General features: G+C 48.7%; 44 protein-coding genes, 1 pseudogene and 1 riboswitch (1 of these 46 running past the window's edge). Of the genes and pseudogenes, 34 read left to right on the top strand and 11 right to left on the bottom strand.

What is annotated here, in order from left to right:
- The 13 genes from EDC14_RS17690 to EDC14_RS17630 all read left to right on the top strand — a co-directional run.
- Positions 1-182, top strand: the end of a protein-coding gene (locus tag EDC14_RS17690) for a FeoB small GTPase domain-containing protein (protein ID WP_132015640.1). The gene continues 619 nt to the left of window position 1, outside the view; only the last 182 of its 801 coding nucleotides appear in the window; its start codon lies off the left edge, out of view; it ends in the stop codon at positions 180-182.
- Positions 175-1,563, top strand: a complete 1,389-nt coding sequence (locus tag EDC14_RS17685) for a nucleoside recognition domain-containing protein (RefSeq protein WP_165908107.1) — start codon at positions 175-177, stop codon at positions 1,561-1,563. The genes EDC14_RS17690 and EDC14_RS17685 overlap by 8 nt, the downstream gene beginning before the upstream one ends.
- Before the next feature lie 298 nt (positions 1,564-1,861).
- Positions 1,862-2,044: riboswitch (cobalamin riboswitch) on the top strand.
- Positions 2,045-2,311: 267 nt separating this feature from the next.
- Positions 2,312-3,199: a sirohydrochlorin cobaltochelatase gene (locus EDC14_RS17680; protein WP_132015666.1), complete on the top strand. Its 888-nt coding sequence runs from the start codon at positions 2,312-2,314 to the stop codon at positions 3,197-3,199.
- Between the two features lie 102 nt (positions 3,200-3,301).
- Positions 3,302-4,006 carry a precorrin-2 C(20)-methyltransferase gene (cobI, locus tag EDC14_RS17675; protein WP_132015639.1) on the top strand — a complete coding sequence of 235 codons (705 nt, stop codon included), beginning with the start codon at positions 3,302-3,304 and terminating at the stop codon, positions 4,004-4,006.
- Between the two features lie 49 nt (positions 4,007-4,055).
- Positions 4,056-5,030, top strand: a complete 975-nt coding sequence (locus tag EDC14_RS17670; RefSeq protein WP_132015638.1) for an ABC transporter substrate-binding protein — start codon at positions 4,056-4,058, stop codon at positions 5,028-5,030.
- 13 nt (positions 5,031-5,043) lie between these two features.
- Positions 5,044-6,042 carry a FecCD family ABC transporter permease gene (locus EDC14_RS17665; protein WP_424337419.1) on the top strand — a complete coding sequence of 333 codons (999 nt, stop codon included), beginning with the start codon at positions 5,044-5,046 and terminating at the stop codon, positions 6,040-6,042.
- Positions 6,043-6,831 (top strand): ABC transporter ATP-binding protein, encoded by a 789-nt coding sequence (locus EDC14_RS17660; protein WP_132015637.1) that lies wholly within the window; start codon positions 6,043-6,045, stop codon positions 6,829-6,831.
- Positions 6,832-6,858: 27 nt separating this feature from the next.
- A complete protein-coding gene (locus EDC14_RS17655; protein WP_132015636.1) occupies positions 6,859-7,695 on the top strand; it encodes an ABC transporter ATP-binding protein in 837 nt (278 codons plus the stop codon).
- Positions 7,695-8,435 carry an ABC transporter permease gene (locus tag EDC14_RS17650; RefSeq protein WP_132015664.1) on the top strand — a complete coding sequence of 247 codons (741 nt, stop codon included), beginning with the start codon at positions 7,695-7,697 and terminating at the stop codon, positions 8,433-8,435. The genes EDC14_RS17655 and EDC14_RS17650 overlap by 1 nt, the downstream gene beginning before the upstream one ends.
- 406 nt (positions 8,436-8,841) lie before the next feature.
- Entirely contained in the window at positions 8,842-10,002 is a 1,161-nt protein-coding gene (locus tag EDC14_RS27875) for a site-specific integrase (protein ID WP_132015635.1), read from the top strand.
- A 1,706-nt stretch (positions 10,003-11,708) separates the two neighbouring features.
- On the top strand, positions 11,709-12,212 hold the full coding sequence (locus EDC14_RS17640) for a chemotaxis protein CheW (RefSeq protein ID WP_132015634.1): 504 nt from the start codon (positions 11,709-11,711) through the stop codon (positions 12,210-12,212).
- A 57-nt stretch (positions 12,213-12,269) separates the two neighbouring features.
- Positions 12,270-15,020 (top strand): methyl-accepting chemotaxis protein, encoded by a 2,751-nt coding sequence (locus EDC14_RS17635; RefSeq protein ID WP_243662996.1) that lies wholly within the window; start codon positions 12,270-12,272, stop codon positions 15,018-15,020.
- Positions 15,021-15,466: 446 nt separating this feature from the next.
- On the top strand, positions 15,467-15,871 hold the full coding sequence (locus tag EDC14_RS17630) for a hypothetical protein (protein WP_132015632.1): 405 nt from the start codon (positions 15,467-15,469) through the stop codon (positions 15,869-15,871).
- 459 nt (positions 15,872-16,330) lie between these two features.
- Here the strand turns inward: EDC14_RS17630 and EDC14_RS17625 are convergent, their stop codons facing one another.
- The gene (locus EDC14_RS17625; protein WP_165908105.1) at positions 16,331-17,884 is read right to left on the bottom strand and encodes a sensor histidine kinase; all 1,554 of its coding nucleotides are present in this window, start codon (positions 17,882-17,884) and stop codon (positions 16,331-16,333) included.
- A 240-nt stretch (positions 17,885-18,124) separates the two neighbouring features.
- Positions 18,125-18,877, bottom strand: a complete 753-nt coding sequence (locus EDC14_RS17620) for a response regulator transcription factor (protein WP_132015630.1) — start codon at positions 18,875-18,877, stop codon at positions 18,125-18,127.
- Positions 18,878-19,125: 248 nt separating this feature from the next.
- Here EDC14_RS17620 and EDC14_RS17615 point away from each other — a divergent pair, with 248 nt between their 5' ends.
- From EDC14_RS17615 to EDC14_RS17590, 7 genes and pseudogenes are all read left to right on the top strand, one after another.
- A complete protein-coding gene (locus EDC14_RS17615) occupies positions 19,126-20,454 on the top strand; it encodes an ABC transporter substrate-binding protein (protein ID WP_165908104.1) in 1,329 nt (442 codons plus the stop codon).
- A 65-nt stretch (positions 20,455-20,519) separates the two neighbouring features.
- Positions 20,520-21,467 carry a carbohydrate ABC transporter permease gene (locus tag EDC14_RS17610; protein ID WP_132015628.1) on the top strand — a complete coding sequence of 316 codons (948 nt, stop codon included), beginning with the start codon at positions 20,520-20,522 and terminating at the stop codon, positions 21,465-21,467.
- Between the two features lie 4 nt (positions 21,468-21,471).
- Positions 21,472-22,311, top strand: coding sequence for a carbohydrate ABC transporter permease (locus EDC14_RS17605; protein ID WP_132015627.1), 840 nt, complete (start codon positions 21,472-21,474; stop codon positions 22,309-22,311).
- Between the two features lie 151 nt (positions 22,312-22,462).
- A pseudogene (locus EDC14_RS27375) lies at positions 22,463-22,564 on the top strand (family 43 glycosylhydrolase); the annotation flags it as partial.
- 174 nt (positions 22,565-22,738) lie between these two features.
- The gene (locus tag EDC14_RS17600; protein WP_132015626.1) at positions 22,739-24,088 is read left to right on the top strand and encodes a GH1 family beta-glucosidase; all 1,350 of its coding nucleotides are present in this window, start codon (positions 22,739-22,741) and stop codon (positions 24,086-24,088) included.
- Positions 24,089-24,323: 235 nt separating this feature from the next.
- Positions 24,324-26,318, top strand: a complete 1,995-nt coding sequence (locus EDC14_RS17595; protein WP_132015625.1) for a beta-galactosidase — start codon at positions 24,324-24,326, stop codon at positions 26,316-26,318.
- Positions 26,319-26,398: 80 nt separating this feature from the next.
- On the top strand, positions 26,399-27,997 hold the full coding sequence (locus EDC14_RS17590) for a glycoside hydrolase family 43 protein (RefSeq protein ID WP_132015624.1): 1,599 nt from the start codon (positions 26,399-26,401) through the stop codon (positions 27,995-27,997).
- Positions 27,998-28,411: 414 nt separating this feature from the next.
- Here EDC14_RS17590 and EDC14_RS17585 read toward each other — a convergent pair whose 3' ends face one another.
- Together EDC14_RS17585 and EDC14_RS17580 are read right to left on the bottom strand one after the other, a co-directional pair.
- Complete coding sequence (locus tag EDC14_RS17585; protein ID WP_132015623.1) at positions 28,412-29,287, bottom strand: methionyl aminopeptidase; 876 nt, start codon at positions 29,285-29,287, stop codon at positions 28,412-28,414.
- A gap of 42 nt (positions 29,288-29,329) precedes the next feature.
- Entirely contained in the window at positions 29,330-29,656 is a 327-nt protein-coding gene (locus EDC14_RS17580; protein WP_132015622.1) for a helix-turn-helix transcriptional regulator, read from the bottom strand.
- Between the two features lie 310 nt (positions 29,657-29,966).
- Between EDC14_RS17580 and EDC14_RS17575 the strand changes: the two genes are divergently transcribed.
- The 5 genes from EDC14_RS17575 to gtfA all read left to right on the top strand — a co-directional run bounded on the left by EDC14_RS17575 (position 29,967) and on the right by gtfA (position 35,760).
- Positions 29,967-30,863 carry an AraC family transcriptional regulator gene (locus EDC14_RS17575; protein WP_207930757.1) on the top strand — a complete coding sequence of 299 codons (897 nt, stop codon included), beginning with the start codon at positions 29,967-29,969 and terminating at the stop codon, positions 30,861-30,863.
- A 248-nt stretch (positions 30,864-31,111) separates the two neighbouring features.
- Positions 31,112-32,386, top strand: coding sequence for an ABC transporter substrate-binding protein (locus tag EDC14_RS17570; RefSeq protein ID WP_132015620.1), 1,275 nt, complete (start codon positions 31,112-31,114; stop codon positions 32,384-32,386).
- Between the two features lie 173 nt (positions 32,387-32,559).
- Entirely contained in the window at positions 32,560-33,447 is an 888-nt protein-coding gene (locus EDC14_RS17565) for a carbohydrate ABC transporter permease (RefSeq protein ID WP_132015619.1), read from the top strand.
- A complete protein-coding gene (locus tag EDC14_RS17560; protein WP_132015618.1) occupies positions 33,444-34,280 on the top strand; it encodes a carbohydrate ABC transporter permease in 837 nt (278 codons plus the stop codon). The genes EDC14_RS17565 and EDC14_RS17560 overlap by 4 nt, the downstream gene beginning before the upstream one ends.
- Positions 34,281-34,299: 19 nt before the next feature.
- The gene (gene gtfA, locus EDC14_RS17555; protein WP_243662995.1) at positions 34,300-35,760 is read left to right on the top strand and encodes a sucrose phosphorylase; all 1,461 of its coding nucleotides are present in this window, start codon (positions 34,300-34,302) and stop codon (positions 35,758-35,760) included.
- Between the two features lie 217 nt (positions 35,761-35,977).
- Here the strand turns inward: gtfA and EDC14_RS17550 are convergent, their stop codons facing one another.
- On the bottom strand, positions 35,978-36,262 hold the full coding sequence (locus tag EDC14_RS17550; RefSeq protein WP_132015616.1) for a hypothetical protein: 285 nt from the start codon (positions 36,260-36,262) through the stop codon (positions 35,978-35,980).
- A 154-nt stretch (positions 36,263-36,416) separates the two neighbouring features.
- Between EDC14_RS17550 and EDC14_RS17545 the strand changes: the two genes are divergently transcribed.
- From EDC14_RS17545 to EDC14_RS17505, 9 genes are all read left to right on the top strand, one after another.
- Complete coding sequence (locus EDC14_RS17545; protein ID WP_132015615.1) at positions 36,417-38,228, top strand: sensor histidine kinase; 1,812 nt, start codon at positions 36,417-36,419, stop codon at positions 38,226-38,228.
- Positions 38,204-39,841, top strand: a complete 1,638-nt coding sequence (locus EDC14_RS17540) for a response regulator (protein ID WP_165908102.1) — start codon at positions 38,204-38,206, stop codon at positions 39,839-39,841. Before EDC14_RS17545 ends, EDC14_RS17540 begins: the two co-directional genes overlap by 25 nt.
- Positions 39,842-40,097: 256 nt before the next feature.
- Complete coding sequence (locus EDC14_RS17535) at positions 40,098-41,015, top strand: carbohydrate ABC transporter permease (protein ID WP_132015613.1); 918 nt, start codon at positions 40,098-40,100, stop codon at positions 41,013-41,015.
- Positions 41,012-41,845: a carbohydrate ABC transporter permease gene (locus EDC14_RS17530; RefSeq protein WP_132015612.1), complete on the top strand. Its 834-nt coding sequence runs from the start codon at positions 41,012-41,014 to the stop codon at positions 41,843-41,845. Before EDC14_RS17535 ends, EDC14_RS17530 begins: the two co-directional genes overlap by 4 nt.
- A 53-nt stretch (positions 41,846-41,898) precedes the next feature.
- Entirely contained in the window at positions 41,899-43,197 is a 1,299-nt protein-coding gene (locus EDC14_RS17525) for an ABC transporter substrate-binding protein (RefSeq protein WP_132015611.1), read from the top strand.
- A 504-nt stretch (positions 43,198-43,701) separates the two neighbouring features.
- Positions 43,702-44,823 carry a mandelate racemase/muconate lactonizing enzyme family protein gene (locus EDC14_RS17520; protein ID WP_132015610.1) on the top strand — a complete coding sequence of 374 codons (1,122 nt, stop codon included), beginning with the start codon at positions 43,702-43,704 and terminating at the stop codon, positions 44,821-44,823.
- A gap of 40 nt (positions 44,824-44,863) precedes the next feature.
- Positions 44,864-46,192 (top strand): sn-glycerol-1-phosphate dehydrogenase, encoded by a 1,329-nt coding sequence (locus EDC14_RS17515; protein ID WP_132015609.1) that lies wholly within the window; start codon positions 44,864-44,866, stop codon positions 46,190-46,192.
- Positions 46,193-46,226: 34 nt separating this feature from the next.
- A complete protein-coding gene (locus EDC14_RS17510; RefSeq protein WP_132015608.1) occupies positions 46,227-47,132 on the top strand; it encodes a dihydrodipicolinate synthase family protein in 906 nt (301 codons plus the stop codon).
- Positions 47,133-47,269: 137 nt separating this feature from the next.
- Positions 47,270-48,085 carry an HAD-IIA family hydrolase gene (locus EDC14_RS17505; RefSeq protein WP_243662993.1) on the top strand — a complete coding sequence of 272 codons (816 nt, stop codon included), beginning with the start codon at positions 47,270-47,272 and terminating at the stop codon, positions 48,083-48,085.
- Between the two features lie 93 nt (positions 48,086-48,178).
- Here the strand turns inward: EDC14_RS17505 and EDC14_RS17500 are convergent, their stop codons facing one another.
- The 6 genes from EDC14_RS17500 to EDC14_RS17475 form a co-directional block, all read right to left on the bottom strand.
- Complete coding sequence (locus tag EDC14_RS17500) at positions 48,179-50,539, bottom strand: glycoside hydrolase family 65 protein (RefSeq protein ID WP_132015607.1); 2,361 nt, start codon at positions 50,537-50,539, stop codon at positions 48,179-48,181.
- A 50-nt stretch (positions 50,540-50,589) separates the two neighbouring features.
- A complete protein-coding gene (locus EDC14_RS17495; RefSeq protein ID WP_165908101.1) occupies positions 50,590-51,480 on the bottom strand; it encodes a PfkB family carbohydrate kinase in 891 nt (296 codons plus the stop codon).
- A gap of 48 nt (positions 51,481-51,528) precedes the next feature.
- Complete coding sequence (locus EDC14_RS17490) at positions 51,529-53,352, bottom strand: beta-L-arabinofuranosidase domain-containing protein (protein ID WP_132015605.1); 1,824 nt, start codon at positions 53,350-53,352, stop codon at positions 51,529-51,531.
- A gap of 112 nt (positions 53,353-53,464) precedes the next feature.
- Positions 53,465-54,121, bottom strand: a complete 657-nt coding sequence (locus EDC14_RS17485) for a carbohydrate ABC transporter permease (protein WP_243662992.1) — start codon at positions 54,119-54,121, stop codon at positions 53,465-53,467.
- A 157-nt stretch (positions 54,122-54,278) separates the two neighbouring features.
- Complete coding sequence (locus tag EDC14_RS17480) at positions 54,279-55,166, bottom strand: carbohydrate ABC transporter permease (RefSeq protein ID WP_132015603.1); 888 nt, start codon at positions 55,164-55,166, stop codon at positions 54,279-54,281.
- Between the two features lie 120 nt (positions 55,167-55,286).
- Positions 55,287-56,579, bottom strand: coding sequence for an ABC transporter substrate-binding protein (locus EDC14_RS17475; RefSeq protein WP_132015602.1), 1,293 nt, complete (start codon positions 56,577-56,579; stop codon positions 55,287-55,289).
- Positions 56,580-57,671 lie beyond the last annotated feature (1,092 nt).

Here is a 57,671-nt window from a genome sequence, read left to right as displayed (position 1 = left end):
TAAACCAACTCCAAAACGACGTCGAAACTTTGCTGCAGGGGAAGTTCAATAGCCGTTGGGCGGCAATGCGTCTCTTGGATGGCGATGCGACGATGATTACGGAGATGCTCCATCATCTGAAAAAGGATCAGCGTCAAGAACCACTCGCCATCCGGCGCGGGGAGGCTCACTGTTATGAATAATGGAGAGATTGATTTCAATCAGATCATGAGCAAGGCCCAAATCCTCCGGAATCAATTGGGCGCCGTAAGGGATCAGGTTGTAAAGGACATTTACCAGCAAGCCCAGGAGATTGCCGGGAAAGTCGTAAGGGGCCAGAACCTCAAGCGCGATCTGGACCAGAAGATCGATAACGTCGTTACATCGAAAATCTTTGGGTTTCCATTAATGATTGCTTTACTGGGTCTGGTTTTCTGGTTGACAATTAGCGGAGCAAATGTTCCTTCTGAAATGATCGCCAATGTCCTCTTTGGATTTCAAGATAAATTAACCGAGCTTTTCCGGTGGGCGGGTGCGCCAGCATGGCTGCATGGCGTTTTAGTTTTGGGTATGTATCGTGGCTTAGCCTGGGTGGTATCGGTGATGTTGCCGCCGATGGCCATCTTCTTCCCGCTTTTTACATTCCTTGAGGATCTGGGCTATCTCCCCCGGGTCGCTTTCAATCTGGATAAATTCTTTAAAAAAGCGGGCGCCCACGGAAAACAGGTACTCACCATGTGCATGGGATTTGGGTGCAACGCGGCGGGGATCATTGCCTGCCGGATTATCGAGTCTCCCAGGGAGCGGATGATCGCGATCCTGACCAACAATTTCGTGCCGTGCAACGGACGGTTTCCGACACTGATCGCCATGGCGGCGGTGTTTATGGGGGCATTCGTGAGCGGTTACAACAGTTTCGCCGCGTCGGGGTTGGTAGCCGTGGTCGTTGTCCTGGGAGTTCTGATTACCTTATCGGTATCGTGGCTTTTGTCAAAAACCTTGTTGAAAGGGATTCCTTCCACATTTACCTTGGAGCTCCCGCCCTATCGGATACCGAAAGTAGGGTCGTTGCTAATCCGTTCCGTGCTAGACCGGACGCTGTTTGTCTTAATGAGGGCCGTTGTCGTAGCGGCGCCGGCCGGCGCGATAACTTGGATACTGGCCAATATTCATATCGGGGATCTCAGCATTATCGGGTACTTGGCAGGCTGGCTCCAAGGCTTTGGGCAGCTGCTTGGATTGGATGGTTTTATTATCCTGGCTTTCTTATTGGGCTTACCCGCCAATGAAATTGTTGTGCCCATTCTAATGATGTGTTACATGTCTCAGGGAGCCATGCTCGAGCTGGACAGTATTGATGCCCTGCGCCGGCTCCTGATCAATAACGGGTGGACCTGGTTGACCGCCTTGAATATGATCCTTTTTTCGCTGCTGCATTTTCCCTGCGCCACAACGTTGCTGACCATTCGCAAGGAGACTCAAAGCGTGAAATGGACATTACTGGCCGCGTTAATTCCCACCGGAGTGGCGGTTCTGGTCTGTTTCCTCATCGCGCAGATTGCGCGGGCGTTGGGGTTGGTTTAGGTTGAAACATCGTTAGCAGAATAAAAATGGTACGCGTCGGGTGGCGGCGGATATGAAAAACAGGAAGCCGCCACCTTTGCGGAATAAAAGCGGAGAATCCCAATGAAAGCTTGGGTTGGTTTATTATTTTCCAGGGCCCATTCGTTGCGAATTGGATTGACATTAGGCGAATTCATGATAGAATTTATGTTAAGTAATGGGCGAGTCCATAAAAAAGTGAAATTGCTGAAAATTTGTTGGTTCCCGCGCTTTAGCGCAGGTGTGTCTTTTAGAATCGATTGATAAGATAACCGCTAATTGAATATGGAATGAGATAGGTGCCCTTCGGGGCTTAATAGGGAAGAACGGTGCAACGCCGACGCGGTCCCGCCACTGTAATGGGGAGCAAGCCCAAGAGAATGCCACTGGAATGAGAATTCTGGGAAGGTTTGGGTAAGCGAAGATCCAGAGCCAGGATAACTGCCTATTGAACAATCTCCGTTATACCTACGAGCGACGGGAAGGGGATTCTATGCAATCGCGTATTACTCCATCCCGGCTATTTTAGCCGGGATTTTTATTGGATTGGTGCGCCTTTGGATATTGAGCCTCCCGAGCCGCGTAAGGAGTTCTTGATGGGAGGTGATGCCAGGGCCTACGGCTATATTCGGATGATATTCCAGAGTAATCAGAGAATGAAGGAGTGATACCAATGAAAAAAAGTTTTTGGTTGATCACGATCGCGCTTTTGACAACTTTTAATTTTGGAATGACTTTTGGGCCAAAAACTCACGCCGCGGAGGCAAAGCCAGTGAAAAAAGCCATCTTGGTCGTTAGTTTCGGCACCACTTACATGGATACCCACCAAGTGACCACCGCGGCGGTGAAGGAGAAAATCCGCGCCGCTTTCCCCGGTTATGAAGTCCGGGAAGCCTTTACCTCCCGGATCATCATTCAAAGACTGGCCGATCGCGGCTTAAAATTTGACACCGAAAAGCAAGCATTGGAGCGGTTGAAAGCGGACGGTTACAGCGAAGCAATCATCCAGCCGCTGCACATCGAGCCCGGTGAGGAATATGAAAAACTCATGAATTCGGTGTCAAGCTACGACAAAGCCTTCGCCAAACTGTCGGTGGGCCGTCCGCTGCTCTATTACACGGGACAGGAGGGCGAAAAACCCGACGATTATTTGATCGTCATCAAGGCTTTACAAGCGCAACTGCCGAAGCTTGGGGCCCATGAAGCCGTCGCCCTGATGGGACACGGCGGCGTAAACCCGGCCAACACCGCCTATGCCGCGCTGCAATTAAAACTGGAGGATGCGGGCCTCAAAAAGGTGTTCGTGTTCACGGTGGAAGGCTATCCGACGTTTGAAAATCTCACCGAGAAACTCAAGCAAAATGGGATTGAGAAAGTGACCCTGGTCCCCTTTATGCTGGTTGCCGGAGACCATGCCAACAACGATATGGCCGGCGACGAAGAGGATTCATTCAAATCGCAGCTGCTCAAAGCCGGATTCAAAGTGGATAGTTACCTCCACGGCTTGGGTGAAAATCCCGCGGTTCAGGACATTTATGTCCAACACGTGCGGGACGCCATCGACAACAAGTATAAGGAGCGGAGCAAGGACAAGCCGCCCATTCCGGTTATTCAATAGCAAAGTCTGAAGGGCAGGATCAACGCTATCCGCGGGCGGCCGGGGTTGGTTTTGCCCTATTTTCAAGAATGCAGGCGAAGTTCAAATCAGCGAGGTATATGGATGGCGGGAGTATTCTATGGGGTCGGCGTGGGTCCCGGTGATCCCGAACTGCTTACTGTCAAAGCGATTCGGGCGATTCAGCAAGCGGATGTCGTCATTGCGCCCAAAACCGAGAAAAAGGATGAAAGCACGGCACTGACCATTGCCCAACCTTTTTTGAAAGCGGGAGTCCCCATCGTGAGGTTGGTTTTCCCGATGGTGTTTGATGGCGAAACTTTATCGGAAGCCTGGGAAAACAATAAAAATACCATTCTGGAATTGCTGGCGGCGGGGAAAAAAGTCGTATTTTTAACATTGGGCGATCCGATGTTCTATAGTACCTATATCTATATCTTTCATCTCTTGGAGAACTGCGGTTACCCCGTGGAGACCATCCCCGGGGTGCCGGCTTTTTGCGCCATGGCCAGCAAACTGGGTTATCCGCTGGCCGAAGGGAATGATACCTTAAGCGTTGTCCCGGCGACGCTGACCCCGGAGCAACTCGACCGGGTGCTGGCAAGGTCGGACAATGTCGTACTGATGAAGGTGTATAAAAACTATCAAAAACTTATCGAGACGCTAAAACGGCACGGATTGGCCGAGAACGCGGTAATGGTCAGCCGGTGCGGTTTGGAGGACGAGCAAGTGGTGCGCGACGTAACTGAGATCGGCGACCAAACGATCAATTATTTATCCACGATCCTGACGCGCAGAAATAAAGCGTGAAGCCCTTTGTTGTTCATCCAGGGCCGGCGGGAGAAGGAGGCGGAGTTTTTTGAAAAAATATTGGCGATGCGGCCTGGTCATCATGGTGCTGACGGCCGTGATCATGGCCGGACCCAGCCTGCAGGCCAAGCAGGCCCCGTCCGGAAGTCATAAGCAAGCCGGATATCTGAAAATAACCGACGATGCCGGGCGAACCACCGTTTTGGGACGCAAACCGGGCAGGATCGTGGTTCTATCCCCATCCTTTCTGGAACTTTTATACGCGGTGGACGGCAAGGCCGTCGGCAGGCCCAGTTCCAGTATTGACCTCCGCTTGCCGAAACAGGGCCGGAGCATCCCGGAAGTCGGTTTCGCTTATCATATCAATGTGGAAAAGGTGGTTGCCCTGCAGCCCGATTTGGTCATTGCCATGCAGGGCATCCAGGACGCGCTCGTTCCGGTATTGGAAAGCAACCGGATTCCGGTGATCGTCCTGAAATATAAAACCTATGACGACGTGTTTGACAAAATCGCCTTGTTCGGCAATATTGCGGGCACGAAACAGAAGGCCGCCGCCATGATCCAAAACTTAAAAGCCAAACTTAAGATGATCACCGCTAAGCTTCCCAACCAGATCACCAAGGTCGCCATCCTCCGTGCTACCTCCAAAAGCGTGAGCCTGGAATTGGAAAACAGCATCGCCGGCAACACCGCCAAACTGTTGCGGCTGCAGAACGTCGCCGCCGGCAGCAGGCCCTTTGACAGCGGGGCGGATCTGACGCCTTACAGCTTGGAAAAGTTGGTGGAGAGCGACCCCGATCTGATCTTCATCGTGACCATGGGCAAAACAGCGGAGATCGAAAATACGCTGCGGCTCGATGTGGAAAACAATTCGGCCTGGTCCACATTGCGGGCGGTGCGCCATAAAAAAGTGGCCTTTTTGCCGTCGGAACTTTTCTTGCTGAATCCCGGCCTCCGCATCCCCGAATCCGCGGCATACATGGCGAAATTGGCTTATCCCGAGGTTTACGGCAGTGTCCAATAGGAGAAGCTACTCGATTCATTCCGGCAAAGATTTAAATAGAAGGCTTTGGCGCGGGAGCGCCATCCTGGGCTTTGCCATCCTGGCCATCGCCAGCATCGGCATCAGCCTGATGAAGGGCGCCGTGAATATTCCGCCGGCGGAAATCATCCGGGGTATTAGCGCCCCCGCTGCCGACGTCCAGGCGAAAATCATCTGGAACATCCGGTTGCCGCGGATCTTGGTCGGAGCGTTGACTGGCATGAATCTGGCTCTGGCGGGAGCCATTTTGCAAGCGGTGATGAAAAACCCGTTGGCCGATCCCCATATTATCGGAATTTCTTCCGGAGCCGGACTGGCCGGAATCGTTGTCCTCGTGCTTTTGCCCAAAATGGAATACCTGCTGACGCCCATCGCTTTTATCGGAGCCATGGGCGCCGCTTGCCTCATCTATATCCTGGCCTGGAAAGGCGGTATCCGGCCGATGAGAATGGTTTTGGCCGGGGTGGCGGTTTCGGCCTTTTTGGGATCGGGCATCTCGGCCCTTTTGGTGTTTTATAGCGATCGGGTTCACGGAGCCCTTTTGTGGATGGTTGGCGGATTAACGGCCAGAAGCTGGCCACATTTTCATATCATCTTGCCGTATTCGGTCTTTGGCGGCATTCTGGCATTCCTGGGCGCGAAAAAACTAAATGTACTCAATCTGGGAGACGAAGCGGCCCAAGGATTGGGCTTGCCGGTTGAACGGACGAGATTGCTGCTGACCGCGGTCGCGGCGTTACTGGCCGCCAGCGCCGTCAGCGTTGTGGGGCTGCTGGGGTTTGTCGGTCTCATCGTGCCCCATATGGCCCGGTTGTTGATCGGCTCCGATCATCGCTTTTTGCTGCCCGCCGCGGCGCTGCTCGGAATGACAGTGGTCATTCTCAGCGATACCTTGGCGCGCACGTTGTTCGCCCCCGTTGAACTGCCGACGGGAATCATCATGGCTTTTCTGGGCGCGCCTTTTTTCCTCTACTTGTTAAGGAGGGAAGCATAGATGGCCCTATTGGCCGCGGAGAAACTAGCGGCAGGCTTTGGAGACCGGACCGTGATCCGCGAATTGTCCCTGGCTGTGGAGCAAGGGATGATTCTATCGATTATCGGTCCGAACGGTTCCGGCAAGAGTACCCTGCTGAAAACATTGGCGCGCAATCTAAAGCCGCTGGAAGGCTCGGTCCTGCTGGACGGGGGCGATATTCGGGATTGCGGCGCCAAAAAATTGGCCCGCCAGTTGGCGATGTTGCATCAGGGTTCCCGCGCGCCCAACGACCTGACTGTACGGGAGCTGGTCGAATACGGCCGGTTTCCCCACCAAAACTGGCGGGGCGGCGACGCGGCGGAAGACCGGAGAGTTTTGGAATGGGCCCTGGGTCAGATGAAATTGTCGTCCCTGGCCTCGCGACAAGTCAATACCCTGTCGGGCGGGGAACGGCAACGGGCCTGGATCGCCATGGCTTTGGCTCAAAAACCGCGCGTTTTGCTGTTGGACGAACCAACGACCCATCTGGACATCTGCCATCAGCTGGAGATTATGGAGCTGCTGCGGCGCTTAAATGAAGCGCAGCGGATTACCATCGTCATGGTGCTGCACGATATGAATTGCGCGGCCCGTTATTCGGATACGGTGGCGGTATTGGCGCGGGGGAATCTGTACGCGGCGGGTCCTCCCGCGGATGTTATCACCCCGCGGATGCTTTGCGAGGTGTTCGGCGTGGAAGCCGATATTTGGCCGGATAGCCAGGGCCGGCCCGTCTGCCTGCCCCGGCGGTTGGTCGCTCCACTATAAATTTAGGAAGAGAACGGGAAGCAAACCATGATCGAAATCGTCGGATTGACGAAGCGCTATGGCGACAGAACGGCCATCGATAATTTGAATTTATCGGTCGCCAGGGGAGAGCTGTTTGGCTTGCTGGGGCCCAACGGGGCAGGCAAAACCACGACGATCCGGGTCCTAACCATGCTGACCCGGCCCAGCGCCGGCCACGTCACCATCGATCATTGCCCGCTTAAGGACGAACGGCGGATTAAAGCGATGATCGGCGTGGTGCCCCAGCATCTGAACCTGGACATTGAGCTGACGGCCAGAGAAAATCTGGAACTGCACGGCAGGTTGCATCAGCTCCCCGCGGCCATCCGCCGGCAAAGAACGGAGGAACTGCTCCGGCTGGTCGAATTGGAGGAACGGGGCGCCGATATGGTTCAAACCTTTTCGGGCGGAATGAAACGGCGGCTGATGATCGCCCGGGCACTGTTGCACCGTCCGCGGATCCTGTTTCTCGATGAGCCGACCGTCGGCCTGGATCCCCAGGTCCGCCGGAGATTATGGGGGTTAATCCGCGGCATGGCCGATGCCGGGCTTACCGTGGTAATGACGACCCATTATATTGAGGAAGCCGAAAATCTTTGCCAGCGGGTCGCGATACTGGATCACGGCAAGCTCATCGCGCTGGATTCACCGCGCGTGCTTTGCCGGAGGTTCGGCGAATATGTGGTGGAGTGGCATGAGAATGACAAACTCAACAGCCGGTTCTTTGAGGACCGGACTGAGGCGGCGCAGTTTGCCGGCGGCCTCGCTGCGGCGGCGACGCTTCGCCGGCCCAATCTTGAGGATGTGTTTGTGGAGCTCACGGGCAGGAAGGTGACCGAATGATGCTGGCCGGCATGGGAACGGTTTTTTGGCGGGATTGGATGGTGCTGAAACGGCGCTTGGGCCGGTATATTCTGGCGCGAATGATCTCGCCCGTTTTATATCTGGTCGCATTTGGCTGGGGGCTTGGCCGCAATATCGAGGTAAGCCATAGCAATTATCTCGACTTCATCGTACCGGGGATTATCGCTTTGAATTCGATGATCATCAGTTTTAACGCCGTGGGCACTCCGGTAAACATGAGCCGGTTGTACCATAAGACGCTGGAAGAATACCTGCTGGCCCCGATCAGCGCCAGTTCGTATGCATTGGGAAAAGTTCTGGCCGGCGTTTTAAGAGGGTTGATCGCTTCGGCGGTGATTATCGTTCTAGCGTATTTTTTTGGCGCCCATTTGTCGCTAAACGGCTGGTTTCTGCTGGCCTTATTTTTGAATTGCGCCGTCTTTGCCGCGCTGGGGCTGGTTGCGGCCATGTTGATGAATTCGCACGAGGAAATGAGCAATTTCAGCACCTACGTGCTGACGCCGATGTCGTTTCTTTGCGCCACCTTTTTCTCCGCTAACCGCTTGCCGGCCCTCTTCCGTTGGGGGATTGAGTTGCTGCCGCTTACGCACGCCAGCTATGCGCTGCGAATGAGCGGTTTGGGAGGGGAGACACCGGGCCTGGCAGTGCTGGCCCTGGTGTTTTATCTTGGTTTGTTTTTAGGAACCGGGATCCTGCTCCTAAAGAAAGTGCGGGAGTAAACCCGCGAGACCTAACCCCGATCATTCCTACGTATTTTTTGCGGAGGTTAACTGGATACAGATTTTTTATTGTTGATCCTTTTCACTCGACATTTTGCCATTTTCATAAAATTTTTTCGATTATTTCATGTTCTTACATAAAAAGACTGGCCCTGTATTGCTTTTGGGCCAGTCTCTTTTTTATTACAAAAAAGGCCGCAGTTTGTTCGAAACTACGACTGCTTTTATTATCCTATATCGACACATTTCGAATAATATTTAATAAATTTTATACGCAAAATTGAAAAAAATAGCCTAAAAATACATATCCTGATATATTTAAATGAGGAGATATCGGATAGTTCCGGTATAGGACGAACCAATCGCCGTCAGTTTTAACGTCAGAATTTGAAGGGAGTATTTGAAGATGCCGCGAAGAGGCGAAAACGTTTATAAACGCAAGGATGGGCGCTGGGAAGGGCGCATTCTGAAGCCGGACGGGAAATATCAGTATGTCTACGCTAAAACCTACAAGGAAGTCAGGGAAAAGAAGAAAAATTACCGGGAACACCTAAAGGTTCGTAAGGCAAAAATGCCCGGTACGATCCAAAGCGCGGCCGGGTTGTTTGAATTTTGGTTAAAGAGCGGTGTTTTCGATCGGGTCAAACCCTCCACTTATGAAAACTATTACTGCTGTATGCAAAAGTACGTAATCCCTTTTTTCAAAAGCGCGGGAAATGACTGTCTCACGGAGCTTTCGGTTGCCCGGTTTGAAAAATCGATCAAGGATAATCATTCGCTTTCTGAATCCTACAAAAGAAAAATCCTGACGATTTTTAAAACGGCGCTGAAAGAAATCTTGAAAGGTTCGGCGGAGTACTCGTCCGTATTGGAAACCGTCAAGCTTCCGAAGACAAAAAATGTGGCGGCGCAGGTTTTTTCCATAAAAGAACAGCGGCTGGTCGAAAACGCGGCCCTGGATTTTGGCGATAGACGGGAGCTGGGAATATTGCTCTGCTTTTATACGGGAATCCGTCTCGGCGAACTCTGCGCGCTGAAATGGAGCGACATCGATATGGAAGCCGGAACCATGTCCATCATGAGGACGGTATCCCGGACCAAAAACTTTCTGCAGGATAAAAATAAAACGGCATTGCTCATCGGCGCGCCGAAAAGCCAGAAATCGGTCAGAAAAATCCCGCTGCCTGATTTCCTGCTGAAGCTGTCCGATGAATGGAAGCTGTCCACCGCCAACGAAAACTGCTATCTTCTTTCGGATTCTCAAACACCAATCGATCCGCGAACGTATCAAAAGCTTTATAAAAAGGTATTGGCAAACGCAGGGGTAAAAGATCGCAAATTTCACGCGATCCGACATACCTTTGCAACACGAGCTCTGGAGCTGGGCGTTGATATCAAGACGCTTAGCGAGATCTTGGGGCATTCCAATGTCTCCATAACCCTGAATATCTATGCGCACTCGCTCATGGAGCAAAAAAGAATCGCCATTGACAAGCTCAACGAGATGCATACTACATTCATGGAATTTACCCCATTCGCCGTCGCCGCCTCCGTCGTTTCTGTTTGAAACATGAGTAAAATCAACATCCTCCAGACAGCATAACGTAGTTTCGAACAAACTGCGGCATGCAAAGTTACACCGCCAATGGTTGTGTTCCCCATTAAAACGCCGTTTATTCACATTAACGTTCTTTTACTACTCCGGTGATTCAATACATCGAAAGGAGTTTTGGAAAATGGTGATGCTTTACCGCGTTTTCCAAAATTGGTATTCACACATTTAACCACCGGATGAATAAAAAAGATGCTATATAAGTTGAAATAAATATTTGAGTAAGCTTTTCCATCCGTGAAGCATGGCTGGAAAAGGGAAATTTACGGTATTTATTTCAACTTATGAATCAAGGAAATATGTTGCAATGATTTTGGATGTACAAAAACTTATTGCAACATATATATATAGGATGAGATAAATATTTGAGTAAGCTTTTCCATCCGTGAAGCATGGCTGGAAAAGGGCAAATCACGGTATTTATTTCAACCTATGAATCAAGGAAATATGTTGCAATGATTTTGAATGTACAAAAACTTGTTGCAACATATAGCTCCGCAGGAAAATACCAAGGCATGATAGGGGTTTGGACCTAACCCACGCCCTTCCCTAGAGAAGTTGTTCAGGGAAGCCGGTTCGACGGGAAGGGTAACCATGGCCGCTGATCTCTAAATGCTTTCATTGCGAAAGCATCGGTTTCTGCTTAAAAAAAGTCATAAGGCAGCTCTTAGAATTCGAAGCCCAAGGTTACCCTTCCCCTTGAAACATCTTCTTTCATAGGCTGCTCCGGGGAAGGGCGAGGGTTAGGTCCAGCGGCGTCATGACTTATCTTTCAATCCCTTTCGTGAGTGAGCGGAGCTATATATGTCGCACTAAATATTCCGAACAAAAAACTTGGCGACATATTTTCTTTGCTGGATAAGATGAAATAAATTCCACTCTTTACCCTTTTCCAGCCATGCTTTAAAAGCGTTGTGATAAACCTGCCCGAAGGTCAGGGTGAACACAAAAGCTCAGAAAAGCAATGATAAAGTCGATATTTAACCTTTTTGTATGCTGATCTCATTTCGAAAGACTTTATCACATGGCTTTTAAGGCTGGAAAAGCTGGTTCGGATTATTGAATTCATCCTATCCCGGCGAAGCCGGAACCAAAAAGGTTTTGGGGATCAATAGAGAGATAAAGCAAGCCCAAAAGCGACCTCTCCCCGGTCCCCTCCCCGGCGCAGTTAATTCTGACAGCTTATTCGACGGGGAGGGGTCAATCGTTTGAAACTTGGGCCAATGCTTATGCAAAAGGTAAGTCTTTACGTGAATCAAATCTACGGAAATAGGCCAAAGATGAAACCCAAAATAGGCAATAGTTTGTGGCAATCCACCCCTCCCCGTCGATTCTACCATCAGAAATAACTTCGCCGGGCCATGTCCAGGAAGGATAAAGTCCGGCGGTTCACGGATGAAATACCGCCGGGCCATGTCCAGGAAGGATAAAGTCCGGCGGTTCACGGATGAAATACCGCCGGGGAGGGGACAGGGGGGGAGGTCAGGTTTTAGACAATTAGCGCGGCAAGGATCAGTCTGATTCCAAAAATGTTTCTGTAAAACCTGGTTACGTATGAGTTTGCAAGATCATTTCAAAATATTGCGCCCAAAATGAACACGATTTCGTTCGTTAGATGGCCTATATACTGCAAAGCAAAAAAAGAATTGGGGGAGGAAAAAATGGAGAATGGACTGCTGATCTCAAACGAATCGGAGGAAGATACTCAGAAAGATAAGTTTCTGACCTTCCTGATCGGGGAAGAGACTTACGGGCTCGACATTCATTATGTTACGGAGATTGTCGGGTTGCAACCCATTACAGAGCTTCCCGAGCTTCCCGACTTCATGAAAGGGATCATCAATTTGCGGGGGAGAATAGTCCCGGTGATGGATGTGCGGATCCGCTTTCGAAAAGAAAACCGCGCTTATCATGATCGAACGTGCATTATTATTGTCCATTCGGGAGCGGTCACTTTAGGGCTGATTGTGGATGAAGTTGCCGAAGTCACCACCATTCCCGAGCAAGATATCGTTATGCCGCCTTCGCTGCAGGGGGTGGCGGCTAACCGGTTTATGAAAGCTATCGGGAAGGTGGGGGAACAGGTAAAATTGCTGCTTGATTGCGATCGATTGGTAAACGGCGCAACGGTCGCGGAGTGGGATGCCCTTACGGCACAGGCTTAAGCTGATCCAAGCCGGGCTACTCATGGAAGGAATACAAAGATGAAGGAGCATAAACCGATGAAAAAAAGACTGCAATTTAACAGTATCAAACTCCAAATCACCGTCTCAGTCGTGGCGATTATTACCGCGGTATGTATCGGACTGGCGGCGAGCTCGTATTTGATTACTTCAGCCGGAATGAAGACGAACCTGGATCAATCTTTACAAGAAATCACTTCTCAAGCCGCCAATACCGTTGAAGGTCGGATTAGTAAGTATTTCAGCCAGCTCAAATCCCTGGCCGAGGTCGATCTGTTTCAAGATTTTACCGGGAACAAGGATAAAATCATGGCGCTTTTAACGAAAGTCACCGAGGATAGCGGCCATGTCAGCATGACGGTCGCCGATACCCGCGGCGACGGCTGGAATACGGACGGAGATACCGTGAATATAGCGGACCGGGAGTATTTCAAGCAAATCATGCAAGGCCGGGACGCCATCTCCGATCCGCTGCTCAGTAAGACCACCGGCAAAATGGTAGTTATTCAAGGAGTACCCCTTAAAAATAAGGCCCAAAAAATTATCGGCGTCCTGTTATTAAGCAGTGACGGAGACGGGCTAAGTAAAATCATCGCGGATGTCGGTTACGGCAAAGAAGGAAAAGCTTTTATGATCAATAAACAAGGGACCAGCATCGCGCATTATGATCGCGAAAAAGTAATGAAACAGGATAATATTTTCGAAGATGTTAAAACCGATCCCGGGTTGCAGGAATTGGCGAATGCTGAACGCAGGATGGTCGCCGGAGAAAAAGGAGCCGCCGAGTATCGTTATCAGGGAGTGGTGAAATATATCGCCTTTTGCCCGGTTCCCGGCACCGGTTGGTCGCTGGCGCTGACCACGCCGAAAAGTGAAGTGTTTGCTTCGCTGAATCATATGCGGAATATCGTCCTGCTCATTTCCTTGATTTTTCTGGTGGTGGGCGGAGTAATCAGTTATTTTTTGGCATATCAAATCAGTAACCCGATCGAGATAGCCGTCGCTCACTTAGGGGGAGTCGCAATCGGTAATTTAGAAATCAACGCCCCGGAAGTATTTTTGGCCCGGTCCGATGAAATTGGCAAATTAGCGCACGCGGTTCAAAACATTACCGAGGACCTGCGCGAGAAAGCCTCGGCCGCCAAACAAATCGCCGGCGGGGATCTCAACGTCCGATTGACCATGAAATCGGAGCAGGACGTATTAACGCAAAATCTGAATATCATGGCGCAAAACATTCACCATGTCATCGAGGATATCAACATGCTGGCCGGAGCGGCCATCGAGGGCGACTTGTCGGTACGGGCCGACGCGGAGCGTCACGACGGGGATTACCGGAAAATTGTGACCGGCATCAATGAAACCTTGGACGCGATCATTTTGCCCCTGAACGACGCGAATGAAATCTTGCAGAAGCTGAGTGTCAATGATTATACGTCAGCCATCCAAGCCGACAAGTATCAGGGGATGCTCCGCCAGTTCGCTGAAAATATTAACCTGGTCCGTTCGCAGTTGCTGACCATCCAGGATTATTTTATCAAGGTATCCGAAGGGGATATCAGCCGTCTGGAAGAGTTGCGAAAGACCGGGAAACGTTCAGAAAACGACCAGATGGTGCCGGCCGTGATGAAGATGATGCAAGCCATCCGGGACCTGATCGCCGAGGTGAACCGGATCAGCGAGGCGGCGGTAGGCGGTGATTTGAAGATTCGCGGCAACAGCGAACAATTTGAAGGCGGCTACCGAGAAATTGTCGGCGGGTTCAACCGGTCGCTCGATGCCATTATCGAGCCGATCGATGAGACTTCCGAAGTATTGCAGGAGATGGCTACCGGCAACCTGACCGTCGAAGTCAGTGAGAATTATCGGGGCGATCATGCCATCCTTGCCCAAGCGGTCAATAAAACCATTGACTCGTTTAATGAGGTATTGGGAGAGTTCCACAGTGCCTCCAGTCAAGTGGCAAGTGGTGCCCAACAAGTCTCCGCCTCCAGCCAGGTGATGTCACAGGCCGCTTCGGAGCAGGCCAGCACCACGGAGGAGATTACTTCGTCGATGACCGAGATCGCGACCCAGACCAAACGGAACGCGGAAAGCGCCACCCAAGCCAATCATCTGGCCAAAGAAGCCCAGGAGCAAGCACGGGCCGGGAATGAACAAATGCAAAAGATGCTGGAGTCGATGAAGACGATCAATGAATCGTCGACCAATATTTCCAAGATCATTAAGGTCATTGATGAAATAGCCTTCCAGACCAATATTTTAGCGCTCAACGCGGCGGTGGAAGCGGCCCGGGCCGGCCAACACGGCAAGGGATTCGCCGTAGTGGCCGAGGAAGTGCGTAATCTGGCGGCCCGGAGCGCCAACGCCGCCAAAGAAACGACGGGAATGATTGAAAGCTCGATTCAAAGGGTGGAAGCGGGGACCCGGATCGCCAATGAAACCGCCGAATCCTTGGAACGGATTGTGAACGGCATCACCAAAGCCGCCGATCTGGTAAGGGATATTGCGATTGCCTCTAATGAACAGGCCACGGGGATTTCCCAGGTTAATCAGGGAATCAACCAGATTGCCCAAGTGACCCAGACCAATACCGCAACCTCGCAACAAAGCGCGGCGACCAGTGAGGAACTGGCCGGTCAGGCCGAGATGCTCAAAGAAATGGTGCAGCGGTTTAAGTTGAAAAACGCAGTCGAGCGTCCGGCGTCTCAAACGGAGACGCGCAAGCTGCCCAAACCGGCGGAGCAGAAGATCTCCGCCAGGATGCCGTTCGACGATGGGAAGTATTAAACGGTACTCGAGATAAAGCTCGGGATAATCCTGAAAGCCGGGGTGAATACAACAAGCTCAGTGAAGGAAGGGATGAAGCCGGTCTTTAGTCCGGTGAAGGCTGCTGAAAAGATTGCTTTAAAAGCGTTAGCGTTGTTTTCATGAAGTTTCAAAGCTGTAATCGCCACGATGCCGAGAGCTCAAAGGATGGGCTCTCTGTTTTTTGGCGTCGCTTTGCGGATGCGTGACCGGGTTGAGGAGCCGAAAGAGCTCATTTTGCGAGTGACGGATCGCTTTGGGTGACTGAAAGAGCTCATTCAGTCGCCGGGTAAGCTCTTTTTGTGGATGAGCGAGCTGGTTTTGTGAATGAGAGAGCTCATTCAGTCGTTCAGCAAGCTCTTTTTGTGGATGAGCGAGCTGGTTTTGTGAATGAGAGAGCTCATTCAGTCGCCGGGTAAGCTCTTTTTGTGGATGAGCGAGCTGGTTTTGTGAATGAGAGAGCTTGTTCAGTCGTTCAGCAAGCTCTTTTTGTGGATAAGCGAGCTGGTTTTGTGAATGAGAGAGCTCGCTCAGTTGTTCAGCAAGCTCTTTTTGTGGATGAGCGAGCTGGTTTTGTGAATGAGAGAGCTTGCTCAGTCGTTCAGCAAGCTCTTTTTGTGGATGAGCGAGCTTGTTTTGTGAATGAGAGAGCTCGCTCAGTCGTTCAGCAAGCTCTTTTTGTGGATAAGCGAGCTGTTTTTGTGAATGAGAGAGCTCGCTCAGTCGTTCAGCAAGCTCTTTTTGTGGATAAGCGAGCTGTTTTTGTGGATAAACGGATCCGTTTAACGTGGTTGATGGTTTTGGTTGTGGATAAGTCGGGGAAGTGCGGCTAAATTGCGTAAAATCAGAAGGGAATCATCCCGCCACGCCTCAACTTTCCAGCTCCCACCCGCCCAAGTGAAACGGCTCTTCCCCAAATCCACCTGGCGCGAATTCGGTATCACCGACCAAAGGTTATAATAACGGAGATCTATTCGTGACCCGCGACGGATGCGCTTTGACGGATGCCCAAAAAGAGAAACGGAGGCGTTTGTTTTTTACCCTTTTTGTTCATCTGAAACGATGAACCGCCAAAGAAAGTAAACGTCCCACCCAAAGCGGGGTTGAGCCAGCGGGGCAACGGTCAAAAAAGTCTGGTGAACTTCAGTCATCGGGCTTGTTTTGAATTTTTAGATCCCGCCGGGCTTTGGGGTCGTTCAGCGAAGCAAAAATGACGGGAAATTCCTGCAGCTTGCAGTAAGGCGAATCGTTCCAATTGGTCCCAGAGGTTACCAACATAAATCGCAAGGAAACTACGATGCGGAAAAATTCCTCGGTAAATCGATGAATACGACCGTACCGGATTGATATTTACTTCGGATGACCATTTTGAAATTTTCATTATATACCAAGGACAGCCGTTTGTAAGTATTGATAAGGCCGATATGCTCGGATGAATCCGTTTTTTGAGAAAAACGGGCGCGAATTTCCTTTAATTTTTCCGGAGTGATTCCAATCCCGTTATCCAGCACCGCAATTTTGATCCGATCGTTATGGAGGGATATGCGAATCTTCAAAACGCAACGCCCCATCTTTTCTTTAATGCCATGATAAATGCTGTTTTCGATTAAAGGTTGCAAAATTAATTTGGGGACCTGGTTCTCCAGGATGGATTCATCATAATCCCAAAAAACCTCAAATTTATCGGGATAGCGTTCGGATTGAATCTCGATGTAACTGATACAATTTTTAATCTCTGCCTCCAAGGTCACCAGCTTCTCAGGATTACCCAAAGCATAATAAAGAATGTCGCTTAAATTTTCAATCATCCGGCTGACATTGCTGGGTTTTCCGGATGTTTGCGCCAGGTTCATCCAGTAAATCGTTTTAAGAGTATTAAATAAAAAATGCGGATTGATCTGGGCTTGTAGTGCCAGTAACTCTAGATATTTTAACCGGTACATTTTTTCAGCTAATTGGGTTTTCAAAAACTTCTGCTCCACAAAGGTGGTAATAATATTTTGGAGGATAAAATCATATTCATCCTTCATTTGCGGCGATGGTTGGGGAAAATGTTTGCCGGTTTCAGCCGACTGAAAGGTTTTTACAATCGCGTCCAATCGCTGATAATTGGTTTTGGTCATGTAGGCCGCAATAAATAAACCGATTAAGATTGATGCGCCAAAGACCATCACCGTTAAAAAAACCAGTTGCGTCGGACGGTTGAAAACTTGTTGGGTCGGAGTGAGAATGATTAAACCCCACTTATAATTGGATACGACTCTTTTCGTAGCAATATAGGAGCGGGAACCGATGTGAAATAAACTATCTTCAGACTTAAAAATCTTATCGATCGTTGTTTGCTCCATGACAACTTGCTTTCCGGTGACGAGAATGGGTTGATTTTGGTTATCACAGATCATGATAGTCTGGTTTTTGATCTGCGGGATCGACTTGATTTTGGCAAGCAGGTTGTTCCGGGATATGTTTAAAACAATGACTCCGGCATTTTTACTACTGATGGATTGGGAAAATTTCTGAAAAATTGTGATGATTTTTTTCTGATTGAGAGAGGAGAAAGTAGAGTCATTCACTTTACGTGTTTCTACCCATGTGTTTTGGGAAGTATTCCGGAGCAATTGATAACTTTTAAGCCATAAAGGGTCATAATAATCTCGAATCCGGGAGTAGCCCTGGTCGGAACTGATAAATGCCTCCGAAGGGTTATCAATATATAAATAAATCGATTTCACTGCCAAATTGTAGTTCGTATGATTATAAGCGATATTTTTTAACAGTTCGATCGCTTGAAAGGCCTCAAAGTTATCGGTGGATTGGCGTAAAGTGTTGGCTAACAAGGTTTGCAAGGAGTTTTCAATTTCAAAATCAAGCCGGAGCCGGTTTAATATCAAAAAGAATTCATCGGTATAATTCTGGATATTTTGTAAAATGAGGAGATCCTTCCGGTTTGTTTCATTGACTAGATAATTCCGGGTAGAAAAATTCAGAAAGATGCCCAAGATGATCAAAGGAAAGAAAACGGGGGCGAAATATCGGCAAAAGTTTTTGATGATAAATTGCCAATTCATCAGTTTTTTCATGAATGATCAATGATTTTCCTTCCTGAATTCCCGGGGACTTTTACCATAAAAACTTTTAAAGGTTCGGGTAAAATTTTTGGGACTATTATAGCCAACCGCCTTGCTAACATCATCGATGCTTTGCGAAACGTCTTGCAAAAATTCAGTGGCTTTTTGCATCTTCACCGCCAACAAAAAATCGGAGAAATTCGTTCCGGTCTCTTGTTTAAAAAAACGGCTGAGATAAAACGGATTCATTTTAATGAGGCTGGCGGCACTATATAATGTGGCTTCTTGATAATTTTCAGTGACATACTTTTTGACAGAGGCGATAATTTTTTGATTATAATTTTGGCCGCTTTGGGATAGTGAATTCTGAGAGAGCGGTTTTTCCGGAAAAAACTCCTGATCGAGTTCTTTTTTTAAAGATGAGAAAACACGGGCCAGTTCATCGAATTTGGTTGATTTGACAATATACTTTTTAACCCCCAAATTTACAGCTTGTTGAGCATATTCAAAATCCTGATAACCGCTTAAGAATATCAACTTAATCTTGCTGTCTCTCTGATTTAGCTCTTTCGCCAACTCTATGCCGTTCATCATCGGCATTACAATATCGGCTAAGATAATATCGACCGGAGTTGTCCGGATAAACTCCAGGGCTTTGATCCCATTTTCAGCCTGTCCCACTACTTCAAAACCAATTTCATTCCATGGAAAATAGGTTGCTAAACCGTTACGAATTTGATATTCATCATCGACAATGAGGAGCTTATACAAATATGTCCCTCCCCACGAGTTTTAGACTTTTACTTTATAATTATATCATAGAATGGATGCCCACATCCGCCGACGGATATTTTGAAAATCAATTTAGCTGGGAATTTATAAATTTGCAGTCAAAAAAAGAAACCTAATATGATAAAATGAAACCTTTTGTAATCCGAACACAGATTGTGGTCGGCGGGCGGGATCTTTATAATTTAGTTAAAGGTACCTTAAAAAATGCGAAGGGATGGAGACGAAGAGTGAAAAGAGCGATAAATACTTTATTTTTGGTATTGCTTATTATCATGGCGGGTTCCTGTTTGGTAGAAGCGAAAGAACCGGTTAAATTAAAGGCATGGATGAGAGCGACCGCCACGGAGAACTATTTAACATTAGCTGCAAAACGCTTTAATGCCAGTCAAAAAGATATCGTGGTCGATGTTCAGCTGCAAGGCGAGAATTATGGTAACGCTTTGAAGATGGCTTTGGCCGTAAATGACGCTCCGGATTTATTTGAGTCCAACACTGCCGCCGGTACTAGCACAGTGGCTCAATATGCCGCCAATAAGGTAATTGTTCCGGTTGATGATATTGCAAAAAAGCTAAAGGCTAATTTAGATCCAGGTATTTTTAAATGCAACGATCTTTTTTATCAAAATAAAATCTATTCCGTTCCGGCTGTGAAGTACTTTTTCCAACTTGTATATAATAAAGATCTCTTTAAAAAAGCCGGCCTAAGCCCGAACAATCCGCCCAAAACACTTGAGGAGGTCCGGGAATACGCGAAAAAAATAACAGCCGCTGGTAAAGGAGATTTTTATGGCTTTGGAATTGGGCTTGGGATCGGGAATTATTGGTGGCGTACTATTGATATGATGAGCGTCGCCGCTGATAAAAGCGGCGCATATGGCTATGACTATCGCAGCGGTAAATTTGATTTTTCCGGTCATAAAAAGTATTTGGATATTTTTCTGGGAATGAAAAAAGATGGTTCGTTTTATCCGGGGGAAACAACTTTGGGAATCGAACAATTGCGTTCCAAATTTGCCGAAGGAAAAATTGGCATGTATTTTGATGGGAGTTGGACGACTGCGCTTTATGGAGTTACTTTAGCGATCAATTCTGACTGGGGATTCGCCGATGTTCCTGTTTTAAAAGGCGAAACCTTTAAAAAAGGCTATGCTTATTATCAAGGGCAAATGGTGATTAATGCCGCCTCGAAAAATAGAGCTGCGGCTAAGAAATTCTATCAGTTTTTAGTTGCGAACGCTGACGCCAATTACGATTTCAATATTGGGCCGATTACGTATAAGAGCAATGTTGAACCAAACCCGCCGCAGAATAAAGCCCTTTTCCAATATTTACAGGCCAATGAATCAAAATATATTCCATTGCGCGTTGAACCGCATACCGCCATTACACTGATGGGTGATAACCGGGATCGTGTCATCACCGATGAGTTTATTAAAAGTTATGCGGGCAAAGGCGATTTTGACAAAGCCATTCGGGAACTGAACAAACGTTACAATGATGCTTTGGAAAAAGCGCTGACGGATGGGATTTTAAAAAAGAAAGAAATCAAAAAATAAAGAGCTGTTTTGGATGGGGGTGGGCATTGATGATGCCCACCTTTTTATAGAAGAGGTGATTCGGAATGAATAAATTGATGAAGCCGGATGGTTCGGGATCTGCGGCATCAAAAGTTTCCAAAACCCATCTGGGTGATTATCTGATGATTGCTCCCACCGGAGTATTATTTATCGTGTTTGGCTTTTTACCGATTCTCTATATTTTAGGTTATAGCTTTACTGAGTATAACGGTTTTAGTGATCCCAAATGGGTTGGTCTTCTCAATTACTGGCGCTGTTTTCAGGATATTGGGTGGTGGCAGACGGTTATCAACACGGTGGAATTCGGTTTGCTGATTCCTTTATTGCAAATTCCGCTGGCATTGGTAATCGCAGTGATTTTAAACGGGAAAATTCGCGGGAAAAACTTTTTTCGGGTAACTTATTTTCTGCCGAATATTACCAGTTCGGCGGTAATGGGGATTATTTTTTATTTTATGTTTGCTACTGATAACGGGATTGCGAACGCTATCTTAAAAACGCTTCATCTTATTTCTGCGAATATTGATTGGTTTTCCAACGAATGGGTCGCGAAATGGATTATTGTCTTATTTCGTTTATGGTTTGGGATTGGCTTTTATATGGTTCTTTTTCTAGCGGCCTTGCAGAGGCTCCCGCTCGATATTTATGAGAGTGCTCAGATTGACGGGGCGAATACCTTTGTAACCTTTACTAAAATTACCTTGCCGATGTTGGGTGACTTGTTTAAGGTCATCACCGCTCTTTCAATATTAGATGCCATGAAGTTGTTTGACAGTATTAAGGCCATAACCAACGGGGCTCCTGCGGGAAAAACCGAAGTAATGACGATGTATATTTATCGCTATTTTTTTGAAGGCGGTGGAGGCGGAAGTGTTGTAGCCCAAGAAGGTTATGCTTCTGCGGTAAGCATCATTGCGACAATCATCGTGGCTGCAGTGGCTTTACTATATATGAATTTTACCAAAAATGAGGCCGACGAGACCGGAGGATGATGATATGATACGCAAGTTATGCCGATTCCTGATTTATTTTTTTCTCATTGGAATATTGGTTTTCATGTTATTTCCCATTCTTTATGCTTTTTTTGGCTCTTTTAAAAGTGTTGAGGAATTTCTGCAAGGCGGAGCTCAAATTATTCCGCGGGTTTGGCGCTATCAAAATTATATCGAGGCATTCAGTAAAGTTAATTTTGGGATATATACTTTCAATAGTGTGGTTTTTTCTCTCGCCAGTGTCGTCGGGATCTTAATTACGACGACAATGACCGGCTATATTCTGGCCCGGAAGGTTTTTGTCGGGAAAAAACTGATGTTGAGTTCATTTGGAGCGGCCCTCTTTTTAACCGGAGCGACAACACTTTTTCCAGTGGTGATCATCTGTAAGCATCTCGGCCTTCTGAACTCGCTCTGGGGAATGATCATTGTTCAAATTGCCTGGTCGCAACCGATGTATAGCATTTTAGCCATGGGTTACTGTTCGGGCATATCCAAATCGCTAGATGAATCAGCGATGCTCGACGGTTGTAGCAGCTTTCAAATCTATTGGAGAGTCATCATGCCGATTATGAAGCCAATCAATGCAACCATTGCTTTATTATCATTTCGTGAAGCTTGGAACGCGTTTATGCTCCCTTTGGCATTTACCCTTACCAAACCGAATTTAAGAACTTTGGCTGTGGGGATTGTCAACTTAAAAGATGGCGGTGGAGAAGGAGTGAGTTCCTGGAATCTGATGATTGCGGGGACGATGATTTCGATTTTGCCGATGATTATTGTTTATTTAACCATGAATCGATATTTTTTGAGCGGTTTGTCCGAAGGGGCCGTGAAAGGATAAGGGGTCTCTATAAATTAAATATAACCATGTTTCTGAGAATTTGAGCGGGTAACGAAACGAGGACCACAATGTGCGGTAGAACGTTGCCATAACGATACACTTACTTGTATACTATGTCCTGAAAAGGATCACTCGTACAAATTCTGCGAAGTATTATATTGCGACATCGACTTTTGAGTGATTTCCCGGTGTTCAGATCCATCATTCCCGGGATCTGGTTCATTGGAAACTGATAGCCCCTCCCCTGAACCGGACTTTTTCGGCTGAATATGGCCGGGCCCCATTTGCAATGGGAACAGCAATTAGAATGATCCTGAATCCGTGACCTCTATAGGCTACCAGGCAAAACCGTAAGAACTTGCGACAACGTTTCACCTGGTATAAACCGATTCGTCACGGATTCAGGATGATTAAAAGGAGTAAAAACATGGGTTTCAAAAATGACTTCGTTTGGGGAGCCGCAACCGCCTCATACCAGATTGAAGGAGCGGCTTATGAAGATGGCAAAGGATTATCCGTCTGGGACATGGTCTGCCAAAAGCCTGGCTTTGTAAAATTCGGAGATACCGGGGATTCGTCCTGCGACCATTACCACAGGGTGTCGGAAGATGTAGCAATCATGAAGGAATTGGGACTTCAGGCTTACCGGTTTTCGATATGCTGGCCGCGTGTGCTTCCGGAAGGGATTGGGAAGGTAAACCCACAGGGATTGGATTTCTATGACCGTTTGGTGGATGAACTTTTAAAAAATAACATCATACCCTATGTCACCATTTTTCATTGGGACTATCCCTATGAACTGTACAAAAGGGGAGGATGGCTTAACCCCGAAAGTCCCGAGTGGTTTGCCGAATATACAAAAGTTGTCGTTGAGCGGCTTTCAGATCGAGTAACCCATTGGATGACCCAAAACGAGCCCCAATGCTATATTGGGCGCGGTCATCAGGAGGGAACTCTTGCTCCTGGGCTCAAACTGGGATTAAAAGACGTTCTGTTGGCTTCACACCATTCCCTCCTAGCCCATGGCAAGTCGGTCCAGGTTATTCGGGCCGCTGCGAAACAGCCTTCAATGATTGGATACGCGCCGGTTGGCATAACGTATATTCCGCAGAGCAATTCAAAACCGGATATTGAAGCGGCCCGAACTGCGGCATTTTCTATTACCGAAAAAAATGTCTGGTCAAACAGCTGGTGGATGGATCCGGTATTTCTCGGGAAATATCCCGAAGACGGCTTGAACCTCTTTGAACAGGAGCTTCCGGAGATAGGGCCGGATGATCTGAAAACCATCTTCCAACCCATTGATTTCTTCGGGACCAACATCTACAGCGGAAAAACGGTGAGAATGGGTAAAGATGGGCGGCCGGAGGAGGTAAAAAGGGAAACGGGCTTTGCAAGAACCGCATTCAACTGGGCCGTTACACCTCAATCGCTATACTGGGGTCCCAAATTCTTTTACGAAAGGTATAGAAAACCCATTATCATTACTGAAAACGGCCTGTCAAACACCGACTGGGTATATCTTGACGGAAAAGTTCACGATCCTCAGCGGGTCGATTTTCTAACCCGTTATATCCGCCAATTCCAAAGGGCTGCTGAGGACGGAGTCGATGCGATGGGCTATTTTTGCTGGTCCTTCATGGATAATTTTGAATGGGCGGAAGGGTATAACGAAAGGTTCGGACTGGTCTATGTGGACTTCACATCAAAGAACCGGATCATCAAGGATTCGGGAATCTGGTACCGGAAGGTGATTGAGTCGAACGGCAATATTTAAATAAAAGAGTAAAGCCGTGAAGAATCAGGAGGAGAGGATATTTTTTATCAAATTCTAGAAGCCATGTGATAAAGTCTCTTTCCAAACGATTCGACTGGCAAGAGGATTTCAAAACGACTTTATCACTTGCTTCTCTGAGCTTTTGTGTTCACCCTGGCCTTCGGACAGGGTTTATCACAACGCTTCTAGATTGAAGCATAAAGGCTAGCTCAATTTATATTAGGGAGTTGAGGTTATGAAATTTGGGGTAGCTTATTATCCGGAGCATTGGCCGAAAGAGATGTGGGAAAAAGATGCCGAATTCATGAGGGAGGCCCACATCAATCTGGTACGGCTCGCCGAATTCGGCTGGGCGAAGCTCGAACCCGAAAAGGGATGCTATGATTTTTCCTGGCTTGACGAGGCGATAGAGCTTTTAAGCCGATATAGTATCCAGGTTGTCCTGGGGACGCCGACCGCAACCCCGCCAAAATGGTTCATGGATCGGCATCCCGAAGTTTACCCGAAGGATCGTTACGGTATCACGAGAGGTTTCGGAAGCCGCCGGCATTATTGTTTCAATAATCCCGCCTTTCAAGAGGCCACCCGGGAGATCGTCGCCAAAGTGGCGGAGCATTACGGCGATCATTCAAGTGTCGTCGCCTGGCAGGTCGATAATGAATTTGGATGCCAGGAAACAACCTATTGTTATTGTGAAAGCTGTTTGCAAGCCTTCCGCCACTGGCTTCAGAAAAAATATGGAACGATTGACGCTCTGAATCATGCATGGGGAACGATCTTTTGGAGTCAAACCTATCGGGACTGGGATGAGATAATTCTCCCGGCGTATAGTGTCTGTTCGGGAGCCGACCCGATCAATCACGGGCATAATCCCTCCTTGACGCTGGATTATAAACGGTTTGCCTCGGATTCGGTTGTGGCCTACCAAAAACTGCAGATCGATACGATCCGCAATTTTTCCGCGAAGCCGATCACGCACAACTTGATGGGGCATTTCCCGGAGATTGACTATTTCGATCTGGCCAAGGATCTGGATTTTGTTTCGTGGGACAATTACCCGGAATTTCCCAAGAGATCCTTTTCGTATCTCGATGCCGCCATGGCGCATGATCTGATGCGGGGGACGAAGGGAAAAAATTTTTGGGTGATGGAACAACAAAGCGGACCGTGCGGCTGGAATGTACTGTCGGACACTCCCAAGCCCGGACAATTACGCCTTTGGTCCTACCAGGCGGTCGCCCACGGGGCCGAAGCGATTTTATACTTCCGTTTTCGGGCCTGCCGTTTTGGAACGGAACAATATTGGTACGGTATCCTTGACCATGATTCAGTACCCCGCAGGAGATATAAAGAAATTCAACAGACCGGAGCCGAATTAAAGGCTCTATCCGACTGGATTGTCGGGTCGAAAGTGATGGCGGAAACAGCCATGATAAAATCTTACGATAATCTGTGGAGTCACCAAATTCAACCGCATAACGTTCATTTTGATTATCAAAAGCTTTTGTTGAAGTATTATAGCACCCTTGCCGAAAATCATCTTCCGGTGGACGTTATCAGCATCGATGATGATCTTGCAAAATATAAACTGCTTTTATTACCCGCGTTCAATCTGATGAATTCGGAAATTAAGGTTAAGCTTGACAGGTATGTCAAATCAGGAGGAACGCTGGTTCTGACTTTCCGTTCAGGAACAAGAAATTGGGATAACACGATGAGCGCGTTGACGATACCCGGGGAATTCAGCGAAATGGCGGGAATCGAAGTGGAAGAGTTCGATTCATTGAATCGCGGCCGCCAGGTTTCTGTGGCAACTGTCGTTGGAAGCGCTATGGCTTCCATCTGGTGTGATATCATCAAACCTACCAGCGCCAGAGTAATAGGGGACTATACCAGTGATTATTACAAGGGGGAGCCCGCTATCACCGTGAACGACTGGGGAAATGGAAAGGTTTATTATATCGGATGTGATCTGGATCCATCCGCATTGGACGGATTGATGCGATATATTAGCGATAATTCGGGAGTTTCACCATTATTGGCGCGGCCCGTTCGGGGAGTCGAATTGATACGCAAAGAGAATGGGGGCCGCCAATTCCTGATGGCCTTAAACCATAACTCTCATGAAGTTGTACTCGACTTGAAGGGAGATTACACTGATTTATTGACGAAGCGCGAGGTTCACTCCAATTTCGTTCTTCCCCCGTTTGGCGTGGGGATATTGGTTTGAGCCTTGAGGAGCCAAATCAATTGAACCGCTCTGAGAAGACCCAATAATATACTCATGTTGCTACGATTGGAGTTGCCATGATGAGACCGATCAATAATCCAATTTTGCGTGGGTTTAACCCAGATCCTTCGATCATTCGAGTCGGAGAAGATTATTATATCGCCACATCGACTTTTGAGTGGTTTCCCGGTGTCCAGATCCATCATTCCCGGGATCTGGTGCATTGGAAACTGATCGCCCATCCCCTGAACCGGACTTCTCAGTTGAATATGATCGGCAATCCGGCTTCCGGGGGAGTCTGGGCGCCTTGTCTCAGTTGGGATGGCGGCTTGTTTTATTTGATCTATACCGATGTCAAAACGTTATACACGCCGGCCAAAGATACCCACAACTACTTGGTGACCAGCCGGGATATCGCTGGGGAATGGTCGGATCCGGTTTATTTAAACAGCAGCGGCTTTGATCCTTCACTCTTCCATGATGACGACGGACGCAAATGGCTGGTCAACATGGTTACCGATCATCGCCGGGGGAAAAACCGGTTTGGCGGAATCCTGCTTCAGGAATATTCCGTTGAATCTCAAAGACTCATCGGGCCGGTTTATAATATTTTTCATGGCACTGCGCTCGGTTCGACCGAGGGGCCTCATCTTTACAAACGAAACGGCTACTATTATTTGATTACTGCGGAAGGCGGCACCTCGCTCGGGCATGCCGTAACCATGGCCCGTTCCACTTCCATCACCGGCCCTTACGAAGTCGATCCGGAAAACCCTGTTCTCACTTCGCGGGAGGATCCGGCCTGGCCGCTTCAAAAAGCGGGGCATGCCGATTTGGTAGAGACCCAAACAGGAGAATGGTATATGGTGCATCTTTGCGGACGCCCCATCCCTTCAATGGGCCGGTATCCCTTAGGCAGGGAGACGGCAATTCAAAAAATGGTCTGGACTCCGGATCATTGGTTGCGGTTACAAAGCGGCGGTAAAAAGCCGCAGTTGCAGGTTCCCGCCCCAGGGCTTCCGGAATTTCTCCATCCGTCAGAAACAGTACGGGATGATTTCGATACGCCCGAATTGAATATTCATTTTCAAACCTTGCGAATTCCCTTCACCGAGGACATCGGCTCCCTGACGGAAAGACCGGGATATTTACGGCTCAAAGGCCGGGAATCGCTCTCCTCGCGGCATCGCCAGTCCTTGGTTGCCCGGCGTCAGCAGGCTTTTTCGTACACGTCGAGCACCTGCGTCGAGTTTGAACCGGAGAATTATAAACAGATGGCGGGCTTAATCTGCCTTTACGATCATGAAAACTTTTATTACCTCCTTATTTCCCGTGATTCGGAAAAGGGCGGAAAATACTTGACGATCTGGAGTTGCGACAATAACGTTTTTGACTATCCCGCCCGGCAAGATGTCTGCATTGAAAGTTGGCGGCGCTGTTATCTGAAAGTGGAGGTGAATTATCACCGGATGCGATTTTTTTATGCGCCGGACGGAGAGCATTGGACGCCTATCGGTCCTGTTTTGGATGCCAGCCGTCTGTCGGATGGGTACTGCCGGGAAGGAAAGTTTACCGGCGCATTTGTCGGATTATGCTGTCAAGACTTGAACGGTTCCGGGAAACATGCCGATTTTGATTATTTTGAGTACTTGGAACGGGAATCTGGAACACCCGAATAAAGAGCCGAATGAGAACTGACAAGAAGGATGAAAACCATGAGTTAACTCGTGGTTTTTTTGTTATCAACGGCGGGGCCGCTGAAATTTGCTCAAGGAGACGATGGGGTTTTGGAGAAAAGCATCGGATCAATCCTATCATTGGTGAGCAGGGCATTGAACGGTGACGGTAAATGATAATCATCCGCTGGAATGATTGGGATGGAGGGCAAAAAAGCCATCATGCTGAGGATTGGAAGAGGTTTTCGGCAACCTTAAATCCCTTGAATCCGCCCAATCTTGACGAATCCGGAAAAAGGCGCACTGATCAGCCACCGAAGCTCATTTTTTGAAAAAAAGCGACGACTTTGATTTTCATGTCTCAAAACCGCCGCTTGGCGACTACTTTTACAATTCTTCACAATCCAAATGGCGAAATCAGTAAGTCAATACCTCGCAACCGTCAGTTGTGACAAGTACCATGTTTTCCCACTGTGCGGACGGTTTGCCGTCGGCTGTATAAACGCTCCAGTCATCTTTTTTATCAATGAAGATCTTTGCCGTTCCCATGTTGATCATGGGCTCTACCGTAAATATAAGCCCCGGTACTAGCAGCATGCCCGTTCCGGCCTTGGATACATGGCTTACCCAAGGGTCTTCGTGAAATTGTAATCCGATACCGTGACCGCCTATTTCCCGCACCACCGAGTAGCCATTTTGCTTCGCGTGGTCATTGATTGCCTGCCCAATGTCGCCAAGGAAGCCCCACGGCCGCACTTGCTGGATGCCCAGCTCCATGCATTCTTTGGCGACCTGGACCAGCCGCTTTTTTTCGCTCGATACATTTCCAATGCAATACATCCGGGATGAATCGGAAAAATAGCCGTGGTATTCGGTTGAAACATCGACATTGATGATATCGCCGTCTTTTAAGAAAGTTTTTTCGGATGGGATGCCGTGACACACTTGGTCGTTTATCGATGTGCAGACGCTCTTGGGATAGCCCTTGTAGTTCAGCGTCGCGGGTCTGCCGCCGAGCTCTTTGGTTTTGTTGAAAACCAGCCGGTCGATTTCTGCCGTCGTAATGCCTGCCGCGATATGACTGCCAACGAAGTCCAGCACTGTGATATTGATTTTACCGCTTTCTTTGATCTGATCGATTTGCGGTTTGGTTTTTAATAAATTGCGGGATGGCGTAGGATATCCTTTGGCCATATAACTTTCCATCCGCTCGTCGATCTCGGCGTGGCACTTTTTATACTTTTGCCCGCTGCCACACCAACAAGCATCATTTCTCCCCAATTTATCCATCATTGGATACTCCTTTCACTACAGTCCCAGAACAAAGGATCCATATCATCCGATCTGTGCTTTCCGATATTGAGTGGGAGTACACTGATAGACTTCCATAAAAGCTCTTGATAAGGATTCCGCTGATGAGTAACCACATTGAAGAGCAATCTCAATGATCTTATCGTCCGTCCGGAGCAGTAGGTTTGCAGCCGCATGCAGCCTGCATTTGGCCAGGTACCGTTTATAAGTGACGCCCGTGTACTCACGAAATTTGGTTGAGCAGTAATAGGGAGAATAGCCCACATGGGATGACATGCGTTCTAAGGTCGGGTTTTCCAGGGCATGATTATCGAGCCATTGGACCATCGATTCCAGCGTTTGAAGGGACATCGAACTCACTCCTTTCTCCATTATATCAATTCCCGCGGTCCAATGCCTGACATAAGTTGCGAAAATCAAAACGAAGGAGCTGAGAGGAAAATGATGAGCCGTTGGTCCAGGTTGCAGTGATGGTTTGGAGCGACGGACTCGGAAGGAGCGGGCCGAACTTGGCGAAGCCTCTGGAAATTGATTCCCTACCCGGGCATGGAAGCGGGTTGAATATTGCCGAAAATCGAGTTAAGCGTTATGATCAAACAAGCTCGGACTGGCGAATTCCTTGGCATGAAGTGGAATGCAGTCGAATCAAGGGGGGCTTATGATGGAAATAATCGTGCCCAAAGATAATATGAACTCCGCCCAATATGAGATCTATTATAAGAATAATATCCCGAATATTGACCATCCATTGCATTACCATGACTTTTACGAGCTCTATTTTCATGTTCAGGGAAAAGCCAGCTATATCATTAACAATAAAATTTACAATCTGCAAACCGGGGATATCGTCTTAATCGACAAACAGCAGCTGCATCGGGCCATCATCGAAGATATGACTGAAAAATATGTCCGTTATGTCATATGGATGACTAGAGACTGCGTTTCGAGCTTGCAATCGGCGGGGATCGATTTCATCAATCTTTTTGAATCCCCCCGGAAGAAGGATGTCATACGGCTTCCCGAAAGATTGTGGCAGGATATGTTGGCCTCCTTGCAAAAGCTGCATCGCGAAGATAGCCACCCCGAGGAAGGCAGCGCTTTTTTAGTAAATGCTTATTTACACGAAATACTCATCTTATTGAACCGTTATAGCGCGCGGGAATATGTCGTCCATGAAAATAGCATCAAGAACGATACCTTGGTTCAAAAGGTTATGGAATATATTGACCAGCATTATTCCGAACCGCTGTCACTGGATGAAATAGCGCAACAGTTCTTCCTAAGCAAATTTTATCTCATGCGGAAGTTTAAGAAACATACTGGGCTGACGCTGATGGATTACTGCAGAAAGAAACGGTTAATGAAGGCCCGGGAATTATTATTGCGGAATGTCGCTGTTTCCGATGTCTATAAGCTTTGCGGCTTTGAGGATTATTCGAATTTTTTGAAAGCGTTTCGTTCCGTATATAAAATGCCGCCGCGAGAATACTGTAAAATCTTAAAGAACAACAACTCCTCGGGCAAGATAAGCAAATTAGGGGATGAAAATACCCATTAGCCGGGGAGACAGATAAGTAGAATAAACTGCCAGGATTTTATTTGCATTCGGTTTTACGATGCAAATTTTTATTAAGAATTTGTTTTCATCCGATACGGCAATATTTGCAACATTTTCGGCAACAAAATATGTCTATTGAAAATCGGAATTTGATACAGTGTAAACATCGATAATTTGATTGAGCTCCAGCCGCTGCGCTCAGGTGAGCGGTTGGAAGAAAATCAAACATTCCAAAGGGAGGGTGTTTTATGAAAAAGTTTCTCGGCATGATCATGCTCATCGCTATTTTAGCAATGGCCGTGGTTACCCATGGTGCCCCCAAAAAAGTGGAAATCAGCTTTTTGGTTACCAAACCCGAGATTGTAACCCAGTTTCGCAAGACCTTCGACGCGTATAGCGCGACGCATCCCAACGTAACCATTTCGACCATTCCCCTTTCCGGGCAGACGATTTACGAAAAACTCACTTCGCTGTATGCTTCCGGTAACGCCCCCACCATTACCATGGTGGGCGGCCCGGAGTTTACGGCTTTTAAAGACAAGTTTCTCGATGTAACCAATACCAAGTTTGGGAAAGCCGCCTATGATTGGTCCGTGCGACGGACCACCATGAACGGCAAGATCTATGCCGTGCCGACGACTGCCGAAGGCATCGGGATAATGTATAACAAAACGGTAATTGAGGCGGCTACGGGGAAAAAATTTGATCCGGCTTCCATCAAATCCCGCAAGGATTTGCGAGAGCTTCTCCAAAAGATCGCGAAGACGAAATATGCGCCGGTACAGCTTTCCAATATGGATTGGCTGCTGGGTTCCCATATGACCTCCATTCTATACGCGGCCATGAGCAAGGATTATGACGAACGGCAAAAAATCCTCTTACAGTGCGCCAAAGGCAAGTTCGATTTCATGCGCAACGACACGTTCAACGGTTGGATGGATACCTTCGATCTGCTCATGACCTATAACATGCACAAAGGCGCGCCTTTGGGAAACACTTATGAAGATGATCAACTGGCCATGGCCAAAGACAAGGTTGCTTTCTGGGTCATTGGGAATTATGTATATCCCAACATTGTAGGCATGAACCCGGATGCCAAGGTAGGGATGATGCCCTATCCAATCAGCGATAACCAAGCTGACTATGGCAACAGCCAGATTACGCTTACGCATTCCTTCTTCGCAATTGACGGCGCACAGTCCAGCAAGAGCGAACAAGCTGCCGCCATTGACTTTTTCAATTGGCTGCTGACAAGCGCCAAGGGTCAAAAACATTATATCGATACGCTGATCTTTACGCCGGTTTACAAAGGATTCAGCATTCAGCCCAGCAATCCGGTAGCCAAAGAAATCGTCTCCTACATGAAAAAAGGGAAAACGCTGGAACGGATGAGCGATTATTTCCCGGCGGGGATTACGGTCAAGTTTGGCGCCGCCATGCAGCGCTACATGGACGGTGTCGGCACCCGCAAGGATGTGGCCGATTCCTTCAAAAAAGATTGGCTGGAGATGTCCTCCAAATAAGCTCTCAAAGCGATTCAAGAGGTGGATTTGATATCCACCTCTTGTTATAAGGAAGCATTCCGGCAACACAAAAATGATCCGGTATATCGTCCTATTCGGGATAAGCCACAATGTGAAAGTTTAAATTCAATGAGATGTTTGGAAGAAAATGGAAAATTATCGAGGTTATGATCATGTATGAGGAAAAGACAAAGCAAAAATCGTTGGGGATATTTGCCTTGTTTGGCTTATTGCCGCTGCTTGCCTTCGTTATCGTCGTAATGATTCCGTTTATAAGCGGACTTTTATTATCCTTGACCAATTGGAAGGGTGTTTTGGACGGCATCCAATTTATTGGCCTCGGCAATTATGCCGCCGCCATCAAAGATCCGGGTTTTTGGGCTTCCATGCAACTGACTGTGGTTTACGTTCTCTTTGTAACGATTCTAACCAATGTGCTGGCTTTCTTGCTTGCCTCTCTGGTCACCAGCGGTTTCAAAGGGCAAAACTTGTGCCGCACGGGATATTTTACGCCGAACCTGATCGGTGGGGTGATTTTGGGATTTATCTGGCAGTTCATTTTCACAAGAGTATTTGTATTTATCGGGCAAACCCTGGATATCGGTTTGCTGGCCAAGAACTGGCTTACCGTGCCTCAAACCGCGCTGTGGACTCTAATTCTGGTGAGCGTATGGCAAAACGCCGGGTATATGATGCTGGTCTATGTGGCGGGCTTGATGGGAATCGATAAGAGTTTGCTAGAGGCTTCCCAAATCGATGGGGCGTCTTCTTGGCAGAGGCTGCTGAGAGTGAAGCTTCCCCTGATGGTGCCGGCATTTACCATCACCTTGTTTTTGACGCTGCGCCGTGCCTTTATGGTATATGACGTCAATCTTTCGCTTACCAAAGGAGGACCCTACAACTCAACCCAGCTAATCGCCATGCACGTTTACAACGACGCGTTTGTAAACCAGAATCTCGGCCCCGGCCAGGCCAAAGCGTTTCTATTGTTTGCGATTGTCGCGGCCGTCGCCATGCTGCAGGTCTATATCCTCAAGAACAAGGAGGTGGATTCGCTATGAGCGGCAGAAAACGGACGGTCAATATAGCCTCTCTTTTAAAACTGTCTTTGGCTTTATTCTTTTTGGTCATGATGATCTTTCCTTTTGGGCTGGTGTTGATCAATGCCTTTAAATCGCGCATGGAAATCATCCAAAGTCCGCTGGCTCTTCCTGGCTCGTGGTCTTTTGACAATTTTATTACCGCCTGGAAAACCATGTCGTATCATGTGGTGTTGGGTAATACCCTTTATATCACGGCATTGTCACAAATTGTCCTGATCGTGTTTAGCGCAATGTTTGCTTACCTGTTGGTGCGCTGGAATTGGAAGATCAACAAATTTATCTTTTTCATGCTGGTATGCGCAATGATTATCCCATTCCAGTCCCTGATGATTCCTTTTGTCTCGATCTTCGGGAAACTGGGGATGATGAACAGTAGAACGGCAATGGTCTTTTTCTACCTTGGCTTTGGCATGCCCATGACGACCTTTATGTATCATGGCTTTATGAAGGGGATATCCAAGGAAATGGAAGAGGCGGCCATGATTGATGGCTGTTCCTATTTTTCATGTTTCTGGCGCATGGTATTCCCGAATCTCAAATCGATTACCGTAACCATCTTAATCATTAACATTCTATGGATCTGGAATGATTTCTTACTCCCTTCCCTGGTGCTGATCAAGGAAAATACCCGTACCATTCCGCTCTCCACTTTCTATTTTTTCGGGGAGTATACCGCGGAGTTCGGCTTGGCGATGGCGGCGTTGATTATGAGCGTCCTTCCGGTTATTGTAATTTATTTGTTTTTACAAAAACATATCATTGCCGGTGTAATGGATGGTGCGATTAAATAACAAGGAGGCAGTTCCGAACTTGGGCTCGATTACCAACAAGATCATGCTCATCACCTATCCTGACAGCATGGGTGGTGATTTAGCAAACTTAAAAATTGCTGTACAGCGATATTTCAAAGGAGCGATAGGAGGGATTCACATCCTCCCTTTTTTTCCGTCCAGCGGTGACCGGGGCTTTTCTCCCATTACCTACCGTGAAGTGGAACCCTCTTTCGGAACCTGGCGGGAAATAGAGGAGCTGGCGCAAGATTATTATTTAATGTGTGACATCATGGTCAATCATGTGTCCCGCCGTTGCGCCGAGTTTCAGGATTACTTGGCGAAGAAAGATGCCTCCCCATATGCGGATATGTTTTTGCGATACGATACCTTTTGGGGCGAAGGGCGGCCAACGCCGCAGGACTTGGAATTGCTTTATCGCCGCAAGGACGGAGAACCCTGCCAAGCGGTAACTTTTTCGGACGGTGAAACGCGTAAATTATGGTGTACCTTCACCGAGGAGCAATTGGATATCGATACCACCCAGGCCGTCACCGTGAAATATCTAAAAGAAAATCTAGCATGGCTATCGGAAAAGGGAATTTCGATCGTGAGGTTGGATGCCTATGGTTATATTACCAAACGCCAGGGGACCCATTGTTTTTTTGTAGAGCCCGAGATATGGCAGCTGATTACCGATTTGCGCGACGCGCTGGCTCAAAGAGGCATGCTGGTGCTGCCGGAAGTCCATGATCTCTGGCTGACAACCCTAAAGTTTGCTGAGCGGGGGATTTGGAGCTATGATTTTGTATTGCCGCTGCTAATGCTCCATACCCTCTACACCCATAATGCGCGAAAACTGGCTCAATGGCTTCAAACCTGCCCCCGGAATCAGTTTACCGTTTTGGATACGCATGACGGCATTGGCGTCTATGATGCCTTTGATTGGGTGGATAACCAGCAGGCTCAGGCAGTCATCGAAAAAATCGAAGACCGCCTCTCCTATGCTTATAAGCCGCTGAATCCAGAAAAAAAGCGCTTTTTTAAGTCCTATCAGCTTTATGGCACCTATTATTCCTTGCTTCATGAAAATAGCGACGCCTATCTTCTGGCGAGGGCAATTCAGTTTTTCGCCCCCGGCATACCCCAGGTTTATTATGTCGGCATGCTGGCGGGTGAAAACGATAGGGAGGCGTTGCTGGCCAATCCCGATCACCGCTCCATTAACCGCCATAATTATTCATTGGCCGAGATTGACCAATGTTGTAAAACACCTTTGGTCAGAAAGCTGATCGCCCTGATGCGTTTTCGTAATGAATATCCGGCGTTTGGTGGAGAAATTGCGATTAACTGTCCGGAAACTCATATTTTAGAGATTGCGCGAAAACAGGGTTCATACGAAGCAATTCTGCAGTGCGATTTAAAAACGTATCAGTTTACGATTGATTACCGCAAAGACGGCGAAGCCGATCTGCGGCAGCTGATATTGGAAGAAGATTAAAAACAGAGTATCAAGTTCCTTCCGCCAGAAAATACATAAGCGTGGTAGGTTCTTGCGGAGGGAGCTTGATACTCGGGTAGTAATATTTTATGGAATGTGACCGGGTTGAGAGCGGAAAGAGCTCATTTCGGAAATCACGGCTCTCTTTGGCTGGCTGAAAGAGATCTTCAGTCGCCGGGCGTGCCCTTTTTGTGGATAACGGAATCGTCGAATGGGGTTAATGGTTTTGGCTGTGGATAAGTCGGGGAAGTGCGGCAAAAGAGGATTTTAAACTCATTGCCGCTGCTTTGCTGTTCGCGGGGCGATTCGTATGGGTTGGGAATTCAAAAGGGTTTCCGGGTAAGAACGCCGTACGCTGATTGCGGATGCTCTTCGGCAAGCTGACTTTCAAATCCCTCGAATCCGCCTTCATTTTACGACCAGGTTCGGACGATGAGCGGCGGATTTGTTTTTCATCGCTGACGGCTGCGGCAGAAGTTTCCCGGGCCCTCAGTTCTCTCATGGATATCTCCCTGGGCTTCGGATCGAGTCGGTTCAAAGACTTTATCACAGGGCTTTTAATTAAAATATTCTCAATTACTGCATCTTGAATCCTCGGGCATTCGAGTATAAGATGGGAATGAGTCAAATACCGTTTTAGCGTTGAAAGAGGAAAAATGTTCAACATTTGTCGCTTATTTGAAAGACTCTCCCGGGCCTTTAACAATCAGCGGATTAAATTCAAAATCCTCAGTTTGTATTTGACGATTTTCATTTTGTCGATCGGAACCGTCAGTTGCTTCACTTATCTCTCCACCGAAAAACAGCTCAAAGAGAACGTCTACCACATGACCGAGGATACGGTCCATCAGCTTAGTCGTAACATTTCCGATAAACTTAGTTTCGTCACTGAACAGTTGGTGAAGATCAGATTCGACGATAAGCTGGAACATTTGATCAATTTCAATGTTTCCAAGCTCAGCAGGTTGGAGAGCGCTGAAGCGGTCATCTACTTTAAGCAGATCTTTGATGAAGTCTACGCCGCTGGGGACAATTATCAATTGATTCATTCGATGATCATCTACCTCGATAACGGGATGAGATTTCAGTTTGAAGAGGGCAAATATTTTTTTCTGCGCCAAAAACTGCCTGGCCGGGAAGTGGAGCGATATTGCCGGAACGGCAGGAATTACTGTTGGCGAAATGTGCACCGCGATACCACCTTTTTCGGCAAACCCGGACCCGAGGTGTTGACGATTGCGTCTCCTCTCCGTAAGTTGGGCCGGATCAGGGCCTTGATCATCGTTAACCTGAATGCTGACTACTTCCGGAAGTTACTCGAAGAGACCAATTTGGCCAAGATGGGATCGGTGCTGATGGTGAGCAATGACGGCTTCTTATCCAGCGGGTCGCATGCTTCGTCCGAGCTGGAAAGGTTGATTGCCACCAAAGTGAGGCCCCGCTCCGGTGAGTCGGCCCAGTTCGAGTATAACCTGAGGAGAGTCGACTCTTTCGTGATTTACGACAGTATTCGGGTGAACGGTTGGAAACTGGCAGCGGTGCTGCGTAAGGGCGACCTGATGCGGGATGTGAACCGGACCCAATTCGGGATCATCGTTCTGACCCTCATCATTATCATCGTCACCGCCATAGCGGCCTACTTGATCGCTTACGGGCTGACCAAACCTCTCAATAAGTTGGCCGGTTTGATGGCGATGGTGGAGGCGGGCAACCTCGATATCCGGTTTAATACCCGCTACCATGATGAGATCGGGAAACTGACCCGGCAGTTCAATTCGATGTTGGACAAGATTAAGGCACTGCTGGTAGCGGTGGAACAGGAACAAGCCCAGAAACGGCGGATGGAACTGAAGACCCTGCAGATGCAGATCGATCCCCATTTTTTGTATAACACCCTGGATTCCATCAAATTTTTGGCGGAGCAAAAGAGCGACGACACCAGCGAAATGGTCCGAGCCTTGGGGCATTTTTACCGGTATAGCTTGAGCAAGGGGGACGAGATCACCACCGTGGCCGAGGAGATCGAGCATCTTAAAAGCTATCTGACCATTCAAAAGATCCGTTATTCGACCCGCTTCGATTATCGGATCGAAGTTGAGGAGGCCGCGCTGGACTGCCAAACTATAAAATTTATTTTACAGCCTTTGGTTGAAAACGCTATCTATCATGGAGTAAGGAAGAAGCGGCGCAAAGGGCTCATTGCGATTCAGGGCTATCTGGATGGCGGAAATCTGATCTTCACTGTCTATGACAATGGAGCCGGTCTTACTCCGGAACGGCTGGCGCAGGTCCGGGAGAATCTGCAAAAAAGCATTTTGCCAAAGGAGAGCGGTATCGGCGTTTTCAACGTCCATCAAAGGGTGGCGATGCATTACGGGGAACAGTACGGGCTGAGCATCGACAGCGTCGCAAACGAGTTCACCATCGTTACGGTGAAATGCCCGTGGCTCAAAAATTCGGCGGGGTGATAGGATTGGAACGATTGCTCATCATCGATGACGACGAAGTGATCTGCAATGGGCTACACCAGGGGATCCCTTGGGAGGAGAATGGGATCGCGGTCGTGGGAGTGGCCTATGACGGAGAGATGGCACTGGAATTCATCAAGGAGCGGACGCCCGATATCGTGCTGGTCGATATCAATCTGCCGTTTTTGGACGGCTTGGAGCTTTCCGGGATCATCCGGCGGGACTACCCCGGGATCAAGGTTATTCTGATTACGGCCCATGAAGAGTTCGAGTTTGCCAAAAAAGCTGTGCAACTGCATGTATACGATTATATCACCAAACCGCTGGACAATCAGAAAGTCCTGGAGGCGGTTCGTGGCGCCCGGGAGAATCTGGCCCGGGAACGGGAGGCCCAACGAAAGCTCGGCGAGGGACTACCTTTGATCAAGGAGAAGTATCTCGGGGATCTCTTGAAGCGCAACATCGCCCCGGAGCAAGCGGCGGAGATGGGGAAATCGATGGGACTGGTCGCTGACAGCTACTACGGAGTTTCCATCCTGAACTTTAAAAACTGCCGTCTCCCCGTCGCGGCCCGCCAGGTCTCGGAGATTAGCTCGCTGATTGTCGACGATGAATTGGGGAAACGGGAGATTTTCGCGACCGTTCAAGGATTGTTGGATGCCGGCCACGCCATCCTCGTTCAGCGCGGTGAAGCGGAGCTGGTCATGATCTATCGGGACTTTGCCGCCCCGGAAGCATGCGCGCGATACATGGAGAACCGGACGGAGCTGATACGGAGCCGTCTCGCCACGGTCGAGGAGTACTTTTTCACCATCAGTCTGGGAAGAGTTTATCAAGGGGTCGAGCGGATAGCCAGTTCTTACGAAGAGGCCAAGCTGGCGGCGGCCTATGGTTGGCGCTTTGAAAACCGCAGCATTTTACGGTTTGGCGAAATCGATACCTCGCGGCCCGCAATGAATCTCAATTTCGATGAAGAACAGCTGGCAATCATCAATGGGTTGAAAATGGGCCAAGCCGACGAGGTGTTCTTAAAAAGCGAGCAACTGTTCTCGCTTCTGAAAAACACCAAGGGTTTAGACTTTTCCCATGTGCGGATGATCGCCGTGGAACTGGTCGTACTGGCATGTAAAGCCGGGATCGGAAATGGGGGGGACCAAAGCAAGCTGGCGTCGCTGTCAAATGATATCATTCCCCAGGTGATCGGGATGGATAACATCGCCGAGGTCGCCAAGTGGGTACGGGGCAAGTTGGCCGAAGTGATGAGCATCTCAGCTCAGAACAGAATGAGCGATGCGGAGAAAATGATCAAACGGGCGGTGGTTTATATCGACGAAAACTTCGCCAACTCCCAATTGACCCTGGATGAAGTCGCCAAATTCGTTCATTTGAGCCCGGCCTATTTTTCAATGCTGTTTCGGCAGATTCAGCGGGTGAATTTCAGCGATTACCTGGAGACGCTCCGGATTCAAAAAGCGGCCGAACTGTTTGCCCATTCCCAATTGCGAATTTACGAAGTCGCGGAGCGGGTAGGGTACAATTCTCCGCAATATTTCAGCATCTGTTTTAAAAAAATCACCGGCTGCACCCCCAGTGAATTCAAGACCAAACAATGAACCGTTCGGAATGGCTGAAACCTATACAGGGTGAAATTAAACTTCTTTTATATATCGTAATGCTTCGGATTGAAAAGGCGACCAGCGCAACAGCTGGCGTCTTTTTTGTGCTTTTTTTCATGACGTAAAACTTTAAACAATGGCCATAAGAATTTAAATTCCTTCCTCAAGCAGGTTCGGTTATAATTACATCGATGTTAAACCAATTGTTACATCGGCGTTTTCTAATTGTAACCTTAAAAGGAGGTGAATCACGATGAGCAAAGATCATTCCTGGACGAACCGCGCCTTTTTCAAAAATCAAATGGTGCCATATTTGTTATTGTTGCCGGCTTTCCTGTTTATTACAGTGTTCATGTTTTATCCCGTGGTCAATACCTTCCTGTTGAGCTTGAGAAATTATGTATTGACTCAGAAAGCGGGATGGGGTTTTGCCGGGCTCGACAATTACCAAAAACTGTTGCTTCAGGATCCGCTGTTTTGGACATCATTATGGAACTCGATCATTTGGACGGTTTCCAACGTTTTTCTTCAATCGGTCCTCGGATTGTACCTGGCTTTACTCCTCAACCGGCAGTTTAAAGGACGGGGCGTGTTCCGGGCGCTGGCATTCTCCCCATGGGCCGTCGCCGGAATTTTGGTGGCAATGATGTGGAGTTTCATGTATAGCGAGAACTTTGGGGTTCTCAATGATCTGCTCTTGAAGTCGGGATTGATTGATACCCGGATTTCCTGGTTTTCAAGCATGGGCAAAGCGATGGGGGCAATGGTGTTCGCCACCACCTGGCGGGGAATCCCGTTTTTCGCGGTCAGTATTTTGGCCAGCCTGCAGACGATCCCGGGAGAGGTTTACGAGTCCTGCGATGTGGACGGCGCCTCTGCCTGGCACAAATTCATTCATGTAACCTTGCCGATGCTGAAGGACACCTTGATTTTGACCACGCTACTGAGAACCGTCTGGACTTTAAATATTGTCGATATCATCTATAGCATGACCAAGGGCGGCCCCAATTTCTCAACCCTTACGCTGCCGGTTTATGTCATAATGACCTTCGTTAACTCTTTGGATCTGGGGTACGCGTCAACGATATCGGTGGTAATGGCGCTGTTATTATTGGTATTCTCAGTGCTGTATCTCGCCCTCAGCAAGTTTGGAAAGGAGGATCTGTATTGAGGCAAAGTAAGCTGAAACGGTTCTTTACATTGCATTTACCTTTGGCCCTTTTCGTCATTTACCTTTTGTTTCCGTTCTACTGGAGCCTATGCACTTCTTTGAAGAGAGAAGAGACGATTCTGCAAATGCCTATCCGTTATCTGCCCATCCCTTTTACCTTGGATAATTATATAAATATGTGGAGGGATGTGGGGTTTTCCCATTATTTCACCAATAGTTTGATTGTTTCGTTCTCAACTACGGTTTTATTGGTGCTCATCTCGCTGCTGGGCGGTTATGCGTTTTCGCGATACAAATTTGCGGGGAAAGGGGGTGTCCTCTTAATTTTTCTCTTCACCCAAATGCTGCCCGGGGTGATGCTGATCATCCCGCTGTTTGAGATCTTTAAAAACCTGGGGATAATCAACCGGCTTTCCTGCTTGACATTTACGTATACAACGATTCAGATTGCATTTTGCACCATTATGATGAGCGGTTTTTTTTCCAATATCCCCAAACAAATGGAGGAGGCCGCCCAGATCGACGGCTGTTCGCTGCTTGGGGCGATTTTTAGGGTGATCGTGCCCACGATAGCGCCGGGAATTGTGGCCACCGGAGCCTTCGCTTTTATCGGGGCGTGGAACGACTTTGTATACGCTTTGGCGTTCATGAGCGACACCAAGTTGTTTACCCTGCCCTTGGGACTGAGCATGATGCAAGGGGAGTTTACCGTGAATTATGGCGGACTGACCGCCGGCAATATCATTGCTTTGATCCCGGTGATGATCCTTTTCGCTTATATTCAGAAATATCTGGTAACAGGTCTCTCGGCCGGCGCGGTGAAAGGTTAACTAATAGTGCTGGCTTGACGGATAAATAGAGCAAATGAAGGGTGGTAAGGAAGTTGAAAAAGTTATTCAGTGTCGTGATGATCGGTGTTTTAATCCTTGGCGTGATGGTTTCGTGCTGCAGCGGAGAACTCAAGAAGACGAAGATTGTGTATTGGCATTGGGATGGAAACCCGACTTCGATGCCGATCTATCAGGAACTGGTCAAACGTTTTATGAAGCAGAATCCCAATATTGAAGTGGAATTCGTGGGACTTCCCGCCGAATCCTACATGCAAAAGTACAACACGGCCATCGCCACTAATAGCGTGCCGGATGCCGCGGGAATACGGGACGTCGATCTATCCGTCCTTTATAGTCAGGACGCATTGGAGCCGCTGAACTCGCGGTTCGGTTCCTGGAAAGAAAAAGGGAGCATCAGCAAGAGTGTCCTGGACGGCGCCAAGATCTTGGTCCCCAATAAGAAACTGTATGTCCTGCCGTTCTTTGTGACTGTGGATACCGCTTGGTATAATAAAAAACTTTTCGACCAAAACGGGATCACCCCGCCAAAGACCTTCGATCAGTTCATCAAATTATGTGAAAAGTATGCCGATCCCAAGGATGGCAAGTATTTTTTCTCCCTGCGGGGCGGCGCGGGATCGCTTGAAAACCTATGGGATTTTATCTTTAGTTATGCCGGAACCAATCAAGTGTTTGACTCCAAGGGTAACTGCAAGATTAACGGGCCCCTCTTCGTCAAGGCGTTCGACATGTACGCCAGCATTTATTGGAATGGTTGGACATCCCGGGACAGCATCACCAACTCCTTTAAGGAAATGGTCGCCGAGTTCGGCACCGGAACCAGCATGTATGTCTATCATAACTCCTCATCGCTCCCCGAACATAAAAAGAATTTAGGGGAGGGCAATTTCATGAATGCGCCCCAATTGGTGGGACCGTCCGGAATCCGCGTCACCAAGGCGCCCTCTTTCTGCGGGCCGGTAGTGTTTAAAGCCTCGAAGAACAAAGACGCGGCTTGGAAATTGGTAACCTATCTCGCATCAGCGGAAGGCGCGTCCTATCTTTGTGAAAAAGAAGGCCGGGTGCCGGTGAACGATGGCGTTTACAACGACGCTTGGTATAAAAACGATCCGTACCTGCAGACGTACAAAGAAGTATTAAAAAGCGCCAATACCAAAAACCTGGTGCACCCGCAGTGGCTCCCGCAATGGTCCGAGTTTCGTTCCAAAGTACAGGAGCCAGATCTGCAAGCGGTGCTATTAAAGAAGAAGACCGCCAAGGAAGTCCTGGATAACTGGGCCAAACTGCTGACCCAGTATCAAAAAGAGTTTTTGAAAGCGATGAAAAAGTGATCCCCGGTTTTTAAATACGGCAGGAGAAGCATCCTGGATCAAGGTCCTTCTCCTGCGCCTTTTTTACGGCAAAAAATACCTGATTATCAAGTTGGCTCAGTAGACGAAGGGATAAATCGACTCACCCCCTATATAGGATGAAATAAATTTCTGAACTAAGATTTGCATTCCTAAGGCCGAATGCAAATGGAATAAAAACGGAATTTAATTCATCCTATTACAGCGGTAATAGTTGAATTAAATTCCTTAATTTATCCATCATGGAAGGCTTACGGGACATGATGCATAACATATATTTAATTCAACTTATAAGCCATTAAGCCATGTGATAAAGTCCTCAAATTCGGAAATCATCCTTTCAATGGCCTAAAAAACGACTTTATCACTTGCTTTTCTGAGCTTTTGTGTTCACCCTGGCCTTCGGACAGGGTTTATCACAACGCTTTTATATAGCGGATATTTATTTCATCCTCAGTGACGAATTGGGAGGGAAGCAATGTGGACATGTCGAATCAACAACTCCGATTTAGTAAAGCGGTAGTCAGCACTTTCGCGCCGATTGCCTTACCGAGGCCTTTCTTTGACTCCACCGGCGGACCGTTTGATTGCGTGCCGATGGAGGGATGGGTGCAGCTGTTTGACGAGGATGGCCTGTGCGGGCAGGCGCCATGCTCCCCGCAGTTTCAGGAAGTCATCCTGCCGTTGATTATGACCGGCGCAAAGAAGACCTACGACGAATGGTATCATCAGGTCTACTGGAAGCTCCGCAATCGCGGCTTTTCCAGCGAGGCCATTGTCGACTTTGGTAAATTCGATCTGGCGCTCAACGATATCCTGGCCAAACGGGCCGGGTTGCCGCTGCACCGGTTCTGGGGAGCGGAACGGGATTGGGTGCATGTCTACGGCAGCGCCGGGGGTACCGGGCTGACCGACGCCGAGCTCGAGAGCGAAATCACCAGTCTTGTGCAAGAGGGTTATTCGGTTATTAAGATGAAGATTGCCACCAACTTCGGGACGGAGGTGGAAAGGGACGTCCGGCGGATCGCCATGGTTCGCAAGTTGGTGGGAGAAAAAATACAGATCGCCATTGACGCCAACCAGTGCTGGGATGCCCAAACCGCCTGCCGGTTCGCCGAAAGAGTGGCTGAGTATGACATCGCTTGGTTTGAGGAACCGGTTCACGCCTGGAACTTTGGCGAACTCGGCAAATTGACTAAGATTTGCCCGATCCCGGTTTCGATGGGGGAATCGATGCGGACCCAGTATATGTTCGAGGAATACGCCAAATTGGGAGTCTCCCATCTTCAGCCGGTTCCCTCCAGCATGGGCGGAATCCGGGAGTGGTTCCGGATCCGAGATATCGCCAAAGAATATGGCTTGCGTTTCTCTTCGGGAGGACTGTCGCAGATCACGGGCGCTTACATCGCCACCGCCTCGGAGGATGCCATGGTCGAATATTTGACTCCCATCATGAAAAGCTTTGTGGCGCTGATGAAGCTGGCGCCGGAGGCCAGGGACGGAAAGTTTTATCTGCCCTCCGAGCCGGGCCTGCCGGTGGACCCGGACTGGAATTTGCTTGAGAGAGAGGGGCTGCTTCGCAAAAAGGAGTATTTTTATTCAAAATAAGCCCCGGGAACCCCCCAGGGCGTCATTGAGGTGAAAAGCTTTGAATCATTCAAACGAACAACCGGAAAAGGTTTGTTCCTGTGGCCGAATTCATCCGCTCCCCATCAAGGAGATCGTCGTGGAACGGGGAGCGCTTCAGCAGCTGTCGGGCTGCAGGGAACGGTTGGGGTTCGGCAAAAAGGCCTTGTTAATCGCCGACCGGAACACGATGGATCTGGCGGGCCGCGAAGCCGAGCGAATCTTGCGGGAAGACGGCTGTGAGGTGCGGGTGTGCCTGTTCGACACCGATCAGAAGATCATTCCCAACGAACAGTCCTTGATCAAAGTGTTGACCGAGTTCGATGCTGCGACCGACTTCATGGTGGCGGCAGGTTCGGGGACGCTCAACGACCTGGCCCGGTACATCAGTTCCAAGGTCGGGCGGGGTTATATCTCGCTGCTGACGGCGCCGTCGATGGACGGGTATACCTCGGTGGTCGCTCCGCTGGTCATCAACGGTTTTAAAAAGCCTTGGCCCGCCACCTATCCGACCGCGGTATACGCGGACCCGGCCATCCTGCGGAACGCGCCGCTGGCCATGATCGCCGCCGGATTCGGCGATCTGATCGGCAAGGTCATCGGCCGGGCCGACTGGGTGCTCTCAAAGATTATCAACGGCGAGTATTACTGCCAGCAAGCGGTGGACCTCGTGCAAAAGACGGTGGACGAGTGCATCGCGGGGGCCGGCCGGTTTATCACCCGGGACGAAGCGGCGATCGCCTCCCTGACGCGCGGCTTGATCGACGCCGGCATTGCCATGTTATGGGTGGGCAACTCCCGGCCGGCCTCGGGTTCCGAGCATTTATTGGCCCAGTTCTGGGAGATGAAGTCTATCATGCGCGGCGAATTCAAGCACTTCCACGGGGACGAGGTCGCCGTGGGCACCGTGCTCATGAGCAAGTTATACGCGAAGCTGTTTACTCTGGATCTGTCCCGGGTTGATCTCGAGCGGGCGGCGGATCGCTTATCCAACCGCGGCCGTTGGGAAGCGATGGTCAAAGACGTCTACGGCCCGCTGGCCGGGGAAGTTTTCAAGGAGAATGAGCCGCGCTCCTTCGCCCGCCAAGACGTTCTGGCCGGAATCGAACGGGCCGTCAACACCGCCGAAGAGTGGCGCTCGGCGATTCAAGCCTTCATGCTCAGCCCGGAATACCTGACCGAAATGCTCCGGAAAGTCGGGGCTCCCTATCGTCCCGAGGATCTCGACCTGGATAAGGCCCGCACCCGCGAGGGAGTCCTGGCCAGTCAAGCCAGCCGGATGCGGTACACCATTTTGGAGACCGCCGATCAGCTTGGATGCCTGGAGGAACTGGCCGATGAGATCTGTTAATCCGTAGTAAAACTGGAAAGACGGGAGGATTGCTTTGTTGCAAGGAATATTTACACCGATGATCACTATTTTTGATCAGCACGGGAGACTGGATTTTCCGGGAAATGAAAGAGTCGTGAACCGGCTGATTGAGAACGGCGTGGATGGAATCCTCTTTCTGGGGAGCATCGGGGAGTTTTTCAATCTGACCCTGGCGGAGAAGCGGGAGTTTATCGACTTCGCGGTCAGGACGGTCCGGAAACGGGTGGCGGTGCTGATTGGAACCGGCGGGACCGTCGTCGACGAAGTCGTCGAATTGACCCGATATTCCCAACGGGCCGGCGCCGATTTCGCGGTAGCCATCTCCCCCTATTATTTCAAATTGGATGAGGAGAGCATTTACCGCTACTACGCAGAGATCGCCCGGTCGGCCGATCTGCCCTTGCTGCTTTATAATTTCCCGGACCGGACGGCGGTGGATCTGAGTCCCCGGCTCGTCCTGAAACTGGCTCATGAGTTTCCGAATATTGTGGGCATCAAGGATACCGTCGACAACATCAGCCATACCCGGAAACTGATCCGGACGGTCAAGGGGGAACGGCCGGACTTCGCGGTCTTCTCCGGATTCGACGAATATTTGATCCCCAATCTGATCGCCGGCGGCAACGGGCTGATCGGCGGCCTCTCCAATTTGGCTCCGCAGTTATTTGTCCAGATCTATACGGCCTATCGCGACAACGATCTGAAAACCGTGGCGCTGTTGCAGGAGCGGATCAATGGTCTGATGGAGCTTTATGACGTATCGCAGCCTTTTGTAACCGCCATGAAGGCAGCGGTCGCTTTTCTCATCGAGGGGATTTCGCCCTTGGCCGGAAAACCGGCGGGACCGTTAAACGATGCGCAGATGGAACGGTTGCGGAGTATTCTGGGAAAAGCCGGATTGATCGGGGATACAGCTTAATTTGCTATCCATAATATGTTGCAACCTGAATTCATTTTTCAAGAGATAGGCACATGCGGGTATATCGTTATAGCGGCATCCATCCGATGTTGCGGTTATACATTTATCCGACTTCGAGCATAGCGAGGAGAATTTCAGTGCGATCCGAACTTGAACCGACTACCGCCGAGTGGCGGCAACGCTTCGAAACGATCAATACCTTTATGCTAGATCTGGACGGCACCGTCTATCTTGGGGACCAACTGTTCCCGTGGTCGCTGCCGTTTCTGAGGAAGATTACCGCTCAGGGCAAACAGTATATTTTCGTGACCAACAACTCCTCTCAAAGCGCCCGCTACTACGTGGAGAAACTCACCCGGATGGGCATTCCGGTCCGCAGCGATCAGATCTTCACCTCCGGGGAAGCGACCCGGTACTATCTGGATAAATATTCCTTCGCGCGGCGGATCTATCTGTTGGGAACTCCCGCGCTGGAGGAGGAGTTCCGGGAGGCGGGTTTTACATTGACCGATGACCGGCCCGCCGCGGTGGTGCTGGGCTTCGATTTGACCCTTACCTATGAAAAACTGCGGCGGGCCTGCGGCCTGATTCGGCAGGGAGTCCCGTTTATCGCGACTCATCCCGATTTCAACTGTCCCACTCCGCAAGGGCCCATTCCCGACTGCGGCGCGATGACCGCCTTGATCACTGCGGCTACCGCCGTCGCGCCCAAGGTGATCGGAAAACCCCATCAGGAAATGGTGGAGGCGTTATGCGCCAAGTTCGACATCGAGCCGGCGAACGTGGCCATGGTGGGCGACCGGCTCTACACCGACATCGCCATGGGCCGGCAGGCCGGAATCATGGCGATCCTGGTGCTCAGCGGCGAGACGCAACGAGAGGATCTCGACGGTTCTCCGTTTCAACCCGACCGCATCGCCGAGGATCTGGGGGAGATCGCCGAGTGGCTTTGAAACCGCAGCGGAGGAGTAGACGGCGGGTTTCGGTTGATCCAAGAAAGAGTCCGTTCGGACCCTTTCTTGGATCCCACTAAATGTACAATGGATTCAAATTTCGCTTGAATGGTTTTTAACTTTTACGCTGAGCGGTTCAGCGGTGATTTGACAGGATTGGTCATAAATTCCGACCTGGACTGAGGGACCTTCCAAAGCCCTGAATATCGCTTCGTCGTGGTTTACTTTGACTTCGATCAAGGCTCCACGATAAAAGATCTTAAATCCGTATGACTTCCACGACGCGGGGATCGTTGGATTCAAAGTCAAAACGGCGCCGTCGGTGCGTAGCCCTCCGAAGCCCGAGACCACCCCGGCCCAGACCCCGGCGGCCGATGAAGAATGAATGCCCTGTTCGGTGTTGCGGTTATAATTATCCAGATCCAGGCGGGCCGCGTAGGCCAAGAAATGATAAGACTCTTCCAGTTTCCCGAGTTCGGCTGCCAAAATGGCGTGCAGCGAAGGCGACAGTGACGATTCGTGGCTGGTCCGCGCTTCATAAAACTCGTAATTGGCCTTCTTTTCCGCCATCGTAAAATCCCGGCTGAAGAAATAGGGCAAGTTCAGGAAGTCCGGCTGTTTAATCATGTTGAACCGGAATATTTTAATATACGCCCAGTGTTTATAGATGGGGATTTGCGATACGGGAATGTTCTTGACATCCAGATGGGGCAGATCAAAATACCCGTCGTGCTGTTCATAAATTCCGGTCGCTTCATCTTTCAAGATTCTCATTTTCTCCGCCATCCGTCGCCATTCGGCCGGCTCTTCCGGACGCAACTCCGCTTTGGCTAGCGCCAGCTCATATAGCTCGGGAGCTTCCCGTCGCATTTCCTCGAGGACCTCCAACGTGTAGTTAAACATCTTTTTGCCGAGGTAGTTGGTGTAACAATTATGATTGACCATCATATGGAACTCATCCGGACCCATTACCCCGTAGAAGCCGAAATCGCCGTTTTTGGGGCTCCAGCCGCCCCAGCTCGCCATGCAGCGGCACATTTGCAATAACATCTCAATTCCTTCATTGTAAAGGAATTCTTTGTCCCCGCAGACCTTGTCGTAATGCCAGATCGCATAATAAATCGCTTCGTTCTGGTGGATTTCCAATTCAACGTGCTGCCAGGTTCCCATCTCTTCGACCCCGGTCAAAGTGGCGAACGGATAACGCGCTCCCTCCAGATCGACCCGTTTCGCGTTCTCCAAGGCTTTGGGAAGGTAATGATAACGGTACATCAAAAGCTTTCGCGCGATTTCCGGGTTTAAGAACATGTACAGCCTGTGGCAATAGATTTCGGTATCCCAGAAATTTACTCCGTTGTATACCTCGCCCCCGAGCTTGCAAAGGACGTTCCGCCGCTCGCTTTCGCCATGGTAATTGATGTATAGCGCATATAAAGAATACCGTACCCCTTGCTGCAACTCGGGATCGCCCTCGATTTCAACATCCATCCGCCGCCAGAAATCGGCCCAGTGTCGGCTGTGTTCCTCGAGGGTCGCGTCATAAGTCGCCTCGCCGTATTTTTGAGCCCGATTAAGACCGGCGCTCCAGACTTGCTCGACATCATTTGCCTGTTCCCAATGATTCACCGCGATTTTGTCAAATGACGCGACTTGATTTTCAGTCAGTTGAAGGGAAAACTCGGCTCCGATGAATTTTTCCCGCTCCACCGTTTCGGGTGTGATTACTTGATCGGAGACCAACCGAAAGCTGGAAAAGAGTTTGATTCCGCTACGCCGGGTCCGCGCCTGAATCGCCCAAATATCCTTTGTTTTTTGTCGCCGTTCGCAGGTCCAAAAGTTCAAGTCATGATTCTGCTCACTGCGGGAACCGGTCCCCTGAGTTTGGTCCCAACCGGCGGCCAGTTCATAGAGGGTATCAAAGTCCAAACCCGAACAGATTTTGATCTCGCCGCAAAAATTCAGCGGTTCCAAAATAATCCGTTGACATCCCATGGCGGTATGGACGATATTGGTAAACCGCAAAAAGGTAATCCGGAGCCTTTTTTGGGTGGCGGTCGTCCAAATAAACTCCCGTTTGAGCGTGGCGTTTTTCAGATCGAGCGTCCGCCGGAAATCCGAAAACTTCACCTTGCCCAAGTCCAGTTCTTCGCCATCCAAGCTGATCCGGGTGTATAACCAATCCACCGTATTGATCATGGTGGCGCCCTCGGTAATAAAACCCTTGAATACTTGCGGGTACTTAATATCCGTCATGTCGTATAACTGGCTGAAATAACTGCCCAGAAGGTGATCGCCGGAATAACCTTCCTCGAAATACCCCCGGACGCACATGAACTCATTGGCCACGGAAAAGATCGATTCCGCCAGGCGTTGTTTGGCCGGAGCAAACCCTTTTTCAACTACTGTCCAGGGATCGACCGTGAAATATTTTTCCGATGTTTTGAATAAATGCATGGTTTATGACCTCCTTGTGAAAATCCGTAATCTGTCGATCTTCCCGGCGCTTATGCGGAATGTTCCAAAATCATGCGTTCGATCACATCTTGAAGCGTCCCCTGAAAAGGACCCGGGGTTTCCATCTTGATGGAGACCAATGCGGCGGCAAATTTGAGCGATTCCGCAACATCATGTTCCATCCGCCACGACAGATAGGCGGCAAAGGTGGTGTCGCCCCGGCCGGTCCGCCCGGCCACGCTGCGGTTGGAAAATTTCTCATAATACGTCCGGCCGCCGGCCCGGGCCAGTACCCCCCCGGCATGGGTAATCACGATTTCCGGGCAACCCCATGCTTCGATCCCCAGGGCTGCCTGCTCCAGATCATCGGTTCCGGTCAAAACTTTGGCCTCGACGATGTCCAACTTCACTTTGCTCAGCTGTTGGATGATCGCTTGCTTCTGCCGGACATCCATAAAGGCGATTTCGCGAGTATGGGGATCCACTTGCCGGACGAAACTTTGCATGTCCGCGGATAGGTTATAGCCTTTAGCTTTTAGACCTAGAATTAAGTCCATATCGAACTCTTGGTCGGAAATTCCCGCCAAATGCAGATGCTTGGTTTGTAAAGACGGAATTTCTTCCAGCCGAAATAACCCGGCGCTTTGTTTCAAGATCAGGCGCCGTTCGTCGACATTGGCCGTTGGATGGATGACCACGGAAAAAGTGGTCTCGTGAGCCGGAATGACGAATGTTTGAATTCCTTGATCCTGCATGGGTGCGAGGATTGTTTCATCCTTTTGGGCCATTTTGGTGATGACCGCGACTTTTTTTCCGAGCTGCGCCGCCACCATCGCGCCGCATAACACCGCGCTGCCTGGCGCGATTTTGGTTTCACCCTGATAAGGCGTTATTTCATCAAAGCACATATGTCCGAGAAAGGTGATATCGTAAGTATTCATGTTCATTCTCCGTCTCAAATCAAAATATTGGCACATCATTCCGGGGCTTTAATTATTTTCAATGGGAAAATACAAGGTATATTGTTCATCTTCCACTTCGTAAAGGGGAATGAATTGAATCGCTTCGCCTTGGCCCACCGCCCGATAGCGCGGTCCCCGGTCGCCGCGGTGGATCCGTTTATATTCAAAGCTTGGAATCAGAAACGTTTCCGGTTTGTTCCGATCGCCCTTTAGGATTTTTTCATTTGGACACAACCCGGCTAAAACCACGGGACCATTCATAAAAGCCGCCAGCTCCGGCCTGTCGGGCAATGAAGAAAACTCAAGCGCTTTCGGAAATACGAGGTGAATTTGATCCTCGCGCCAGACGCGATGAAGCGCGCAGATGCTTGAAGGATTTATTGAAGTGGGCTCCTTGACCCCGTTGATTTCGATCAGTGCTTCACCCTTTATCCAGCCGGGAATTCTAATTTTTAAGGTGAATTCCACGGGGGTGTCGCAAACAATTATTAGATCCCAAACTTCCCGGTCGGATCGAAAGTAATCCCTTTCGCAGGGAAGAGAATCTTGAATATTCCGGAAGTTATGACCCGCCGAGTCCCGATCATCCAATACCAGCTTTATCGGCACATCGTTTCGCCGCCAATGGGCTTCCGCCGGTATGAATTGGGCTAAAACCAAGTCTTGCCGATCTTCATACCAGACATGGCTGCCGTGGTCCGAATGGGCCTGAACCAATGTTCCATGACAGCACCAGAAGTTTTGAGTCGGAGTGCCCCATTTTTTGACGGATCCGGCTTCCATCGGCAAATAATAACAGACCATTCCGGTTTTCGGATTTTGTTGCGCCAGGATTCCATTATAAAGGTTGCGTTCCCAATACTCGGCGTAAGTGGTATCACCGGTCCAGCGCCATAGAAAATCGGCCAGCCGCATCATATTGAATACGGTGCAATGCTCTTGATTGTCGTTGCTGAGACGCGCCGCCAATTGTCGCGGCGGAGTCCAGCACTCTTCGCAGGTTTGCCCGCCGGTGCAATAATAACCCCGTTCGCTGACAGCCAGGCGCCAATAGGCGTCAACTACTTCCCACCAGTAGGATTCTCCGGTGACCTCCCAGGCCCGGGCCGCACCCAGTATTTCCGGAATCGTCGTATTGGCGTGCTTATTGGTCAACACATCCTCACCGGCAATCAAACGGTGGAACAACCGGGGCCGGTCATACCGCACCATTAAATCAAGGTATTCCTGCTTTCGGGTAATATGGTATAAATCGGCCCAAACTTCAAGCATTCCGCCAGTTTCATTGTCAAGGATATCGTCCCATTGCTCGCGGCGAAACTGTTCCACCCAGCGCTGAAACCAGCGGCTCCATTGGATAACCACCTCCAGCGCCTGTTCATTTCCGGTCAGGGTATAAGCGGCGAGCAGTCCCATCAATGTTTTGTGCAGAACGTACTGTGGAGCCCAGACTTTCTTCCCTTGAATCAGCCAATCCAGATATTTTTCAGGAATCGAGCCCGCCCATTCGCCGCCGTTCTCCCTTTGGCATCTGGCGATCTCGCCCACGATCCAATCCGCTTTCCCTTTTAACTCGTCATCATGGGTCATTGCATAATAATTGGCGGCGGCTGAAAGCCAATGTCCCAGGAAATGTCCTCTGATTTCGCAGGTTGGAGATTCCCATCCCCAATGACAGTCCGAGGGGTAATGATCCGGTCCCCAAAGTCCCGCCGTAAGATAATGGTTTTGCAGCAGATTCTTACTGGAAAGGCTGAGCATGTACTGCCGGTTTAGTGCCGATCTCTGCTTCCATATACTTTCGCGCAAACGGATCGAACCGTATGGCAGTCTTTGATATCGCGATTCCATGGATGTCGATTTCTCCCCCGGTGCTGTTTAATACGCGCATAGAACCGTAACCGTTTTGGATTGGGAATGCCGATTAGGTCAGTCAGGGCTTGAATATTAAATCCCTAAAAAATCACCCTTTAATGGCTCCGGCAAACGAACCGGTGGCAATGTATTTTTGAAAGAATACAAACACCATCATCGGAATGATTGAGGCAATCATAATGACCGCACTCTGAACCGTGGCCGGAATGCCATATTGCCCCTGAATCATCGCAATACCCAAAGTAACCGTTCTCATTTCCATTTTTTGAAGCAATAATAAGGAAAAGGGGAGTTCGTTCCACATGGATTGAAAGGCGATAATAATAATGATTCCCAGCATTGGATAGGCTATCGGCAAGGCGATGCGAGTTAGGATCTTCCAGGTGCCAGCCCCGTCAATCCGGGCCGATTCGATGATTTCGTAAGGCAAGGAGGAGAAGAATGTCGCCATGATGTACGTCCCGAACGGTGCAAAATAGGCGGTCCAAACCAGGATTAATCCTAAATAACTATTCGTCAGATGCAATTTGGAACATAGTTGGAAAAGTTGCATCGACAAAAGCATCTGGGGGAAGATCATTAAAAAAAGGACCAGCAAAAAGAGGGACAACCGAAACGGAAAACGCAGCCGGCCGAAGGCAAATCCCGCCGTAATGCAGACGAACAGATAAAAAAGCAACGCCGTTGGGATCAGAATTAAATTATTCCGAAAATAATATAGTAAATTGCCTTGGTCAATCGCCACCCTATAGTTATCCCATACCCAATGGGTCGATGGCAGGAAACCGTTATTGATATATTCATTCAACTGCTTAAAACTAGTGATAAAAACGTGAAACAACGGATATATCGATGATATCGTAAAAAATACCAGTACGGTGTATATGATTAATTTTACGCTTTTATTCATTTTCAGGCCGCCTCATTAGTCGAATTTGAATAATGGCAATAATTGCGCAGATGAAGAAGAGGACTGTCGCCCAGGCGCTGGCGTAACCCATTTTCCCATTAATAAAACCCACGCCGTAAAGTCCGTATTCCAAAGTGTAGGTGCTGTATCCCGGCCCGCCCTTACTAAAGGCATAGATGAACGAAAAGGCGCGGGCGACATTTTCAATAACCGACATGACAATCCAAAATTCGATATTAAACCGGATCGAAGGCAGCGTAATCCGCCAGAAGATGGTCCACCAACCGGCCCCGTCGATCCGGGCCGATTCATACAGCTGCTCGTCAATCCCGCCCATCGCCGCCAAAAAATAAATGGTTCCGAACCCGATTCTCATCCAAACGCCATAGATAAGACCTAATGACAATAATGCCAAGAAAGGCTGGGACATCCAATCCAGAGCCAGCGAATGCAGGCCGACCAACCGCAATAAGCTGTTAAACGGCCCGTCCGATCGCAAACAAAGATTGAAGATCATCCCCAAGATCACGTAACCCAAGACATTCGGCAGATAAATGATCGCCCGAAAAAATTTCCATCCTTTCAGCCCGCCCCGTAACAACGCGGCCAACGTTAAAGGAACAAAAGCGCCTAACGGGATGAACAGAAACAGAAATAAGGTGTTATTAAGCGACTGCCAAAATTTATCATCTTGGAACATTGAGCTGAAGTTATCGAAGCCAATCCAGTTGACCGCCCCGAAACCCTTCCAGTCGGTAAAACAGTAATAAAAATTGGAGATTACCGGGAAGAGAATGAAGACCAGGACGAGAACGAGTAACGGCGCGATTAACAGATAGGCGTCACGGGCTTCATAGGACTGAAGGCTGTTTTTTTTCAAAGAAATCGAACTCCTCACCGAAGGTATGTGCGAATAAAAGTTGGTTTGGCGCCGCTTTCATTCCTTGATGGGAATGAAAGCGGCCAAAAACGGACTTAAAGAAAAGGGACGCGATGATGCTTATCTATGTTGCGCGGCAACTTTTTCAACCTGCTCAACGAATTTATCAGGATTGATTTCTCCGGTTATCAATAACCTTTGAGTAACGGCGATAAGATCGTCTTCAAAAGAACCCACAAACCAGGTTTGATAGTCCTCAGAAATATTCTTTTTAAGATAACTGCTGATGTCTTTTAAGACTGGGTATCCTAAGGCTTCCGCATCCAAAGTGGTATTCGGAGATAAAGCGCCGGTACCTGCGACAAAGGTCTGAGCGCCTTCGCCCCGGGCATAAAATTCGGCGTATTTCTCAGCTAAATCCTTGTTTTTTGACCAAGTCATGACCCCAAAGCCAATGCCAACGGGCTGGAACGATTGCATATCTTTGGACTTGGCTTCGGTAAAGTTGATTGAAGGGAAATATCCGACATTATTCTTACCAAGGGCATCGCTGAACTGCTTCCAGTTGGCGACATCCGAGAGCAAACCGCAGAAGATAGCGCCCTTACCGGCAGCATAATTGTTGATGGCATCCATAAAATAGGGGGTTGACGCCCCATTCGGATCGAAATACCCTTTTTGCTTTAATTCCACCATCATTTGAGCTGCTTTTTTGAAAGCGGCATTTTTTTCAAAGCCTAATTTGCCGGTCTGTAATCCGGAAACATTCTTACCGAAAATATTCGCGGCAAAAGTACGAAACATGAAATTAGCGGTATAGTCCCTCGTCCCACCGGTAATTGGAACGATACCGGCGGCTTTTAGCTTTTCACAGGCCGCCAAGAAGGAGTTCCAATCTTTCGGAGGCTTATTGGGATCAAGACCGGCTTTTTTAAAGTAGGCTTTATTGTAATAGAACCCGAAGCCCTGAGAGGTCATGGGAATGAGTTTAATGCCGTTCTTGAAATTGCGGTTGGTGGACGCCACTTTCCAGCTGTCTTCGGGAATCTCTTTCCGCCAGGGTTTGATATACTTATCGAGTTTTACTTGGAATTGATCCAATTCGTACGTGTCGCCCCGGGCGCCATGAAACATCGCCACATCAGGACCGTCGTTGGCTTGAGCCGCCGCGCGCAACAATTGGTAATATTGGTCGTTCGGTTGTCCGACATGGCTGATTTTGACGTTGGGGTATTTTTTCATGAAGAGCTCGTCAATCTTAACCATGACCGGATGCATTCCCGGGTCGTTATACTTAAAATCCCAAACCGTCAAGGTTACTTGACTGGCTGCGTTCGCCACCGCGAAGCCGCAAACCAAAACGGCAATGAGACTCAGCAGCAATAACCCGGATACCATTTTCTTAGTCCGCATTCAACACCCTCCTCAGATTTTTTACATGGAATAAACAAACTGAAGGCCTACTCCAATTGACTCTGAAGTTTCCCGATCACCCCTTCCTTGCCGAGAAGATTTTATTGGTTCTGCAACGAAAAGAGAAGGACAACGCGCCTCTGGGTAGGATCAAATAAATTTCTCGAATTAGAATTTGCTTTCCAAATGCAACGGCGTTTTACGTCTGTGCACGGTAAAGCCGATTACAAATGAATCAAAGCGGAATTTATTTCATCCTATCCCAGAAGGTAATAAGTTGAATCATTTATCCATCATGGAAGGCTTACGGGACATGATGTTTACTCTGATATAGAAGTTTAATCCAACTTATATAGATTTATTATACCGGGATTCCTCCGGGTCCTGCTGCTGATAATTGTCATGATTTTGTAATATGATTTTAATAAACTCATGACTGTTGTCATGGGTTACTCAAGAAAGCGCTGGTAACAAGATATGCCGTACTGAAAGAAAAAGGCTGTCCGATTTTTGCTGCGGATAGCCTCTCAGTTCAGGAAATTTCAAATTACCCTAACATTCCCTTCGCCAGACAATATAATATTCTGACTATATATGTTGCAATAAGTTTTTGTACATCCAAAATCATTGCAACATATTTCCTTGATTCATAAGTTGAAATAAATACCGTAATTTTCCCTTTTCCAGCCATGCTTCACGGATGGAAAAGCTTACTCAAATATTTATTTCAACTTATATATCAAGTTAGCTTCGCAAGAAAATACGAAGGCATGATAGGGGTTTGGACCTAACCCTCGCCCTTCCCTAGAGAAGTTGTTCAGGGAAAGCCGATTCGACGGGAAGGGTAACCATGGCCGCTGATCTCTAAATGTTTTAATGCGAAAGCATCGGTTTCTGCTTGAAAAAAGTCATAAGGCGCTGAAGGCTCCCAGCTCTTAGAATTCGAAGCCTAAGGTTACCCTTCCCCTTGAAACACCTTTTTTTATAGGCTGCTCCGGGGAAGGGCGAGGGTCAATGTCGTCAAGCTACGCTGGGAAAAATTACAAACTTTTTTTCTGATTCATGGGATAACGGTCCCGATTCGTTTTTTTA

Origin of the sequence: Hydrogenispora ethanolica (genome assembly GCF_004340685.1) — a bacterium.
Lineage (GTDB): Bacteria > Bacillota > UBA4882 > UBA8346 > UBA8346 > Hydrogenispora > Hydrogenispora ethanolica.
This window is presented reverse-complemented; position numbering and strand designations above follow the sequence as displayed.

Bases quoted from the DNA above. Each gene is read 5' to 3' on its own strand.
- EDC14_RS17685 (WP_165908107.1), top strand. From the start codon at position 175: ATGAATAATGGAGAGATTGATTTCAATCAGATCATGAGCAAGGCCCAA.
- EDC14_RS17680 (WP_132015666.1), top strand. From the start codon at position 2,312: ATGACTTTTGGGCCAAAAACTCACGCCGCGGAGGCAAAGCCAGTGAAA.
- cobI (WP_132015639.1), top strand. From the start codon at position 3,302: ATGGCGGGAGTATTCTATGGGGTCGGCGTGGGTCCCGGTGATCCCGAA.
- EDC14_RS17660 (WP_132015637.1), top strand. From the start codon at position 6,043: ATGGCCCTATTGGCCGCGGAGAAACTAGCGGCAGGCTTTGGAGACCGG.
- EDC14_RS17655 (WP_132015636.1), top strand. From the start codon at position 6,859: ATGATCGAAATCGTCGGATTGACGAAGCGCTATGGCGACAGAACGGCC.
- EDC14_RS17650 (WP_132015664.1), top strand. From the start codon at position 7,695: ATGCTGGCCGGCATGGGAACGGTTTTTTGGCGGGATTGGATGGTGCTG.
- EDC14_RS27875 (WP_132015635.1), top strand. From the start codon at position 8,842: ATGCCGCGAAGAGGCGAAAACGTTTATAAACGCAAGGATGGGCGCTGG.
- EDC14_RS17640 (WP_132015634.1), top strand. From the start codon at position 11,709: ATGGAGAATGGACTGCTGATCTCAAACGAATCGGAGGAAGATACTCAG.
- EDC14_RS17635 (WP_243662996.1), top strand. From the start codon at position 12,270: ATGAAAAAAAGACTGCAATTTAACAGTATCAAACTCCAAATCACCGTC.
- EDC14_RS17610 (WP_132015628.1), top strand. From the start codon at position 20,520: ATGAATAAATTGATGAAGCCGGATGGTTCGGGATCTGCGGCATCAAAA.
- EDC14_RS17605 (WP_132015627.1), top strand. From the start codon at position 21,472: ATGATACGCAAGTTATGCCGATTCCTGATTTATTTTTTTCTCATTGGA.
- EDC14_RS17600 (WP_132015626.1), top strand. From the start codon at position 22,739: ATGGGTTTCAAAAATGACTTCGTTTGGGGAGCCGCAACCGCCTCATAC.
- EDC14_RS17595 (WP_132015625.1), top strand. From the start codon at position 24,324: ATGAAATTTGGGGTAGCTTATTATCCGGAGCATTGGCCGAAAGAGATG.
- EDC14_RS17590 (WP_132015624.1), top strand. From the start codon at position 26,399: ATGAGACCGATCAATAATCCAATTTTGCGTGGGTTTAACCCAGATCCT.
- EDC14_RS17585 (WP_132015623.1), bottom strand. From the start codon at position 29,287: ATGATGGATAAATTGGGGAGAAATGATGCTTGTTGGTGTGGCAGCGGG.
- EDC14_RS17580 (WP_132015622.1), bottom strand. From the start codon at position 29,656: ATGTCCCTTCAAACGCTGGAATCGATGGTCCAATGGCTCGATAATCAT.
- EDC14_RS17575 (WP_207930757.1), top strand. From the start codon at position 29,967: ATGGAAATAATCGTGCCCAAAGATAATATGAACTCCGCCCAATATGAG.
- EDC14_RS17570 (WP_132015620.1), top strand. From the start codon at position 31,112: ATGAAAAAGTTTCTCGGCATGATCATGCTCATCGCTATTTTAGCAATG.
- EDC14_RS17565 (WP_132015619.1), top strand. From the start codon at position 32,560: ATGTATGAGGAAAAGACAAAGCAAAAATCGTTGGGGATATTTGCCTTG.
- EDC14_RS17560 (WP_132015618.1), top strand. From the start codon at position 33,444: ATGAGCGGCAGAAAACGGACGGTCAATATAGCCTCTCTTTTAAAACTG.
- EDC14_RS17550 (WP_132015616.1), bottom strand. From the start codon at position 36,262: ATGAGAGAACTGAGGGCCCGGGAAACTTCTGCCGCAGCCGTCAGCGAT.
- EDC14_RS17545 (WP_132015615.1), top strand. From the start codon at position 36,417: ATGTTCAACATTTGTCGCTTATTTGAAAGACTCTCCCGGGCCTTTAAC.
- EDC14_RS17535 (WP_132015613.1), top strand. From the start codon at position 40,098: ATGAGCAAAGATCATTCCTGGACGAACCGCGCCTTTTTCAAAAATCAA.
- EDC14_RS17520 (WP_132015610.1), top strand. From the start codon at position 43,702: ATGTCGAATCAACAACTCCGATTTAGTAAAGCGGTAGTCAGCACTTTC.
- EDC14_RS17500 (WP_132015607.1), bottom strand. From the start codon at position 50,539: ATGCATTTATTCAAAACATCGGAAAAATATTTCACGGTCGATCCCTGG.
- EDC14_RS17495 (WP_165908101.1), bottom strand. From the start codon at position 51,480: ATGAATACTTACGATATCACCTTTCTCGGACATATGTGCTTTGATGAA.
- EDC14_RS17490 (WP_132015605.1), bottom strand. From the start codon at position 53,352: ATGGAATCGCGATATCAAAGACTGCCATACGGTTCGATCCGTTTGCGC.
- EDC14_RS17475 (WP_132015602.1), bottom strand. From the start codon at position 56,579: ATGCGGACTAAGAAAATGGTATCCGGGTTATTGCTGCTGAGTCTCATT.